Raw genomic sequence first — 56,512 nt, forward strand, 5'->3', positions numbered from 1 at the left:
CCAGCCGTCGTTGACTCCCAAGTTCCAGTTGGAACCGCGGGTCGACGACTCGGTGTTGATGTCGTCGATGATGTGGTAGCCGGCGTCCAAGGCGCCGTCCCAGCCGTCCGGCTCAGCCGAAGCGGCGCCAGCCGACAGGGCCAGAGCCGCCGCCGCGCTAGATGCCAGGATCAAACTCTTGACGCGCATGGATGCGGCCCTCCGAGATCTGTTGTTCGTGGACGACGGATACGTCGCCTACCCCACTCCCTATCAGCGTTGCCGTGGGCGGTCGAGCGCGAAACGCCCGATTTACCGAAGGTTGCAACACACCGTGGCCGACGGGCTACAGGATTTAACAGCACGTTAAGGCGCGCGTTGCCCGCTGATAGGAACTTGACCTGCGCCCCGCCCTGTCGTCCACATCGCCCGAACGTTCGCCCCTCGGGATTTCATGACTTCTATCTGCATCGACGGCTTCAACCTGGCCCTGGCCAAGGGGACGGGCATCGCGACCTATGGGCGAAACCTGCTCGACAGCGCGCGCGCCGTCGGCTTCGGCACCCAGGTACTCTATGGTCCGACAGCGCGCCGCCGGGACGACAATCTGCTGAACGAAACCTCGCTGGTGGACGCCGAGCGCCCGCCACAACGGCTGAACCGGAAGCAAAAGGTCCAGCGATTCGCCGACACCTATATGTCGCGATACGGTCGAACCGCCCATTCCATCCTGCCTTCGGGCGAGGTGATCTGGCCGGCGCGATCCGGAGGGCGTCCCTCGGCCGATCGCTTCTGGGCCGCGCGCGACCTGTTCACCCACGCCAACCGCTGCTTCGCCGCCTATGGCAAGGAGACGCCGGTCGCGTTCGAGGCCACAGCCGCCGCCCCCGCGCCCGACGTGATGCACTGGACCGCCACCTTGCCGCTGCACGCACGCAAGGTTCCCAACATCTACACCATCCACGACCTGATCCCGCTGCGCCTGCCGCACACGACGCTGGACGACAAGGCGACCTATCGCGCCCTGTGCGACGCGATCGCGCGGCGCGCCGACCACATCGCCGTGGTCTCCGAAACCACCCGTCAGGACGTGATCCGCCTGCTGGGCGTCAGCGAAGATCGCGTCACCAACACCTATCAGGCCGTCAGCCTCCCCGAAAAGCTGACCTCACGCAGCCAGGCCGACGTCACTCTGGAGCTGGAAGGCGTCTTCAACCTGGGCTGGAAGGGCTATTTCCTCCACTTCGGCGCCATCGAACCCAAGAAGAACCTGGGCCGTATCGTCGAGGCCTATCTGGCCTCGGGCAGCCAGACGCCTCTGGTCATCATCGGCGGCCGCGCCTGGCTGGACGAGGGCGAGACCGCCCTTCTGAACCAGGTGAAGCGCGACGGCGGCCCCAGCGCCGACCGTATCCGCCAGTATGAGTACATGCCCTTCTCCATGCTGATCAGCCTGATCCGTGGCGCCAAGGCCACTCTCTTCCCCTCGCTTTACGAGGGCTTCGGCCTGCCGGTTCTGGAGTCTATGGCCCTGTCCACGGCCGTGCTGACCTCGACCGGCGGATCCCTGCCGGAAGTGGCGGGCGACGCCGCCGTGGTCGTCGATCCCTATGACGTTCAGGCCCTGACGCGCGGCATCCGGGCCCTGGACGCCGACGAGGGACTGCGCCTGGATCTGCAGGCGCTCGGCCTGATCCAGGCGGGCAAGTTCACGCCCGAAGCCTACCAGGTCCGCCTCAAGGACCTCTATGGCAAGGTCGGGGTCTCGGCGGCCTGAAATGACGACCGCCGCGACCACGCCAGACCGGCTCACCCACCTGCAGCGGCTTGAAGCCGAAAGCATCCACATCCTGCGCGAGGTGGCGGCCGAGTGCGCCCGCCCCGTGCTGCTCTATTCCATCGGCAAGGACTCGGCGGCCCTGCTGCATCTGGCCCGCAAGGCCTTCTATCCGGCGCCCCCTCCCTTCCCCCTGCTGCACGTGGACACGACGTGGAAGTTCCGCGCCATGTACGCCCTGCGCGACCGGATGGCGGCCGAGAGCGGCGCACGGCTGATCGTGCACCACAACCCCGAGGCCCAGGCGCAGGGAATCAATCCCTTCGACCATGGCTCCGCGGCCCACACCGACATGTGGAAGACGCAAGGGCTGAAGCAGGCGCTGGACCTGCACGGTTTCGACGCCGCCATCGGCGGGGCCCGCCGCGACGAGGAGGCCAGCCGCGCCAAGGAGCGCATCTTCTCCTTCCGCGGCCCCGGCCACCGCTGGGACCCACGCCGTCAGAGGCCGGAACTGTGGAGCCTCTATAATGCGCGGGTCGCGCCCGGCGAAAGCATGAGGGTCTTCCCCCTGTCTAACTGGACCGAGATCGACGTGTGGGAATATGTGGCGCTGGAAAACATCCCGGTCGTCGACCTCTATTTCGCCGCCGAGCGCCCCGTGGTCCGGCGCGACGGCGCCCTGATCGTGGTCGACGACGAGCGGATGCGGTTGGCCCCCGGCGAGACGCCCGAGATGATGTCTGTGCGGTTCCGAACCCTCGGCTGCTACCCCCTGTCGGGCGCCGTCGAGAGCACGGCCACGACCCTGGACGCCGTCATCGCCGAGATGCGCGCCTCGCGCAGCTCCGAACGTCAGGGGCGGCTGATCGACCGCGACCAGGCCGGATCGATGGAGAAGAAGAAGCAGGAGGGCTACTTCTGATGATCTCCACGACGCCTCGGCGCGACACCCTGCGCTTCATCACCTGCGGCTCGGTGGACGACGGCAAGTCGACCCTGATCGGCCGCCTGCTGCATGACGCCGGCGCCGTGCCCGACGATCAGGTCGCCGCCCTGCGCGACGCCGAGGGCCGACTGGACTTCTCCCTGCTGGTCGACGGCCTTCTGGCCGAGCGCGAACAGGGCATCACCATCGACGTGGCCTATCGCTACTTCTCGACGCCGCGTCGCCAGTTCATCGTCGCCGACACCCCCGGGCATGAGCAGTACACCCGCAACATGGCCACCGGCGCCTCGACCGCCGACGCGGCCGTGGTCCTGGTCGACGCGCGCAAGGGCGTGCTGACCCAGACACGGCGGCACAGCCATATCGTCTCCTTGCTGGGCGTGCGCCATGTCGTCCTGGCGGTGACCAAGATGGACATGGTCGCCTGGTCGCAGGACGCCTTCGACGCCATCGCCGCCGACTACCTCGCCTTCGCCGAGGCCGCCGGACTGCCCGCACCGACCGTCATTCCCGTGTCCGGCGTGACCGGCGACAACCTGGTCCGGCGCGGCGAAGCGGCCGAATGGTACGCGGGACCGACCCTGCTGGAAGTCCTGGAAGGCCTGCCGCCTATCGCCGAAACAGCCCGACCGTTCCGCATGGCGGTTCAGGGTGTGAATCGGCCCAACCTCGACTTCCGCGGCTATACGGGCCGCATCAACAGCGGCGTTGTGCGTGTCGGCGACGCGGTCGCCGTCTCGCCCTCGGGCGTTCGCTCGCATGTGGAGCGCATCGTCGTCATGGGCGGCGACCTGCCGCAGGCGCGGGCCGGCCAGTCCGTCACCCTGACCTTCACCGACGAGATCGACGTGTCGCGCGGCGACGTCCTAGCCGCCGCCGACGCGCCGCTGGAGGCGGCCGACCAGTTCGAGGCTACGCTCATCTGGATGGCCGAGGCGGAAATGGTCTCCGGCCGCGTCTATGACCTGAAGATCGGGGCGCGCACCGTCCCGGCCCAGATCACCGACATCCGTCACCGCGTGAACGTCAACACCCAGGAAAAGCTGGCGGCGCGTTCGCTGGCGCTGAACGACATCGGCGTCTGTCACCTGTCCCTGGGTCAGGACGTGGCCTTCGAGCCCTATGAGGTCGAGCGCGAGCTGGGCGCCTTCATCCTGATCGACCGGCTGACGCGGGCCACGGTCGGCGCAGGCATGATCCGCTTCGCACTGCGTCGCGCCCACAACATCCATCGCCAGGCCATCAAGGTGGATCGCAATCAGCGCGCGGCGCTCAAGGGCCAGAAGGCCGCCGTGGTCTGGCTGACCGGCCTGTCGGGGTCCGGCAAGTCCACCATAGCCAACCTGGTCGAGGAGCGGCTGACGGCGGAGGGGCGGCACGCCTATCTGATCGACGGCGACAACCTGCGGCACGGCCTCAGCCGCGACCTGGGCTTCACCGAGGCCGACCGGGTCGAGAACATCCGGCGGGCGGCCGAGGTCGCGCGCATGATGGCCGACGCCGGCCTGATCGTCCTGGTGTCGCTGATCTCGCCCTTCCGGGCCGAGCGCCAAATGGTTCGCGACATGATGCCGGACGACGAGTTCCTGGAAGTCTTCGTCGACGCGCCCCTCGCGGTGGCGGAGGCGCGCGACGTCAAGGGGCTCTACGCCAAGGCCCGCCGCGGCGAGATCGCCAACTTCACCGGCGTCAGCAGCCCCTATGAGCCGCCGACCGAGCCGGACCTGCACCTGCGCACCAACCAGATGAGCCCCGACGAGGCGGCGGAGGCCGTCATCGCCCGCCTGCGCGCCGCTCGAAGACTGACTGCATCGCCCCCGTTCGAGCAACCGCCGCTCACCTGAGCACGCCGCAAAACTTCCGCCATCCCAGGGCGAGATCGCTTGCGCTTGCGACGGCGCAAGCTATGGTCGCGGCGTGATCGCGCCCATGGTAAAGGCTGTTTTCACGCTCGATTTTCTCGCGCCCCGGCGCGCTTCAAATGCCCTGATGTTCGAACCCATCGTCCGCCATTTCCGAATCCTTGGCGCACTCATCATGCGCGAGATGGCGACGCGTTTCGGACGCGAAGGGCTGGGCTTCGCCTGGGTCGTCGGCGAACCCCTGATCTTCTGCTTCGGCGTTCTGATCCTCTGGGGCGTCACCAAGCCCGCCTATGAACACGGGGTGCGGCTCGCGCCCTTCGTCATGACCGGCTATATGTCGCTGATCCTGACCCGTCACATGATCGGTCTTCTCGGCGGCGCGCTCCAGGCGAACCTGGGGCTGCTCTATCACCGCCAGATCTCCGCGCTGCACATCTTCGGCGCGCGTATTCTGCTGGAACTGGGCGGGGCCACCGCCGCCTTCTTCATCGTCTATGTGGTGCTGTTCTGCCTCAAGCAGGTCGGCCTGCCCCACAACTATCTGCTGCTCTACGCTGGCTGGTTCCTGCTGGCCTGGATCTCTTGCGGCTTCGCCCTCATTCTCACGGGCCTCGCCATGCGCTATGAGACGTTCGAGCGCGTCGTGGGCCTGATCAGCTACATCCTGATCCCGGTTTCGGGCGTGTTCTTCATGGTGGCCTGGCTGCCGCCGGGGGTCCGCGACCTCTACCTCTACGTCCCCTTCCCGCATGGGGTGGAGATGATTCGGGCAGGCGTCTTTGGGGAATTCGTGCCGACCTACTACGATCCGCTCTACGCGCTCGCCGTGGGCTCCGTTTTCAATATTCTGGGTCTGGTGCTGATCGCCGGAGCCCGAGACCGCATCTCGGCTGAGTAAAAGACATCGTCCGACCATGAAACACATCACCCAGAAGACGAATGGCTGACACCAACCTGACCTATCTCGGCGCGGCCGAAGAACCGCGCATCGCGCCCAAGGCCAAGCCTTCGTGGCGCAAGCGGCTGCCGCTCGGTTTCCTGATCGTGGTAGGGATCCCCAGCCTGGTGGGCGGCGTCTATTACGGCCTGATCGCCTCGCCCCGGTACGTCTCGGAATCCCATTTCGTGGTCCGTTCGGCCAATTCGAGCCAACCCACCGGCCTGGGCATCGCCCTTCAGGGCGTCGGTCTGTCCACCGGGATGAACGACGCCTTCGCCGTGCACGAGTATCTGGACTCTCGCGACAGCCTGAAGGTCCTCCAGACGCGCTTCAACCTGAAGGCCATGCTCACCGGACCGAAGGTCGACTGGTTCTCGCGCACGCCGCGCCCGTGGGAGGGCACAAGCGAGGAAGCCCTGTACAAGGGCTTCAAACGCTACCTGACGGTCGGGTATGACGCCGCCTCGGGCATCAGCACCCTTCGGGTCGAGGCGTTCAGCGCCAAGGACGCGGCGACGATTAACGCCGCCATGCTGGATAGCGGCGAGGCCCTGATCAATCGCCTCAACGAACGCTCGGCCGCAAATGCGGTACGCGACGCTCGCGTCTCCTTCGACCACGCCCGCGCCGAGGTGGCCGCGTCGCAGCAGGCTCTTACCGCCCTTCGCAACAGCGCCCAGTTCATCGACCCTCGCGCCGCCGTGACGGAAACGACCGAGGTCGTGGCCGGCCTGCTGGTGACCATCGCCCAGCTGCGCGCCGATCGGGCGCAACTGGCGGCCGAAGCCCCCTCCAGCCCGCAATTGCCCATCCTTGACAGCCGGATCGCCGCCTATGAGCGGCAGGTCGCGGAAGCCCGCGCCAAGGCCACCGGCAGCGCCTCGTCGCTGGCGCCCAAGGTCGGCGCCTACGAGGACCTGGTGATGCGCCGCGAGATCGCGGACAAGGTCTTGGCCCAGGCCACCGCCGCCCTGCTGAACGCTGAACAGGAAGCACGTCGCCAGAAGCTCTACCTCGAACGCATCGTGGCGCCGAGCCAACCGGACAAGCCGACCCAACCCCGACGCTTCCTGGCCTTCCTGACCGTCTTCGCCTCGTCGCTGCTGGTTTACGCCGTGGGTTGGCTCATCTGGGCCGGCGTACGGGAGCACAGGCAGGACTGATGCAGACCCCCGAGGTTCCCGGTCTGCGCGTCATCGATGTCGGAAAGACCTACCACGGCGCCCGCAAGCCACTGTTCAAGAACATCAACTTTGATCTTGGCACGTCGGGGCGACTGGCGATTCTCGGCCGCAACGGTCAGGGCAAGTCCACCCTGATCAAGATGCTGGGCGGCGTCCTGCCCGAAACCGAGGGCCGGATCGAATGGCGGATGTCGTCGTCCTGGCCGATCGGCTTCGGCGGCGGCTTCCAGGGCAGCCTGTCGGGCCTCGACAACGTCCGCTTTCTCGCGCGCCTGTATGACCGCGACTACCACCAAATGCTGGAGCGGGTGGATGACTTCGCCGAACTGGGCAAGGCGTTGCGCGACCCGGTTAAGCACTACTCCTCGGGGATGCGCGCGCGTCTGGCCTTCGGCCTGTCGCTGGCCATTGAGTTCGACTGCTATCTGATCGACGAACTGGTCGCCGTGGGCGACGCTCGCTTCCAGCGCAAATGTCAGGAAGCCCTGTTTGAACACCGTGCGCACCGCGCCTTCCTGATGGCGTCCCACGACACCCATCTGATCGCCAACTATTGCGACCGCGCCCTGATCATCGAAGGCGGGCAGGCCAAGGTTTTCGATGACATCGGCGAGGCGGTCGAGGTCTATACCTGGTTGCGCGCCGCGTGAGTTCTTCTTCCTCTTCGCACGCGCGATGGATCGTCCTTCCGCCCTTCCGTCATGACGCCGCCTGGCGCACCGCCGTCGCGAGCGCCGCGGCTGAAGCGGGCCTGCGGCTTCACGACCTCGACGCCGACCCGCAAAACGCGCCCCTTGGCGACCCCAGGGCCCTCATCCTGACTGCGGATCCGCAACAGCCTCTGGCCGCCAGCGTGCCCGCCGAGGCCTTGGCGGGCCTGATCGCCGGACCGGGCATGCATCTGGACGGCGACGAGGCGCCCGACGCGATCCCTCCTCATATCGCCGTCTACACCGACCTGATGGGGCGGACCGATCTGTTGCCGGCCCATCGTCTGTTCCGCGCCGGCGACTTCGCCTCGGGCGCGATCGAAATCTTCCCGGGCCTGAAGCTTCATCGCCCGACGATCGCGCCTTCCAGGCCCTTGTCGCCTCGTCTGCAGGCCGTCACCGAGGCCGTCGCCCTGCTGGACCCGGCTTCGCCCAAGGCCGTTTGGACGCCGGATCTGTTCAACTATGATTCGCGCATCGTGCCGGGCGGGACGCGCGGCCAACTGGACCTGACCGGTCGCCCCCGCTTCATGATCACCGGACCCTACATCACCATGCCGCCGGGCCGGTGGCGCGCGACCTATCGCCTGACCTTCGACGCCAAGGGCAGCCGTCCGCGTTTCCGTGTCGATTGGGGCGGACAGACCGACTACTTGTCGGAAGAGTTCGTGCCCGGCCGGGCCGGCGTGTTCGAGATCGTTCAGGACTATGTCTGGACCGAACGCTCGGTTTGCGAGCTTCGGGTCGTAGTGCTGGAGGGCGTGTTCGACGGACGCATGACCTTCAGCGGCGCCGAGATCGAACGGATCGGCTAGAGCCGGCCCAGACGGGCCAGCCCCTGAGGGTCAGCCACCAGGGGCGCCCACCAGGCCTCGTTGTCGAGATACCACCGCACCGTGCGCTCCAGGCCCTGGTCAAGGTCGACCTTCGGCGCCCAGCCCAGTTCCGCGCGGATCAGGGCGGCGTCAATGGCGTAACGGCGATCATGGCCGGGACGATCATCGACCATCTGAATGCGATCCGCATAACGGCCGCCGCCCGGCGCGGGCCGCAACCGGTCCAGCACCGCACAGAGTGCATGAACCAGTTGCAGGTTGGTGCGCTCGGCGTCGCCGCCGACGGCATAGGTCCGGCCTGGCGCGCCGCGTTCCAGAATGTCGGCAAGCGCCCGGGCGTGGTCCTCGACAAACAGCCAGTCGCGCACATTGGCGCCGTCGCCATAGACCGGCAGGGTCTCGCCGCGCAGGGCGCGCAGGATCATGGTCGGGATCAGCTTCTCGGGAAACTGACGCGCGCCGTAGTTGTTGGAGCAGTTGCTGATGATGGTCGGCAGGCCGAACGTATGCCCCCAGGCCCGGACCAGATGATCCGAGGCCGCCTTGGACGCCGCATAGGGCGAGCGCGGATCATAGGGACTGGTTTCCGAGAACCGCCCCTCCTCGCCCAGCGAGCCGAAAACCTCGTCGGTCGAGACGTGCAGGAAGCGGAAGGCGTCGGCAGCCTCGCCCGACAGGCCGCGCCAGGCGGCCAGGGCCTGATCCAGCAGCACCTGGGTTCCCACGACATTGGTGCGCACGAAGACGGCAGGGCCGTCGATCGAGCGGTCGACATGGGTCTCGGCGGCCAGATGGGCCACCGCCTCGGGCTGGAAATCAGCAAAGACCGCAGCGACCGTCGTCGGATCGGCGATGTCGGCGCGCACGAAGCTGTAAGCCGGGTCGCCTTCCAGTTCACTCAGAGACGCGGCGACCCCGGCATAGGTCAGCAGGTCCAGAACGCGGACCTCGTGGCCGCGCGCCAGCAGTTCGCGCGTCAGGGCCGAGCCGATGAAGCCGGCGCCGCCGGTCAGCAATATCCTCAACGCTCGTCTCCTTGGCCGCCGCCGAACAGGGCTAGCGGCTGATGCGGCCGAGGTCCACGACCGACAGCCTCATGGGGGTCTCGCCGTCGAAGGGCGTGTCCAGATCGCGCAGGCGCGGCCAGTTCCGATCGCGCTCGGCCAGCACGGCGTCGGCGGCCGCCACCGGCCAGGCGATGTTCAGGTCCGGATCGTTCCAGGCCAGACCCGCCTCATGCGCGGGCGCATAGGCGGCCGTGACCTTGTAGGCCACCTCGGTCCCGGGCTGCAGGGTGACGAAACCGTGGGCGAACGAGGGCGGCACGAACAGCTGGTCGCCGCTCTCGGCCGACAGCTCGACCGCGTGATGCTGGCCGAAGGTCGGCGATCCGGCGCGCAGGTCCACCACCACATCGAGGATGGCGCCGCGTACGCAACGCACCAGCTTGGCCTGGGCATAGGGCGGGTGCTGGAAATGCAGGCCGCGGACCACCCCGGCCGGCTCGGAGCGCGAATGATTGTCCTGCACGAAGTCGCAATCGATCCCAGCGGCCTGAAAGCGCGCGCGCGACCAGGTCTCGGAAAACCAGCCCCGCTCGTCCCCGTAACGCGGGGTCCGCAGCAGGACGACGTCGCCCGTCACGACCCCGCCGGAGCGGAAGGCTCGCTGGGCGCCGCCTGGGCCGTCATCAGCGTATAGGCCCGGTCCAGCGCGTCATTGCGCACGAACAGCAGACCGGACCGCGCCGGTTCGCGCTCCCGCTCCCAGGCGCCGGGATTGGTCCCGCCGTTCAGCGGCGCGCCGTAGAAGATATGGGCGCCGATCTGGCGCACGCGGGCCAGCCGCGAACCCCAGGAAGGACGCACATAGTTGGCGTGATAATTGACCGAGTTCTTGGGCAGCTGGCTGGCGGAGCGGCCCTCATAGACTTCGCGGGCGATGCGCTCGGCGCGGGCCCAGGCCACCGGGTTGATCGCGCGCCGTCCGATCGAGCCGTCGCAGGTGAAGGTGAACTGGCAGGTGCGGCTGTTGCGCTGATAGACGACCTCGCAGACCCGCTTGGGATAGGCGCGGTGGCGCGACCGGTTCAGCACCACCTCGGCGACCGCCGCCTGACCAGCCTCGCTCTCGTTGCGGGCCTCGTAATAGATGGCCTGGGTCAGGCACTCGAGGTCGTTGTCCGGCACGCGCGGCGGCGTCTTCAGATCCAGATAGGGCCGCGTATAGCCGGTCCGGCGCACGGACGGCGCGGCGTTCGCATTGACCGGCGGCGGGGCGAAGCTCGCGGCCGGCTCGGCGCGCGACGGTGTCGCAGCCATACGCGCGGCCGGGGCCGAAGGGCGGATCTCGGCCCGACGGCGCACCGGCGGCGGGGCGTCGGTCAGGCGAACGCCCTTGCCGTCCTTGATCATGGTCTGCAGGCGGACGTTGAGGCGCGCGCGGCGCTCCTTGTCGCTCTCGACCGGCGCTTCGACGGCGACGGCGGCGTAGGCGGGGATCGGCTTGACGGCGCCGGGTTCCGCCTGGGCGAAGCGGGCGTGATTGGCCAGGCCCGCCCAGACGGCGCACCCCAATCCCCCTGCGATCAGCACCGAGGCGACGCCGCGCATCGATCCCCCCAAACAAACTATGCGGTCTGCATACCAGCCGCGACCATCAGCGCCAAGCTGAGGCGTAGCCTGAACCGATTGGCAGGCGGCGCGGGAAGCCCTAGTAAGGGCCGGTCATGCAGACTGCCCGCCGCGCCGGCTTTTCCCTGATCGAAGCCCTGGTCGTCCTGGCGATCGGCGGCATGGCGCTGGCCGTCATCTTCTCCATCGGGATCAAGGCCGGCGACACGGGCTTCTCGCTCGGTCGACGAGCCATGAACGCCGCAGATCTGGACGTTTCCGTAAACGACGTCCGCGTCATCTTTCGCAGCACGGTTCTGATGCCGGCAAGAGCCTTCAGGGCGGAGGTGGATCAACCCGTGATCGGCTCCTCCGACGAACTGGAAATGGACGTCGTCATGGAAAGAGCCAACCAGTGCGCGCCGCAGGGGTGGGCGGGTCGCCTGAAATTGCGGATTGAACCCTCCCCGGAAGGCAGAGCCCTGTTCTGCATCCTGGGAACACGCCGCATCAAACTATTGCCCGCCAGTGCGGAAAGCGCCTTCTCGTATTCGACGGATAGAACCAACTGGAGCTCAAACTTCTCCAACGCCCCCTCACGCAATAGCGGGCTTGAAGAACTAAAAGCTGCTTCGGTGTGGATACGGTTCAACGGCGCATCAGCTGATATTGTCGAAATGGCGTCATCTGGCAGACCGGAAGCATGGATCAGGGCCGATGAAGGACTCTGAACCCACTTCTCACAAGAAACACGCCATCAATACGCGCCGAGGTTTTGCACTTCCCGCCGTATTGACCGTCACGGGCGTCGTCACGCTTATTTTTCTTGTCGCCATTACAGCGCTAGCCAGCCTGACGGCGGAAGCAGCCTCGGCGCGAGCGCGCGTCAGGTTCCTCCAAAGCGCCCTGACAGCGGAGGCGAACCTCACCTTCCTCGCGGTGACAGAGCCTATTCGTTCCAGCGCCATCGCGATCGGCGCCCCGCGTATCGTCGATTTGTTTTCTGGCGCAGAGGGCAACGCCTCAAATCTTGAACAAGGCTTCATTCAACTTGACGGTCGCCCCTACGCGTTTGACCGGTCCGGTAAAATGATCGTTCAGGTTCAAGATCAAGCAGGCCTGATCAACCTGGCGTCCCTGAGCGAAGAACAGCACACGAGATTGATGCAGGCCGTCGGCGTTGAAGATGCCGAAATACCTCGCCTGAGAGCCAGGTATCTCGATTACGTCGATCCTGACAATTTACGCCGGATAGATGGCGCGGAACAGCGAGACTACTCGGATACGTCTGCCGCGAACCGGCCCCTTAAAACACCAAACGAATGGCTATCCGTCATCGGAGCCAGAAACAGCGTTGACGCGAGCAGGTGGCGGAAACTGAGCCCTCACCTGGCGTCAGATCACACACTATTAAATGCGAACCTGAACACCTCGACCAAAGAGGCGATGGAAATCCTGTTTGGGTTGGACGAAAAACAATCGGAATCTGCAATAAACGCCAGATCAAAGCTTATGTTCAATAGCTTTTCAGATTTTGCCGCAGCGACTGGCGCCCGATATATTCCAGATGATGAAATATCATACGTCTTCCCGTCAGGAAGAATGATATTTACGATTAAAGACACCAGATCTGCGTGGACCTACCGGGGACGAATAATTTTGACGCCGGGCGGCCTTGAGCAGCCATTCTGGATCGATCAGACTGAATTGAAAGAGGCCCCCCGTCGGGCCGCGGCTGACACATCCGATGCAACTCAATTTCCTTACGCCCCGCGTTGAGCGGCTCAGCCATGACGGCGTGATCGACGTCGTTCACCCCGGCGGCGCCGTGGGAAGGATGCTGCGCCGGCCCGTGGTGCTGCTGGCCCGCGACCTGTGCGCCTTCGGCCTCTTCCAGACCGCCGCCCTGCCGCGCGGCCGCCGCCGGCAAGCGGCCACCCTGCACGCCCGAGTCGCCGCGCCCTATGTCCGCTCGGGCTCGTCCCTGAGCAAGGCCGGCGATGACTTCGGCGTCTGGTGGTGGGACGCGGACCGCGTCGATGCGCTTCTGGCGCCCCGCGCCATGACGGCCCGTCCTCTGATTAGCCCCGAGACCCTGGCCCAGCCACGCGGCGAGGGCTGGCGCATCGTCCGACTGAAGCTCGGCTATGAAGCCCAACTCTGGCGCGGTAAGGCCCTGGTCGCCTCGGCCTGGCGCCGTGAACGCTATGACCCCGCCGCCTGGTCCGCCTTCGTGCGGCTGCAGCGCGCCGCAGAGGTCGCGCCGGAAAACCCGCCTGCGCCCGCCGACCTGCCCATCGCCTTCGACAACCGCGAGGCCTTCGCGCTCGCGCCAGCCGAACTGACGCGCGAGCAACTGGCCTTGCTCGGCGGCGGCGGCGTGGCCTTCGCCTCGCTGTGCTTCGGAGCCTTCCTGTTTGGTCAGGGCTATCAGTTGTCCAAGGACACGGCGCAGGTCGAGTTGAAGACCGCCGAAATTCGCGCCGCCACCCCGCGCGCCGCCGCCGTGCGCAATCTGGACGCCAGCCAGAAGAAGCTGATCGCCTATCGCCAGATCGAGGAACAGACCAGTCCGCTGAGCGCCGCCGGCGCCGCCATCGGCATCCTGGCCTTCCACGACCTGACGCCGACCTCCGTGAACGCCGAGACCGAAATCCTTAGCTTCACCCTGCCCTACGCTGCGATCGACAAGATCGCGCCCCTGGTCGATGACTTGGAAAGTTCGGGCTATTTCCACGACGTCCAGCCGCGCACTGACGGCACGGCCCAGACCCTGACGCTGGAAATGAAGGTGCGCGAGGCCGCCCCGCCGCTGACGCCGGAACCCTGAGCCTTAAGGGGCCGCGCGCCCCTTGGCCGGCTCCGCCTGCAGCCGGATGAACCGGCAGGTCCCGTCATCCGTGCGGAGGGTCATGACCACCCGATCCTGATTGATCAGATTGGCGCTGACGGTCGAGCAGCCGCCGCCCTCGGCGATGTCCAGCGCGGGGGCCAGCGTATAGCGCCACGGCGAGCGCAATGTGAGCACCCGATCGTCCTCGGCCCCGGGCATGGAGGGATCGACGACCCGCAAAGGCACGCCCGTGCGGTTGGCCTCGCGACGCAGGTCGGACACCTGGCGCTGGAACTCGAAGAAGACCGCGTGGGACGTGGTCTGATCCAGCATTCGCGCCGTGGACGGCATGATGATGGCGGTGCTGAGAGCGAAGATCGCCAGCACCACCAGAACCTCGATCAGGGTATAGCCGCCCCGGGCGGGCCGGGGCGACCCAGGGTCAGCGGGCCTGATCGGAACTGACATCGGCGTTGGCGCCCTGACCGCCTTCGGCGCCGTCGGCGCCGTAGCTGATGACGCGGGCGCGGTTGTCCGGGGCCACATCGCTGGAGGTCGGCGCGGCGGGAGCGACGTAGATGTAGGGCCGCGCCCAGGGATCAGACGGCAGAGCCTTGTCCAGATAAGGGCCGGACCAGCCCGGCACGGTTTCGGCGTTGGCCTGCATCAGCAACCCCAGGCCCTCCTGCTCGGTCGGCAAACGGCCGATATCCAGACGCATGGTTTCCAGCGCCGCTTCCAGCGAACGGATCTGCAGACGGGCGGTCTGGGTCTTGGACTTGTCCAGTTGTGCGAACAGGCGCGGCCCCACAACCGCCGCGATCAGGGCAATGATCGACAGGACGACAAGGATCTCGAGTAGGCTGTAGCCTTCGCGGGATTTACGGCTGCGCTGATGCGACGAGGCAACGATCAGCGCAAAACGGTGACGGAGAGGGGAACGGCCGCAGTACATCAAACGATCGCCTTGGATTTCTAAGCTGTTATGGGCTTTTAACGGTTGCTATAGCTCACAGCACATGGGGGGTCGATGCACAATGCAGCCCCGTGCGCCTCAACACTGACACAGGACGCGTCTTGCAGGGCTTCTTCACTGACATGGTCGCTTCGACGCGCGCGTCGATCGAGACGCTGAAGGACCGGCTGCGCGCCACCACCATGCGCGAGCGCGTCCTGCTGGGCGGCCTGGTCCTGGGCGCCGCCGTTTATGCTCCGGTGGCCGCGCTGGAATGGCGCACGACCCAGGCGGACCGCTATATCGAAGCCCTGACTGAACAGTCGACCGCCCGCATGACCGCCAACGCCGCGCGGCGGGTGGCGGAGGGCGCCGCCGACCGTCTGGCGCTGGAGGACATGAACGGCTGGGGCTTCGAGGCGACCAACGCCGCCGTGGCCCAGGTGCTGATCGAGCAACGCCTGCTGGAGGCCGCGACCGCGTCGGGCCTGCCCAATCCGCGCATCACCACCAACACCAAGATCGAGGCCGTCGGCCCGACCCAGTGGCTGGAAGCCGAGGTTCAGTCGGACCTACGCTGGGGGCCCGCCTTCGCCTTCCTCGACAAGGTGGGCGAGTGGCCCGAAGGCTTCCGCGTCACGGCCTTCCGCTATGAAATCACGCCCTTCAACGGCGTCGTTGAACCCGGCGCAGCTCCGCCGGTGAACGGCAAGCTCCGCATCGGCCTGGCCTTCCCTGTGCGGGTCCCCGCCGCGGGAGCGGCGTCATGAAGCAGCTTCTGTGGCTGGCTCCGCCGCTAATGCTGGCGGCCGCCTTCCTGACCGGCGCCGCCTATCCCGGCCTGCCGGAGGAGCCCCCCGCCGTGGTGCGCGGCCAGTCGGCGCGTTCAGGGCTGGTCGTGCGTCCGGGCGAAAGCGCCGTGGGCGCCGTGGCCTTTCTGAAGACGCTGCGGTCCGACCCCCCGCCACCGCCTCCCCCGCCCCCGCCGCCCCCGCCTCCCCCGCCTCCCCCGCCGCCCGATGTGGCCGTGACCTTCAAGGCGGCGCTGCGCGGCGTCGAGCGCGACCCGGCCACCGGCCGTCAGCGCGTTCTGGTCGGCGACGCCTCGGGCGGCGTCGCGACCATCAGTGAAGGCGGCCGCTTCGGCGACGGCTGGCGCATAAGAAACATTTCGGCTGAGGCCGTGACCCTGGCCAAGGGACGCGAAACGCGCGTCGTCCGGGTGTTCGGTTGAGTATCGAGGAGAATGGCATGACGAACCTGACCGCGGGTCCCTCCGCCTTCCAGCGCCCTGCCGCGACCGCCCTGCGTCGTGCGGGCCTGCGCGCCGCCGTCTGTCTAGCGCCCATGGTCATCCTGGCCGGCTGCGCCGCCTTCCCCGAAATGAACACCACGGTGTCGCGCCCCGACACTCGGGTCGAAGGCGCGTCACAGGACGGCCTGATCGGCGGCGGCGTCAATGTGGATCGCGGCTCGCGCGCCCAGAACAACATCAGCACCCTGGCCGTCCCTGGTCCGCCCGCTCCCGCCGGTCCGACCCGCCTGCCGGCCACACCGGAGCAGATCGCGGCCCTGGTCTCGGACGAGATGGTGGACGCCAACCTGTCGCCCCAGTCGATCCCCCAGTTCGCCGCCACCGTCTTCGGCGGCGTGCTCAAGGTGCCCTTCACCCTGGCCCCCGACGTCGCCACCCGCAACGAGGTCATCGCCGGGGGCAGCGGCGGCCCGATCAGCAAGCGCGCCCTGTTCGCCCTGACCCAGCAGGCGCTGAAACAGTATGGCGTCGAGGTCTATGTCGACGGCGGCTTCGTCACCGTCGGGGCTTCGCCGCAAGGCGGCACGGGCACCGAAATCAACCGCAGCCGAAACCCGTCCCCGACGGCGGGTCGGGTGGTGCAATTCTACACGGTCCAGACCATCGAAGTGAACGTCCTGCAGAGCCTGCTGCAAGACCTCTACCCCAACCTGTCCGGCGCCCGGATCACCCCCGACGTGATGAACAACAGCCTGATCATTTCCGGCTCCGGCCGCGAGGTGGGCCAGGTGGTGCGCGCCCTCCGCGAGATCGACCAGCCGCGCTTCTCCGGCGCCGAGGTGTTGCGCGTCGAGCCCTCCTTCTGGTCCGCCGAGGCTCTGACCGAAGCCCTGAACCGCGTCCTCACGACTGAGGGCTATGTCGTGTCCACGGTCGATCGGACTGGGCGGGCGCTGGTCATCCTGTCCTTCCCCACGGCCAACCAGATCCTGATCTTCGGCCGTGATCCCGAAATCCTGGCCCGCGCCCGCTACTGGGCCGAAACCCTGGATCGGCCCGCGGCGCTCGGCGACAAGGCGTCCACCTTCGTCTATCAGGTCAAGAACACCGACGCCGCCTCGCTGGGCCAGCTGGCCATGGGTCAGACGCCGACGACGGCCCAGGCCCGCCCGCCGGTCGGCGTCCCCGGAACCCCGCCCGCCCAGGCCGGCAGCGGCGCCGGCGGCCAGCAGACCCCCGCACGGCAACAGGGCGCCAATGGCCAGGGCGGCGGCCAGTTCATGAACGGCCAGGTTCTGACCGATCCCATCGGCAACCGCATCATCTTCACCGGCACGGCGACCGAGTTCGCCCAGCTCCGTTCGCTGCTGACGACGCTGGACACGCCTGCGCCCCAGGTGGTGATCGAGGTCATGGTCGCCGAGGTCACCCTGAACGACAACACCAGCCTGGGCGTGCAGTTGTTCGGCACTGATGTGCGCGGTGACGGCACCCTCACCGGCAGTACGGAGGGCATCACGATCGGCAGCGGCGGCCTGCTGATGAGCTTCACAGGTCCCGACTTCCGCGCCCGGTTGAACGCCCAGGCCGGCAACAACCGCGTCAACATCCTGCAACGGCCGCAACTAGTGGCCCGCAGCGGCGGCCAGGCTCGCTTCCAGGTCGGCACCGACGTGCCGATCATCACCTCACAGCGCGCCAGCGACAATCAAAGCAATAACGGCACGGACATCCTGCAAAGCGTCCAGTATCGTCAGACCGGCGTCATCCTGGACCTGCAGCCCGTCGTCTATGGCGACCGGGTCGACATCACCATCAGCCAGGAAATCTCGGAAGTCGGCGATTCAGACAACCCCGCCATCGCCAGCCCGCCGATCCTGAATCGCAGCCTGACCACTCAGATCGCCATCACCGACGGTTGGACCGGCGTTCTGGGCGGCCTGATCAGCAACAACTACAGCAAGGTCAACACCGGCGTTCCCTTCATCAAGGACCTGCCAGTGATCGGTTCGGCCTTCCAGAACAACTCGGTCAAGGGCAACCGCACCGAACTGCTGATCCTGATCACGCCGCACATCCTGCGCGGCGACGAGGACATGGCCGACTACGCCGACCGCTACGCCAGCGACATGAACGCGGCCTTCCGCACCGGTCGCGGCTGGTCCTATACGCTGACGCCGTTCAACGTCGGCTATGGCGTGCGCGGCGTGGGCTTCGACCTGCCGTCGCCCAACCGACCGTCGGATCGCCGCGCCACGGAGCCGCAAGCGAGCCCCGTCCCCTCCGCGGCGGCCTCCCCCGCGCAGACCGAGCCGCAGAGCTAGCTTTCCAGCAGCCTCCGCCAGCCAACCCGGTCGAATACCAAGGGTGCAGGGGGCCTTCCCTGCGCCCTTTCGACCGCAACGGTGACCCGGTACAATTGCACCTCGAATGCGCCCTGGCCCGCCGGGAAGCCGGCGTTGACGCGGCGCTCGCCTCTGGGTTCAGCCGACCAGATCACGACGTCGCCGCCGGGCAACTCAATCCGCCCTTGCGGCTGCGCCATCGGATTGAGGCTACGCGTCAGGGCCAGGGCGTTCTCCTGAACCGCCACCTGTTCGATCGCCAGGGCCGCGCGCTGCTGGTTGCGCGTCATCTGAATCTGCAGCTCGAAGATGGCCATCAGGGTCATCGAAGCGATGGCCAGGGCCACCAGGGCCTCGATCAGGCTGAAGCCGTCGCGCCCCCGCCCACGCGTCCGCATCAGACGACGCCTTCGTAAACGCTCGACAGGGCCAGAACCAGCGACAGGGCCACGAAGCCGACGACGATAGAGATGATGCCGATGGCCATGGGCTCCAGCAGGGCCGTCATCCGTTTCATCCGGTCGCGCAGCCGCGCCTCGTAGTTGTCGGCCATGAAGCCGAACATGGCGCCGATGGCCCCCGACTTCTGACCCGCGCGCAGCAGGCTGAGGTCCATGGCTTCCAGCCTGGTGTGCGACCCCAGGGAGGCGTCCAACGTCATGCCGGCGCGCAGGTCGCTGTCCAACAGATCGAGGCCCTGACGAAAGGGCCCGATCGGCACCGCCGCCCGCGCCAGCGCCGCCGCCGACAGCAAGGGCACGCCGTTGTTCAGGGCGAATGCCGTCAGCCGCGCCCAGGACGCGACTTCGCGCGCCTGGATCACCGCCCCGACGACCGGCAGGCCGTGGGCCACGGTATAGGCCCGCTCGCGGAACGCCTTGTTCGTCACGATGAAGAAGATCGCGCCGACCAGCAGCAGAGCCGCAACCCCGACCACGCCCAGGTTGGCGTTGGCGAACTCCCCCGCCTCAAGCACCCAGCGCGACATGGCGGGGATGTTCTCGCGGTCGTCCCCGATCATGGTGGCGAAGCGCGGCACGACCTGGGTGAAGATGAAGCCGATGGCGGCCACGCCCGCGAAGCCGAGGAAGCCCGGATAGGTCATGGCGTTGGCGAAGTCGCGCTGCAGCCGGTCCTCATAGGCCATCTGCTCGGCGGCCTCCTTGAGCACGTCGGCGATACGGCCCGAGGCCTCGCCGACGCGGGCCATGGCGTAGACATAGTCGGGGAAGCCGGGAACGTGCTCCTCCAGAGCGTCGCCCAGCGAATCACCGCGCCGCAGGGCGCCGATGGCGGCCTGGAACTGGCGCTTGCCCTTGCGGGCCTGCATCCCCTGGGCGACCGTATCCAGCGCCTCCAGCAGGGAGACGCCCGCTTCCAGCATCAGGGCCATCTGACGCAGCACCAGCACCCGTTCGCCCGTCTTCAGGCCCCGTTCGCGCCCCTCGGCCTTGGCGGCGGCGGCGGGTTTGATGCGCACCACGGTCAGGCCGTCGGCGGCCAGGCGGCGCATGGCCACGGCCTCGTCGGCGGCGCCGATCAGCCCCTTGACCATCCGCCCGTCGCGACCGGCGGCCTCATACTGGAAGGTCAGGGTGTCGGTCATACGGCCGCTGGCGGGAAGAAGAGACGACGGACCATAGGATGGGTGATCCGTCCGACCAACAGGGGCTGCGGCGTGCTGCGGCGATAGGGATGGCCCCGAATGGCTTCATACTCGCGCCCATAGACGTCGCCCAGCGAGCCCTCGCCTTCATCGGCCGGGCGCCCGATCCCGCCCGCCTGGGTGGTGGCGCCATAGTGAAGCTGGTGGAAGGTGCCTTCGCCAATCAGCATGACCAGAGGCGCGCCGGCGTCCGCAACGGCCCGCTCGAAGAAGTCGTAGTTGGCGTAGCCGCCGCCCAGCGCCTTGAAGTTCTCGTCGAAACCGCCGAGGGCTTCGAACCTTTGGCGGCTCAGCACGAAGAAGGTCGTCTCCGGGGGCGCGACGAAGGCGCCCTCGCGATAGCTTTCGCCCAGGGCGCATATCTCGAACAGACGATAGCCCTCCGCGGGCCAGGCGATGTCGGCCAGAAGCCGATCCTCGACATCGCGATCATAGCCTTCCGTCACCGAGACCTGCTGCACCTTGGGCCCCAGATGGAAACCCAGGGTGGTGACGAAGGCGTCGGGGTGCAGACGCGAGGCCTCCAGCGCCGCCTTCATGACGCCGGGCGAGGCCATCCGGGCGCCGTCGATGACGACCGCGATCAGTTCGCCCTTCGCCAGGGCGGCGGCGCGGTTGATGGCGCGGCAGGGCGACACGCCCCCGTCATCGACCCGCAGAACCGTGACGTCTGCGTCAGCGGGGAACCAGTCGCGTCGCACGGGCTCGGCCGAGCCGTTGTCGGCGACGATGACCTGAACATCCTCGGGCCTCATCCCGATCTGGTAGGGTGCCAGCAGCGACTCCACCGTCCGGGGCAGTTCGCGGCCCATGTCGAAGCCGACGACGATGACCGAAACCAGCGGCGTCATGCCGCCAGCTCCTGCAGCCGGTGCCACAGATCAGCGTGGCCGGCAGGAACCTCGCCCTCGGCTTTCTGATGGTTCAACTCGGCCTCACGGAAAGGCATGGGCCGCGCCGCATCCATACCCAGACGCGCCGCAGCCTCGCGGACACGGGCCTCATAGTCCGGCGCGTCATAGTCGATGACGTCGAAGGCGATCTGATCGCGCCAGCGGATCAGGGCGCGATTATAGGTCGCCCAGATGCCCAGGCCGCGCGACTGGTCATAGGCGTTGCGCGCCGTCAGCGACCCGGCCACGGCCAGAGGATGGCGGATCGAGCCGATCAGTTTGAGATCAGGCAGAACCTCGAACCAGCCGTCCAGCAGCACGGTCGCGCGTGGGTCCTTGAACCCCCAGGGCAGCGGCAGGGCGTCATAGTCGGCCAGAACCGCCTTCAGATCGGCGCGCTCCTGGGCCGTCCAGGCCACGGGCTCGGTCGGCGGATTGTCCCAGGCCGCGCCGACCCGCGCCAGAACGACGTCATGCACCGGCCAGAAGCGCGGGTTCTCGCGATTGCCCTTCTTGTTGTGGGGAGCGGAGGTGACCACGTCGCCCAGGCTGAGGCCCAGGTCCTCCAGACAGCCCGCCAGGCAGGAGGTTCCCGAACGGTGCATGCCGATGACGGCGACAGGCGGCAGACTCATTCACCGGCTCCGGCGATTCGATAGACTTCGGACAGGGCCGTCTCGCCGCGTCGCGCCTTCAGGAAGCCGTCGTCGGCGAAGCTGAGGAAGCCCTCGCTGCGGGCGGCGGCGGTCAGCTGGTCCTCATCGGCCGAGGCGCGCATCCCGGCGATGATGGCCGGCGACATGGGGGCCAGTTCATAGACGCCGACGCGACCGCGGAAGCCGCTGCCGCCGCACTTGGCGCACCCGACCGGCTCGCGCCAGGCAGCGGGCTCGCGCTTGGCGACGGCGCGCAGGTGGGCCGGGATGGCCATCTCATGGATCTTGGCCTCGGCGGCGGTCGAGGGACGGGCGCAGTCGCCGCACAGGCGACGAATCAGGCGCTGCCCCGCCACGCCGCGCATGACGTCGGCCAGCAGATAATCCTCGATGCCCAGATCCAGCAGACGCGGAATGGCGGCCAGGGCGGTATTGGTGTGGACGGTCGAGATGACCATGTGGCCGGTCAGGGCGGCCTGGACGGCGATTCGCGCCGTCTCCGGGTCGCGGATTTCACCGATCATGATCACGTCGGGGTCCTGGCGCAGGATGGAGCGCAGGCCGGCGGCGAAGGTCAGCCCGATCTCGGAGCGCACCCGCACCTGGATGACGCCGGGCAGGTCCAGTTCGACCGGGTCTTCGACCGTGATGATCTTGCGCTCGCCGTCATTCAGGTGGGTCAGCAGGCGATAGATGGTGGTGGTCTTGCCCGAGCCGGTCGGGCCGGTGATCAGGAAGACGCCGTTGGGGTGTTCGGCCAGACGCAGGAAGCCGGCTTCCTGCTCGGGGCTGACGCCCAGTTCGGACAGCTGCGGCAGGCGGCTGGTCTTGCCCAGCAGACGCAGGACGATGGACTCGCCCCAGGAGCACGGCAGGGTCGAGACGCGCAGATCGACCTCCTGCCCCGAGACGCGGATCGACTGGCGGCCGTCCTGCGGCAGGCGGCGCTCACCAATGTCCATGCCGCTGAGCAGCTTGATGCGCGAACAGACGGCGTCGAAATTGGAGCGCGGGGCGCTGCGGGCCGTGGTCAGGACGCCGTCGATCCGCATACGGACGAGGAAGCGGTCCTCATAGGGTTCGACGTGAACGTCGGAGGCGCGCCGCGTCAGGGCCTCGGCGAAGACGGCGTTGACGAAGTCGATGGTCGGCGCTTCCTGCGCCAGTTCGCGCAGGCGGGCGGCGTCGGCGCCGGCCCCGCCGGAGCCCATATCGAGCGCCGGGGCGTGGTCGCGGCTGAGATCCTCGGTGAGGGCTTCGATCAGCGAGCGCTGGGCCAGCAGGAAGACGACAGGCTCCGCGGTCGCCTGACTGATTCGCTCGGCCAGGGCGGGGTCCATCGGCTGGACGGCGGCGCAGAGGATGCGCGAGGCCCCCTCTTCGCCCTCGCGCCAGGCCACGGCCTCGCGTTCGGCCCACCAGCCCAGGGGCGAGCGAATCTCGTCGAGGAAGGTCGAGATGCGCTCCGGCGCGGGCCCGTCCTCGGGCAGCAGGACCGCCAGGCCCAGCTGCTCGGAAAGAACGTCGAGAAGCTGGGCTTCGGACAGGGCGCCGAGACGCACCAGGTTGAGCCCGATCAGGCCGCCGTTCTGCGCCTGCAGCGACAGGGCGTTGGCGATGTCGGCGGGGCGCACCAGGCCGCGCTCGACCAGCACCTCGCCGAGACGGCGCGCGACGGGACTGAGATTGACGGCCGTAGACAGGGTCACGAGGGGGAGGTTCCGTCGACGAAATCAGGCGCTAGCCTTGAAGCTCGGGGAGCAGGCCCAGAACGACAAAACGCATGTTGGTCGACGCCGGCGCCATCGACCGCAAGAAGGCCAGGGTGTTTCCAGCAGCGCCACCGACACTGAAGGTCGCATTGGTGAAGCGGCAGTTGTCGAAGCCGGGAGGCACGCCGCCGCTATAGTTCAGCTCTGCGTCCTTGAAATCGACGTTGATGAAGACGTTGCCGTCCAGCGTGACTTCGCCGGTCAGGGTTTGATCTTTGAATTCGGCCACGAGGCTCTCCAGCAGGAACAGGTCCGTGTGATAGCCGCTGACGGCCGCATGGCGCAAAGCAAAAGGCGGCTTTGACGCCGGGTATCGGCTTCTTCGCGCGCGTTCAGCCCGGCTTGCGGCGAGCAGGGCATAAAAAAAGGGGGAGCCGAAGCTCCCCCTTTCCCAACTGATCCGAAGATCAATCGCTTATCAAGGCACGTTAACTTGGTTTTGGTCCGAAGCAACGGTGCCGCTGTTCAGTTCCGTGACCGAACCGTTGGCCAGGGTGGCGTAACGGCGGGCGGTGACGGTGTTCGACGGAGCTTCGACGCTGATCTGCACGTCGCCGCGGCCGAACTCGCCCAGGGCGGTCGTCAGGGTAGCCGTGTTGATCACGCGCTCGCCGTTGGCGGCGATGCTCGGGAACACTTGAACCGGAGCAGCGGCGGGGGTGTAACCGGCGCCAGCGTTAACCGAGTTCAGGACCTGAGCATAGACAGGACCCGTAGCCGCACCGGCGATGTTGCCGAGACGGATGATGTTCGAGGTGCCGGTAGCGCCCTGGATCGCCGTGCTGTTCATCCACGGGAAGACGACGTTGGTGCCGTCACGACCGATGGATTCCAGATCGCCCAGAGCCGGACCTTCCTGGTTGTACGAAGCTGCGTCCAGCTTGTAGCTGACCGAGGCCTTGTAGGTCGAGGTCGGGATGGCAGTGGCGGCCGTTTCACGCGTGACGATGAACGGAACGCCGCTGACGGCCGGAGCAGCCGGAACCAGCGAGGCTTCCATCACCAGCGAGGTGGCGACAGCCAGGCTCGAAGCCAGCGAGGCCTGCGTGGCACCCGAGTTGATCGTCATAGCGGTGCCCAGAGCAGCCGAACCGCCAGCGCCGTTGAAGGCGTTGTAGTTGCCGTCGATGGTGACGCCGGCTTCGGTCACGTCACCCAGGACAACCGCGTTCTTGGCCAGGTCCTTGTAGGCATCCGTATCGACGACCAGCTTGATGGTGCCCAGTTGGCCGACCGTGGCGGTTTCACCAACGCCGTGAGCGTCCGCGCCGACCTTGAAGGTCGTGTAGACCGGGTTGACGGTCAGGGTGGCGAAGGTGTCGCCCAGGGCGCCGCCGCCGATGGCGCTGTCGAAGACGACCTTGAAGGCGTCGACGCGCGAAATGATCTTCAGGGTGGCGGCCGACGGCGGGTCGATCGGAGCGCCGGCTTCGGTCGTCAGCGTAGTCGTGACCGAGACTTCCGAACCGGCGTTCGGCTTGATCGGCAGGTCCAGGTTGGCCAGGTTGCAGCCGCCGCCAGCGCTGGAGACCAGGAACTTGGCGGTGGTGCTGCCGGCCGTGCCGCCCGACGACAGAACGCTGGTGCAGCCCGGAGCGACGACGGCCGAGGAAGCCAGGCCCGAGTTGAACGTGCCGCCGACCAGGTCGATCTGGACGAAGTTGTTGCCCGAGGGGAACTGCGAACCGGCCGAAAGGGTGCTCACCAGAGCGAAGGTGTTAAAGGCCGGCGTAGTCAGCGAGGATTCGATCGCCAGCTTGTACGGAGCCGTAGCACCGCCAGTTTCGATGGCGCTGATGTGCGACGCAACCGTCGGGGCGGCGCGGTAGGTCAGCGTGTGAGCGCTGGCGGCGCCAGCGAAGGCCATGACCGACACGGCGGTCGCAGCGAGAAGAACGTTCTTAGTCATGTGGTCTGGTACCCCAAAAGAAACCTGTTGTGTGGACGTAGCCAACGTTGAAACGCCTTTCGGCCACAGTCCTAGACAGATTTCTCTGACAAAGCTGCGTCCACGGCAGTTTCTCCATATCTCGCCGCAATCGCGCTGGTCAAGCGGGTTTTCAGACAAACGGCGCTCGCCCGGGAGGCGAAAGACAAGTGTTGATGAAGAGTTACCGATGTCAGCTGCGCGTAGGCCGCAAGGCAAAATCATGACGCCAGAAAACTCGATACGTAAATCTTAAGCAATCATCTGCGGCCAAGCTAAAGGCTGCTTCAAACAAATTTCTGCAGCGATAACATCCGAGGCGATATAGACGCGTAGAATATACAAATAGACGACAATATAATCATTCCGGCAGCGCTTACAGGGATATGAATAGCGCCACATTAGTTCTTGATGAGTTGGATTGATGCCCGCTCGGATGGACGATTCGGTTCTCCATATCCGGAAAATGTTGCAGCCGAGACACGTTGCCTGCATCTGGCACGTCACGATCCCATAAGGTGAGAGAAGACATGCAATCCCCCAACCGCTACATGAACGAATCGATCACCCGGCAACGGCTGACCACGGAAGGTCATCGCGGCATCGTCGGCGGCATGTGGGACGTCATCGGCCCGCTTCAGCGCGACTTTCTGGTCCAACAGGGCCTGGCGCCCGGCGACAGGGTGCTGGATGTCGGCTGCGGCGCCCTGCGCGCCGGGGTTCATCTGACAGACTATCTCGAGCCTGCCCGATACTACGGGATCGACATTTCGGCCTCCTTGCTGGAGGCGGGCTATGAGCACGAGATCGCTCCCACCCCGCTGGCCGACAAGCTCCCCCGCTCTCACCTTCATGCGACGCCTGATTTCGAGGCGCCGTTCGGCGTAATGTTTGATTTCGGCCTCGCGACGTCTCTCTTCACCCACCTGCCGATCGACTACTACAGCCACAGCCTTGAGGCCCTGGCGCCGGTCTTCAGGACAGGCGCGCGGTTTTTCGCGACGGTCTTTGAGGGATCAGGCGTGGTCAATCGCCCGGACGGCATCGTCACCTATGACGACCGCGACCCCTTCCACTTCCGCCAGTCGAACCTGCATGCGGCGACGCCCAGCGGCTGGGCCTTCAAGTGGATCGGCGAATGGGGGCATCCGCGCGGCCAGATGATGATCGAGCTGACCCGCCTGGGTTGAAACAGGACTCCCCCTGACGCAGGATCCCGCACGGCCCTGCGTCCTCGACCAGGCCGCGCAGATAGCGGCCGTAGTCATTGCCCCCCATCGTCGCCGCCAGCCGCTCCAACTGGCCGGCGTCGATGAAGCCCTGACGCCAGGCGATCTCTTCGGGGCAGGCGATCTTGACGCCCTGGCGCTGCTCCAGGGTGCGCACGAACTGGGCCGCGTCGATCAGGCTGTCGGGGGTGCCGGTGTCCAGCCAGGCGTAGCCCCGCCCCATGCGCTCGACCGACAGCTGGCCACGTTCCAGATAGGCGCGGTTGACGTCGGTGATCTCCAGCTCGCCCCGCGCCGAGGGCCTCAGGTTCGCGGCGATGTCGACCACCTGCTCGTCATAGACATAGAGGCCGGTCACGGCCCAGTTGGAGCGAGGCTGCGCCGGCTTTTCCTCAAGCGAGCGCGCCCGCCCCTCCGCGTCGAACTCGACCACGCCGTAACGGCCCGGATCATTGACGTGATAGGCGAAGACGGTCGCACCAGAAGGCCGGGCGAAGGCGGCTGCGAACAGGTCGGTCGCGCCGTGGCCGTAGAAGATGTTGTCGCCCAGGATCAGGGCCGACGGGCCGCCCGCGACGAAATCCGCCCCGATGACATAGGCCTGGGCCAGACCCTCGGGCCGGGCCTGCTCGGCATAGGTGATCGAGACGCCCCACTGGCCGCCGTCGCCCAGCAGGGACTCGAAGGCGGGCCGATCATGCGGCGTCGTGATCAGCAGGATGTCGCGCACCCCGGCCAGCATCAGGGTGGTCAGTGGGTAATAGATCAGCGGCTTGTCATAAACCGGCATCAACTGCTTGGAGACCGCGATGGTCATGGGGTGCAGGCGCGAGCCCGTGCCGCCCGCCAGAATGATGCCCTTCATTTGTTCGCCCCCGCGCTCTGCGCCGCCCAGTCGGCGATCCGCTCCCGCCAGCCCGGCAGGACCATTCCAAAGTCGCGCGCGAAGGCGGCGCTATCAAGCCGGGAATCCTGAGGACGTCGCGCCGCACAGGGCCATTCGGATGTCGCGATGGCCGCCACGTGCGGCGGCGTCTGGCCACCCAGACGCGCCCAGGCTTCAACCGCCGCCTCGGCGATCTCATGCCAGGTCGCCGCTTCCGAGCCCGCCACATGATAGAGCCGCTGCGGCGCCGCCCCCCGCGTCAGCCATTCAGCCGCGACGACGATGGCCCGCGCCAGATCGTTCACGTCGGTGGGGCTGCCGGTCTGGTCGGCGACGACGCGCAGACCCTGCCCCGTGGCCGCGCGCTTCAGGATGGCGTCGACGAAGGAGCCGCCCTGCCCGCCCAGAAGCCAGGCGGTGCGCAGCACCAGGGCCTGCGGGTGCAGGGCGAGCACCTGTCGTTCGCCCTCCAGCTTGCTGGCCCCATAGAGGTTCAGAGGCGCGGCCGCGTCCGCCTCGATATAGGGACGGCCCAGCCGACCGTCGAAGACGAAGTCGGTCGAGACATGGATCAGATCGGCGCCCGTCTCGGCGGCGGCCTCGGCCAGACGGCCCGCCCCCGCCGCATTGACCGCGAAGGCGGCCTCCCCTTCGCTCTCGGCCAGATCGACCCCGGTGAAGGCGGCGGCGTTGACGATCAGGGCGGGGCGATGCGCCTCAACCCAAGCCATGACCGCCTCGACATTCGTGATGTCCAACTCGGCGCGACCGACCGCGACCGGACGCCAGCCCTGCGGCCAGGCCGCCTGCATGAGGGCGCGCGCCAGACGGCCCCGCCCGCCGGTGATCAGCACCCGACCCGCGTCGGAGCTCACGGCAGAGGCCGAAGTCGGGTGAAGGGCCGCGCCTCGCGGTCGAAACGCCGGTTGTAGAAGGGATCGGCGCCGAACTGGGCGCCCCAGCGGCTCCACAGCAGCCGGCCCGAGGCCTCGGCCACCTTCAGCTTCTCGCCCTCGCGGCTGAAGCCACGCGTCTTGGACTCCAGATGATAGAGGGCGACATGGGGGTCGTAGAGCACCTTCAGACCCTGGCTCTGGGCCCGCATGCACAGGTCCACATCATTGCCCTCGACGGGGAAGTGGGCGGCGTCGAACCCGCCGAGCGCCTTGAACTTTTTCGCCTCGATCGCCAGGCAAGCGCCGGTCACGGCCACCGTCCGGTGCAACAGGGCGTGACGCCCCAGGTAGCCGGGATCGCTGGAGGCCGCCCCGACCCCGTCGTGGATCAGGAAGTTGGCCTCGCGCTCGCGCGCCACGAAGCCCGCGTGCTGGATCGTGCCGTCGGCGTAGAGCAGACGCGCGCCGACGCAGGCCACATCCGGCCGCTCGGCCTGAGCGGCCATCTCGTCCTGCCAGTCGCGACTGATCACCACCGTGTCGTTATTGAGGAAGACCAGGACCTCGCCGCGCGCCTGCTCCACCGCCAGATTGTTCATCAGGGCGAAGTTGAAGCGGCCTTCGTAGCGGACAATGCGCGCCAGGCCCCCGGCGCTCAGTTCGGCCAGATAGGCCCGGGTCGCCGGATCGTCGCTCTCGTGGTCGATGACGATCAGATCCAGCCCGGTCTGATTTTCGGCAGCGGCGGCCAGGACGCTGTCCAGACAGGGCTTGAGCAGGTCCAGCGCGTTGCGCGTGGGGACGATCACGCTGACCGTCTTGCTGGTCGGCCGGCGCTTGATCCGCGCGGCCCCGGCGACGGTCGCGCCGAACGGATCATCGGCCGCGAGGACCGAGACGGACGGGTCGGACGCGAGCGCGGCGCGGACCGTTTCGACCCATGCGCCGTCGGTCGGCGCCGACTGGCGGCTCGAGAACAGAATCGCGGACGCCTGACCGATCCGCTTGCCCTCCAGCGCAAGGCGCAGGACCGCCGCGGCCTCGCCGCCGCGGCTCGACGGCGCGTCTTCGCCGTGCCGGAAAGCGACGCAGGCGCCGACGTAGGGCGTCTGGCACAGAAGGTCGAGATCGAAGGCCGGTCGCAACTGCGGCGTGTGCCGACGGGCAGTGGTCGCCTCACCCCCTTCCTCGAGATGATCGGCGTCCGCATAGGCCGCCGCCACCTCGGGATCGGCGAAGATGCCCGCGAAAACCGAAAGCGCTTCGGGGGCCAGAACGCCGCTCGCCGGCAGGCTCAGACAGAGGTCGGAAGGCGTCGCCGGAGCGTCAGGGTCGAAGGCCGCGATCCGATCGACCGGCCGTCCCGTCCAGGCCAGGCGCGTGCGCAGCGAATTCAGATGTTGAAGACCGTGTTCATCCAGCCCGCGCACCTCCAGCATCCAGTCGTCATGAGTCTGGGCCAGGACCGCCATGACAGCGTCCTCGACCTCGAAGGCGTCGGCCCCATCGGCATGAAGACGCACAAGAACATGCGCGCTCTGGCCGCTTGCCAGCAGGCCGGCATCGGTCGTGCGCCCATAGGTTTCGGCGTAGCCAGCGTAATCCTGCAGCGGATAGCTCAGCCGGGTGACCACCTGCGGGAGGGTGTTCTGAATCCGGTCCAGCGCCTCCCGCAGACTGCGCAGTTCAAGTGTCAGGGCGTCATAGGATTCCGGGCTGGACGGGGGGGCGGCGTGCTCGCCCGCCGTTAGGCGTCGCCCCGTCTCGGCGTCGCGTATCTCGACAAAGCGCCCGCCCGCCGCCAGCCGATCGCCGACAGGCAGACGGAACCCGACCCGCCCTTCGCCGCCAAACCGGTCCTGCAGCTCTCGCCGAACCAGATCGGCCTCGCCGGCCGAAACGAAGCGTCCGTCGATCCAGGTTTCGATCCTCAAGGGCTGATCGGGCGCGCCGCGATCCATCGCCCACCCCTCGACCCAGTCCCAGCCGATGTTCTCGATCTGCGCCTGACGTCGGAACTGGGCCGCGTTCTCGACCAGGTAGTTCAAACCGTCCCAGGCCTCGGGCCAGAAGGGGCGTGTGGCGCTCAGGCCGACGACTTCCTGGAACACCGGATCGGCGAAAATGGCGAGATAGAGCGTCGGCCAATAGTCCGCCGTTTCAATAGCCAGGGCGGTGTCCGCCGAAACCGGCATGCGCGAGCGTCCCCAGCTCCGCACCTGTTCCGGCACGTCCCCGGCGTAGAAGTCGGTGTCCGGAGGGCGACGCTCGGAAAGCGGGATCAGAACCCGATCGCGGAACTCGGGGCCTTCGAAGAACACGCTCAGCAGGAAGGGCAGCTCGTGCGCCATGAAACCTTCGATGGCGGCCGGGTCGGCGGGGCGGCCCAGCGCCAGCCCATAAAGCCCCTCGATATCCTCACGTGTCACCGCGCCGGATTGATCCTGCTGAATCTCGCTCTCCATCGTCTGACGCCTTGTTCCCGCGAAGCGCCCCGCTTAGCATCGGCACGGCTTCAGCGGGAACCTCCTTCTGCCGCACACCGACCTTGAAACCGCCGGATCGCGCGCCTCCCTTGGCGCCAGGACCAGACCTTAGCCAATCGGACCTTCCATGAGCCTGTCGCCCAAGGCCCTTTTTCGCAAGCCCAAGGCTCAACCGCTGATCAGGGCGGGGGACCAGGCTCGCGACACGCGCAATTGGCTCGGCGCCGCGGAGGCCTATAGCCGCGCGCTGAAGATCAAGCCCGAACGCGCTGACGTCTGGGTTCAGCTGGGCCACGCCAAGAAAGAATCCGGCGATCTTCCGGGCGCGGAAGCCGCCTATCTGACGTCAATGCGCCTGGCCCCCAAGGTCGCCGACACACACATGCAAATGGGGCATCTCCGCCGCCTGCAGCAACGCCTGGAAGAGGCCGCCGCCTACTTCCTCGACGCCGCTGAGCTGGACCCGACCCTCTCCTATCCCGTCGACGCCCTGATGCAGTTGTCGGCGCAAGGCGTGAAGATGGATCTGGCGCGCGCTCAGGCCGTGGCCGGCCGCGCCGGCCTGACCGCCTTGGCCGAGCCCCAGGCCGTGACCATGGAATTGGTGGCGCAACAGCTGGACGCCGCGCTCGCTCGACTTGCTCCGGCCATCCGCGAGGAAAACGCCGCCCTGATTCAGGCCCTGATGGGCGGGGTCGCCGCCGCCGAGAAGCTGGCGCCGCAAATGTCCCCTGAAGCAGCCCAGCACACCGGGCTCCACCTCGTCTTCGACATCTCGGACCTGGCCGGCTACTTCAATGTGGCTCGCCTGCCCACCGGGATCCAGCGCGTGCAGATCGAGGTGATCTCCGGCCTGCTGAACAGCCCGCGCGCCGATCTGGACGTCGCCGTCTGCACATTCTCCAAGGAACGCGACCTGTGGGTCGAGGTGCCGCGCGACCTCTTCCTGCGCCTGTGCGCCCTGTCGCTGGAAAGCGGCGACGTTCAGGACGCCACGTGGACGACCGCGGTCAAGGGCCTGAAGGTGCTCACCGACCTCTCGCCGGAGTTCGCCTTCCGACGCGGCGCCTGCCTGGTCAATCTGGGGACCTCCTGGTGGCTGCAGAACTACTTCCTGCATGTCCGCAAGGCGAAGGCCCTCTACGGCATCCACTATGTGCCGTTCGTCCACGACATGATCCCGATCATGACGCCCGAGCACTGCGTCAAGGAACTGACCCAGGACTTCATCAGCTGGGCTCTCGGCGTCTTCGCCCACGCCGACCACTTCCTGACCAACTCCGAAGCCTCCAAGCGCGATCTGCTGGCCGTCGCCGATCAGCTGGGTCACGCCGTCGACCCGGCGAACGTTCACGTGGTCCGCCTCGACGCCGACTTCCGCAAGCCCTCGACGGCGGTTCCCGTGGCCCAGACCCTGGCGCGTTACGGCCTGTCCGAGGGCGGCTACGTCCTGTTTGTCTCGACCATCGAGTCACGCAAAAACCACCTGAACGCCTTCAAGGCCTGGCTGGAGCTGATCCAGAAACATGGCGCCGCCAAGGTTCCGCGCCTGGTCTGCGTCGGCAATCGCGGCTGGCTGAACGACGCCGTCTTCTCCAAGCTGGAGACGAACCGCGAGCTCGGCGCCAAGGTCATGATCGTTTCAGGCGTGTCGGATCCCGACCTGGCCAACCTGTATCGGGCCAGCGCCTTCACCCTCTATCCCAGCACCTATGAGGGCTGGGGCCTGCCGGTCACGGAATCCTTCTGCTACGGCAAGGCGGCCCTGCTGTCCGACGCCTCGTCCCTGCCGGAAGCGGGCGGCGATTTCGCCGACTATTTCCGCGTCGGCGACCAGGCCGAGTTCGTCGCCCGGCTGGAACGCCTGATGCTGGACCTGCCCTATCGGCAATCGCGCGAGCGGAACATCGTCGAGCATTTCCAGCCCCGTCCCTGGCGCGACCTGGGCGTCGAGATCGGCGACCGGATGCTGACCTGGTTCCCCGCGGGTCAGGCCGACGCCCTGCCCGCCGCCCATGCCCCGACGCCGGGACGCTATTATTCGATGCGACGCGTCGACGCCCTGGCTATCCACCGCGCCATGGAATCCGCCGAGCGGTTCCGCAGCGGTCAGGGCTGGTGGTTCCCCGACGACTGGGGCAACTGGACCAAGCCCCAGGGCGGACAACTAACCCTCCGGCTGGCCGGCGACCAGCCGCTGCGGCTCTACCTCGGTCTGCGCGGCCTGACAGAAGACGAACAGCCCTACACCGTCGCCTTCGGGGGCATGGTCGCGCAATCCGGAACGCTGGAACCACAGGAAACCCGCTGGGTCGCGCTCCGCGTCCAGCCCGACGCATTCACTTCCGGCGAGTTGACCATCAGTCTGAAGGGCGACAAGTTCGACGACTTCGCCATCGGCACCAAGGGCGTCGATGTCCGAAAGAGCGGCCTGGGCCTCGTCGGATTCATGATCTGCGAGGAGAGCGACCTCCTGTCGCGGGCGGACTTCATGGAAGCCATGACGCTGGACCAGCTCGACAACCTATATGACACCTAAGACCGCCAGCGGCCGCTAGCCTCTTCACGCCTGTTGTCTGCCTAACCTAACGGAAATCCCATGTCCGACACGATCTTGAGCCTGACCGATCTCGCCAACGCCTCAGGCTCGGACAAGGGTACGACGCACCCCTACCCCCACCATTACACCCGCATCTACGACATGCTGCTGCAGCCGCACCGGCATAGTCTGGAGCGGATGCTGGAGATCGGCCTGATGGCTGGTGGACCGGAAGTAGGCGGCGACGCCGATCGTGTGGTCCGCACCGCTCCTTCAGTGGAGATGTGGCTGCGATTCTTTCCCAAGGCGCAAATTTGCGGCTTCGACATCAGCGATTTCTCCTGGGTCGATGACGCGCGCTTCAACTTTGTGCGCGGCGACAGCGGCATTCAGGCCGATCTGGAGCGAGCGGCGGCACAAGGTCCGTTCGACCTGATCATCGACGATGGCTCGCACGCCTCCTTTCACCAGCAACTGGCGTTCAAGGTCTTGTTCCCGCATCTGCGCCCGGGCGGGCTCTACATCATCGAGGACCTGCAATGGCAGTCGCCCTTCTACGAAGACGACCTGCCGGCCACCCACAAGACCTGCGACGTCATCGACAACTGGTTCAAGACCGGCTCCTTCCCGGAGTTCCCGGCATCAGAGCTGATCGGTCTGCGTGAACTGGACAAGGACATCGCCTTCGCCACCGTATTCAATCAGCCATTCTCGCACGGAACCGTCATTCCCAAGATGGCGGTGATCCACAAGCATCTGAAAGCCGATCAGCCGGATCAGTGATCAGCCTTTGTAGCGAGCTCTGAACTCGTCGCTATTGATCATGTAGTCGGCGATCGTCGCCACGCCGTCCCTAAGCCCGCAACGCGCAACAGTCCCGACATAGGCATTCTGGGCCCCGCCATCGATCGGTCGTCCCAGGATGCCTTCGTACAGACCCGTGACTGCTTCCAGCGCGCTGGAACCGGCGGGCGTCGAAACTTCCTGCTCCCCGCCGGAAAGCACCCGTGACACTTCGGCGCGGATATGAGCCACACGCGATCGCATGTCGCGCGAATTGGACCGCAGGTGTTGCCGAATGAAGCTCGCCCACGCCGAATTGATCAGGTCCGGCGATTCCACCCACATGGCCGCCTTGTAGTCGTCCGACGCCGCCAGAATTTCATGCAGGATCGACTGATCATCCGGCCCACCTACAGGGAAGTTGGCGACATCAGCAATGCGGGGCCAGGCATCGAGGCAGCGATCATGCCATTCGCGCGCGAACTGCACCCCGATGTCATTCGACAAATTGACGAAAAAGACGCCAGCATTGACGTCCCACCAATTATCTGACGCCAGAGAGGTCGTGAAGATCGCAGCGCGATCCGCATGCTGTTCAAGGTAATGAGCCACATCGAAGGACTGGTCTTCGATCCAAGCATCCGCGTCCATGTAGCAGACCCAGCCGGTCACGCCCCGGCGCAGCATCTCGTCCAAAATAAAGACGCGATTGAAGGTGGCGTGCCAAGGGTGCTTGCCATGCTTCAGGCCCAGAAACATCTCGTAGGATAGATTACGGCTCTGCGCGTAAGCTCGGACCGCCTGTGACGTGATTCCGACCATCTCGGCGTAGTAGAAGGCGTCAGCTGTCTGGACAAAGGTGACGGACAAAGAAAACCTCAGATCAAATTAGGCCGTTCACGTCGCCTTACGCGCGCTCGAACGAATAAATTGTGCAGTAATGATAGCCGTCTAGAGGATATTTTCTGAAAGTGAAGCCTTCCTTCTCGAAGATCGACACCAGAAAATCTTCACGGAAGCCCAACTCCATCCAGCCGCGCTGCCGCATGATCGAGACATTTTCTCCATCGAGGCGAATGCCCCACGGATAGGGCAGCCAAGGCACAGCCCCCTGGGCGATCGGCTCTCCCGCCATCATGACCTTGCCGCCCGGCTTCAACATCCTGTGCAGCCGGGGGATGACGTCGAGGAAGTCGAAACAGTGGTGGAAGCTCTCATAGAAATAGATCAGGTCATAGGCGCCGTCCTCGCCCGCCGGATTGTCTCCGAAGGCGCCGACATGGGACGTCAGGGGCGCCTTGTAACGCTCGCCTAGCTGGGCGACGGCCGCGCTGAAGGCCGGATTGATGTCGACCGTATCCATCCGGACGCCCGTACGCGCGAAGGCCAAAGCTATCTGGCCGAATCCCGCGCCATACTCCAGGGCCCGGTCCCCGGCTTTCAGGCCGCTCTGACGCAGCAAATGCCCCAGCGCCATCAGGTGATCACCGGCGACGAAGGTGTTCCCGGTCGAATAGAAGGCCGGCCTGTGAATCGCATCTGCGTGAACGATCTCAGGCGTGTCTTCGTCGGCGGCTGGATTATAGGCTGGCCGCTGGGTGATGGCCGACCATAACGCCAACTGTTGAGCCCGGTAGGTGTCGCTGCGGGGGTCAATCCAGAGATCGAAGCCGTCGGGCAGGGCGAAGGCGCCGACCTGGGCGATGTTGCGAAACACATCGACGTTCAGGGCGGCCGTCACAGACGCGACCTGATCCAGCGCAAAGCGCCGCGGCTGCCCCTCGCCCAGGATCGCCAGAGCGGTCAGCTTTTCATCGTCGGGACGGCTGTGGAATTCCTGGCTGGCGATCATGTGGCCATTGAGAACGTCGACCACCATCCCGGCGCCGACTTCTCCCAGCCAATGCTGCAGGCCACCCTCATCCGGCTCTCGCCCGAGGATCTGACGATAGGCGCGCTCGACGTCTTCCTTCGTCCCTTGAGGCGACGCCGTTTCAAACCTGACCATCTAGCTGCCCCACAAAATTGCGACGCTCAACGCCATGTATTTCTAGCGTCCTTTGCGGCCAAACATGATCACACCATGGCAACCGCCGTGGTTGGTGTGCTGGATGATGAGATTGTGAAAGCCGTGACGCGAGGTCATCTCGATAATGCGCGACATATCATAGTCGTACATCTCCATCCCCCCGACATCGCCCTGGTCGTGATCAAATGAAACGAAGCGATCGCCGTCCCACTGACCGCGGCGCAGAGACGGCCACAGGTGGGTCAGGAAGCTCTCGTCCTTGAACAGGGTGACGTGCAGGCTGAGCGCTCCGCCGGGGTTCACGCGGGCCAGCAGGTCGTCCAGCAGGCGGTAGCCGCGCTGCGGCGGAATGTGCTGGAAGACGATGATCGAGTTGAGCCAATCGAAGGTCTCGTCGCCAAGTTCGGATACGTAGTTCACATTGGGCGGCGCGTGGCGACGCGCTTCGACCAGCATGCCGGGGGAAATGTCGAGGCCCGTCGCCTGTCGGCACATCTCGCCCATCGCCCGCGTCAGCCGCCCCACGCCGCATCCAAAGTCCAGGGCCGAGGCGTCGGAGAAGTCGCCGAAATGAGCCTGGATCAGTTGCCGATAGCCGTGCATCTCATTGCGCCCGGTCTGCCAGAACTCTTCCAGAGCCGCCGGCGTGATGTTGGCGCGCAGGAAGCGCGGATCGCTGAGCACCCCGTAGAAGGGCTCGCCCTCGCCGAGCATGGCCCAGTCAGCATCCGTATCTTTCACGCCCGCCCCCTCGGATCACATCGTTACTGCGCGACCATGCCAGCCCCAGGCGTCGCGCGCCATGTCGGCGATGTCGCGCTTCGGACGCCAGGCCAGCTTCTCGCGAGCGGCGCGGTTGTCCGCCACCAATCGAGGGGCGTCGCCCGGACGTCTCGGCTGCGAAACCGAAGGCACGAGCCGGCCGCTCGCCCTGGACACCGCCTCCAGAAGCTCTCGAACGGTCACGCCGCCGCCGGTTCCCAGGTTGAACGCCTCTCCCCCGGCGCCGCCCTCCAGAAGACGACGCAGCGCCAGCACATGAGCATCGGCCAGATCCAGAACATGGACGTAGTCGCGCTCGGCCGTGCCGTCGCGGGTGTCGTAGTCCTCGCCGAAAATGGAAAAGGCCTCGCGCCGCCCCTGCGCCGTCTCGACGGCGATCGGCAGGGCGTGTGTTTCCGGATCGTGCCGCTCGCCGATACGTCCCTGTGGATCAGCCCCGGCGGCGTTGAAATAGCGCAGGATGATCGGACGGATTCCGCCGTAGGCCGCCAGATCCTTCAACGCCTGCTCGACCATCAGCTTGGTGCGACCGTAGGGACTGATCGGAGCTTGAGGATGATCCTCGTCCAGGGGCAGGTACTGCGGCTCCCCATAGGTGGCGCAGGTCGAGGAGAAGACGAAGGGTTGGATGTTCCGCGCCTGCATGGCGCGCAGAACCGTCAGGGCCCCGCCGACATTGGTCTCGTAGAAGTCGCCGACCTGCTGAAACGACAGACCGACCTCGATCAGGGCCGCGAAGTGAATGACCCCGACCGGCGACCAGCGATCCAGCGCGCGCTCGACATCGGCACGGCTGCGGACGTCGCCTCGCTCAAGCGGCCCCCACTGGACGAAGGCTTCATGTCCGTTCGACAGATTGTCGAAGGCCACCGGCGTAAAGCCTGCTTCGGCCAGACGCAGACAGGTATGGCTGCCGATATAGCCGGCGCCGCCTGTCACCAGAACATGGTCAGACACAGATAGCCCCTATTGCAGCGAAAGCTGATTCAAACCCGACAATTCCTTGCTGCGACCCGTGGCCTCCAGTTGCGTGAAGGCCGACATGATGTGGTAGAAGGTGCTCGCTGGCGCGGCCTCATTGATGAAGCCGCCCTTGGCCAGACGCTTGTCGCGCCAGACCCCTTCCGGCGTCAGGTAGGACCACAGCGCTCTCATGGCGGCGGCTGCGTCATCCAGAAGACGACGACGTTGGCCGTCATGCGCGTCTTCCGCCAGCAGCAAGGACGCCTTCAGCCATTCGGTCTGGGGCCAGAGCCGCGCCCTCCCGCCCAGCGGGCGCCCTTGATCGTCAATGGCGTCCAGGGCCACGGGCATCCGGCCCGCGACGCCGCGCGCGCCCCAGTCGTAGAGTTGGAAGGCCAGGTCCCGACCATCGGAATCCCCGCGAAGACGGGCATGGCGCGCCAGCAGCCAGGCCCATTCGAACTGATGGCCCGGCTCGACCAGCCGGCCGCGCTCGCCCGTCGCCGGCGTCCAGTCCGCCGTGAAAAATTCGCGCAGGAAACCGCCCTCACGGTCAATGAAGACATTGTGCGCAAGGTCCACGAGTTCATCCGCCAGCTTCGCCCAGCCCTGATCGCCGCCGCCCTCCTCCCAGGCCAGACAGGCCTCCAGCAGGTGCATGTGCGCATTGGCCTGGAAGGGTGCCTCCCCCTCCTCGACGAAAGCGCCGTTCGCCATGCGATGGGCGGCCAGGCGTTCCCGCACGCCGACAGCCAGAGCCTCCATGGCTCCCGGCGTCGCCTCGACGCTGCGCGCGGCTTCGAGCGCGAACATGATGAAGGCATGGTCATAGACCCGCGCCGTCTCGTCCAGTGCGGCGCCGTCGGGCGCTAGGAGGGTGCGATAGAGACCGTCCGGTCGAAGATAGGCCGATTGCAAGGCCTCGACGCCCGTAGAGACCGCACGGCTCCAGCCGCCCTGCCAGCCAAGGCGTCCCGCTTCAGCATAGGTCCAGATCTGGCGCGCCTGAACGCGCGTCCGGCGCGCGGCCACGAGCGGCCGAGAATCCAGCGTCAGGGCCTCGGCGAAGCGTCCGTCGGACTGCTGCCCGATAGCGCTCCACATCGGCAGCGCTCGAACCCGAAGCCACTCCGCGAAGCGCGCGGCCCCGTCTCCCAGGGTCTCCGGTGCGGGCCGATGGAAGTCCAGATGCTGCGGGAAGGCCGCACCGACGCGGGCCACGACCCGCTTGACGTCTTGGGCGCGCGACAGATCGCAGACCAGAACGGCGTCGGACTCGACCACGATCGCGACGTTCCTCACGCCCAGGGCGGCGACGATCGTGCCCTCTGGCGCCCGAACCAGACAACCATCAGAATCCTCGAGGATGTGCTGACCGAAATCACCTTCGCCGGTGTCGGCGATCGAATCCCAGGCTCCAAGGTCTGACCAGTCGAAGTCCACCTCGAGCACGGACGCCAGTTCGGTGCGCTCCATCACCGCATAGTCGATCGAGATCTTCGGGGACTGGTTGAAGGCGTCACCCAGCACCAGGACCGGACTGGGGGGCGCGTCTGTGAGCGCTTGCCGCGCCGCGACCTCCACGCCTGGCGCAAATTGTCGCAACTCGCGCACCAAGGCGTCGGCGCGAACGATAAAATTACCGCTGTTCCAGAGGTAGCCGTCTTGAATATAGGCAGCGGCGATCTCGGCATCCGGCTTTTCCCGGAAAGCCTCGACGTCCGACAGGCCGCGCCCAGTCGGCTTGATATAGCCATAGGCCGAGGACGGGGCGGTCGGCATGACGCCAAGGGTGACGATCCGCCCCCCCCCGGCCCCCGTCGCCGCCTCTCGTACTGCCCGGCGGAAAGCCAGATTGTCCGGCACATGATGGTCGGAAGCCAGGAAGACGTTGACGCCGTCGGCGTCGTGCTCCTGGGTCCAGATCGCCGCAGCCGCCATGGCCGCCGCGGAATCACGGGCTTGGGGCTCCAGCAGAACCTGGGCGTCCACGCCGACCTCTTCCAGTTGATCCAGAATCCAGTCGCGGTGGCCCACGCCCCCGACCACGATCAGCCGCCCGCCCTCGGCGGCCAGGGGCGCGACCCGCAGCACCGTTTCCTGAAACAGCGAGCGATTGCCCGCCAGCGGGATGAACTGCTTGGGCCGCGACGGCCTCGAAGCGGGCCACAGACGCGTGCCGGCGCCGCCGCACATGATCACAGGATAGAGAACCATTCCCCCTCCTAGACTGCACCGCCATGGATGCGAAGAGCCGAGAAGCCGGGTTGAACGATCCCGACGATCGGCGCGAGATTACATTAGTCTTTGCTGCATCGCTTGCCTGTCTCTCTCCACTGTCTAGTGTGACCGCTCTCAGTCCTTCGGCAGGCGTCCATGTCCTCATTCCAGACCGATCAAGATAATTCGCCCGCTCCCGTCGCCGGCGGCCTTGACGATCCTCTGTACTTCCTGAACGCCGACGCTCGCGGCCTGGGACCGGCTCCGGGCGGCAAACCCTCTCTGACGATCAGCGACGCGGCTCTGCAGCTGACGCGAACAGGGGCGTCCTGGCTCGGCGGCCAACCCCTTGGCTCGGGCGTGACGGTCAGTTTCGCCTTCCGCAGCAATGCGCCGACCACCATGCCGACCGACACCACGGGCTTCAGCCAGTTTTCGGCGACGCAGATCGCCGCCACCCTGCTGGCACTGCAAACCTGGTCCGATGTGGCCAACATCCGCTTCGTTCGTGTCGATGACGGCAACGGCTATTCCGACAATGCGACCCTGCTTTTCAGCAACTATTCCGGCGGCCAGGACAGCGCGGCGGCCTTCGCATACATGCCCGGCTCCAGCGCCTTCGGATCGGCGTCTGGCGACGTCTGGATCAACAATACCCTGAGCTACAACATCTCGCCTATCCAACTGGGGTACGGCCAGCAGGTTCTGGTTCACGAGATCGGCCATGCCATCGGCCTCAGCCATCCCGCGGCCTACAACGCGTCGGACAACGAGACGATCACCTACGCGAAGCACGCCACCTACTATGAAGATTCTCGTCAGTACTCGGTGATGAGCTACTTCAGCGAGAGCAACACCGGCGCCTCGTTCTCCCGTGCCTATTCGTCTGCGCCCCTGCTGGACGACATCGCCGCGATCCAGCGCCTGTACGGCGCCAACATGACGACGCGGACCGGCGACACGGTCTACGGCTTCAACTCGAACACCGGCCTGCCCTGGTTCACCACCAACAACTCCAGCATCGGCGCCATATTCAGCGTGTGGGACGCGGGCGGCATCGATACCCTCGACTTCTCGATCTATAGCCAGAGGCAGGTGATCGACCTGCGCCAGGGACACTTCTCCAACGTCGGCGGCATGATCGGCAACGTCTCCATCGCGATGGGCGCGGTGATCGAGAACGCGATCGGCGGCGGCGGCGCGGACGTCATCGTCGGCAACTCGGCGAACAACCGGCTCACCGGGGGCGCCGGCAACGACGATCTGGACGGCGGCGGCGGCATTGATACGGCCGTTTTCAGCGGCAATCGCTCAGCCTACACGATCGACACCTCGGGTCCCAAGGTGGTGGTCACCGGCCCCGACGGCACAGACACCCTGGTGAACATTGAATTCCTCCAGTTCGCCGATCAGACCATCGCCCTGTCGACCAACACCGGCGTCAGCCTGACGGGCACGGGCGGTCCTGACACCCTGACGGGCACCGAACAGAACGACTCGCTTGAGGGAGGCGGCGGGAACGACGTTCTGATCGGCCTTGGCGGCAATGATTTTCTGTCCGGCGGCGATGGCGACGACATCCTCATCGGCGGCAAGGGCAGCGACAATCTGGTGGGTGGCGCCGGAATCGACACCGCCGTCTTCGGCGGCCTGTCGCGTGGCTACGCCTCGATCAGTTCGACGGCCGTCAGCGGCGGACGCGACGGCGGCATGGACTCCCTGTCGTCGATCGAGAAAATCAAATTCCTTGATGGCGTACGGTCCTATGTGACCACGGACGTCTACGCCGTCGTCTATCGTCTCTATGACGCGGCTTTCGACCGTGAGCCGGACCCGGTCGGTCTCGCCACCTACGCCCAGCAGCTGTCTTCGGGCGCGACTGTCACGGACATTCTGAGAATCCTGTCCGGTTCGGCTGAGTTCCAGACGCGTTTCGGCGGTACGGACAATGAAACCTATGTCCGGCTGATGTATCGCTACTCGCTTGACCGTGAGCCGGACGCCGCCGGTCTTGCGCAGCACGTGGCCTCGCTCAACAACGGCCTGTCGCGCCTGGATCTGCTGGCCGTCTTCAGCGAGTCGGCCGAGCACAGGCAGTTGGTGGCGTCCAAGATCGAGAGCCGGGGCATCTGGGTCCAGGACGAAGCCACCATTGCCGTCGCCCGTCTGTACGACAGCGTTCTGGACCGCGTGCCCGACATCGGCGGCCTGGACCACTATCGCGGCGCCGTCGACCAGGGCTACGGCCTGCAGCAGTTCGCCGACAACATGGTGCAGTCACCCGAATTCCGCGCCCGTTACGGCGATCTGTCGAACACCGACTTCGTCAAACAGATCTACCGCTTCGTTCTGGACCGCGAGGCCGACGCCAAGGGCCTGGGCGAATACGTGACCGCCCTCAACAACGGTCTAACGCGCGCCGAACTGGTGATCATCTTCTCGGAATCGCCGGAGCACCGGGCCTCCTATCAGTCGACCTGGGAAAATCAGGTCCGCAACCTGGAGGCCGGCCTTTACCGGGCGCCCGAACCGGAAGCCTTCCAGGACGGCGCCGATGAACCGCAGACCTTGCCGCGGGCCGACGATGGTTTTGGCGACCTGACGGACGGCTGGCATCAGGCCGACGCCTTTGTCCTTCCGGCCGAGCTGGAAGGACTCCTTGCCCTGCCGCCCCTGTTCGCCGACGAAAGCCTGGACGCCAGGCCCCAGACCCTGCCGCCCTTGGAGCCGATCCAGGTCAACCTGTCGCTCGATGGGCTGCATCCGCACGACGGCCTGATCCATTCGCCCGGCCACGACGACTGGTTCCTTGCCGCCTGACGCCGACAGCGACTAACAAGCGCGGGGCCGGCGCATCGCCGGGGCGCAGACAGGGTCAATCGAATGAGCGGCAAGACGGCCCTGGTGGTTCTGGGGATGCATCGCAGCGGCACCTCGTCAGTGGCGGGCGCGCTCGCACTGCTGGGCGCACGTGCGCCGCAGACCCTGATGCAGCCCGCCGAGGACAACCCCAAGGGCTTCTGGGAGAGCGAGGTCCTGGCTGGGCTCAACGACCGCCTGCTGGCGGCGGGCGGTTCGACCTGGCACGACTGGCGGCGCTTTGATCTGGCGACCGTCGGCGACGCCCTGCACGCTTTCCGCGTCGAGGCGGCGGACAGGCTTGCGGCCGAGTTCGGCGACGCTAGCCTGATCGTTCTCAAGGACCCCCGCATCTGCCGCCTGTTCACCTTCTGGCGCAGCGTGCTGGAGGACAGCGGCTACAGCGTCGTCGTGATCAGTCCGGTGAGGCCCCCGGCTGAGGTGGCCGCCTCGCTGATGACCCGCAACGCCATGTCGCGCAGCCATGCCCTGCGGCTGTGGCTTCGCCACGTGTCCGACGCCGAGCGCGCCAGCCGCAACCTGACCCGCCACGTCCTCACCTGGTCCCACTTCATCGCCGACTGGCGCGGGCAGGTCGAACGGATGAGCCGTGATCTCGGCGTAGCCTTCGATCGCAGCACCGAGGCCGAGGCCCGCGTGGACGACTTCCTGTCCGCCGAGCTGAAACGTCAAAACGCCGATGAACGGGTTCCTGACCAGATCCGCCGCGCTCACCAGCTTCTGCTGCTCACCGCCCGCGACGGCGACCACCCCGACCTGCAGCGCGCGTTGGACGACATCCGTCAGGCCTTTGATCAAGCTTGCGACCTGTTCCCGGATGCGCCCTGCTGAGGCCCGCCGCGCCTCAGCCGCCGCCAGTGCGACCGACCGCCTTGCCGGTCCCCTCGCACACGGGGCAGGTCTCGCCTGAAATCAGCGCGCCTGTGCCCTGACATTCAGGACACAGGGTCGCGTCGGGGTGCTGCAGCGACGCCGGATCGACGGGATCGCCCGGCCCCATGTCGCGGTCGTCGATCGCCGTAGGGTCTATGGACGGGCTCATGAAGGGGCAAACGCCCCGCGCCCGCCCCGGTTTCGTCGTGACTTGCGCGCCCTTCAACGCTATCGAGCGGCCATCATGAAAGAGACCGAACGGCAATCCGAGGAACGCAGCTGGGAAACGGCGAAGACGCTCGCCGAGGCGCTGCCCTATATCCAAGTCTATGACCGCGAGACCGTGGTCATCAAATACGGCGGCCACGCCATGGGCGAGAGCGCCGTGGCCAAGCAGTTCGCCGCCGACGTGGTGCTGCTGAAGCTGATGGGCGTGAACCCCGTGGTGGTCCACGGCGGCGGGCCGCAGATCAGCGCCATGCTGGACAAGGCCGGGGTCAAATCCGCCTTCGTCGACGGCCTGCGCGTGACGGACAAGGACACCATGCAGGTGGCCGAGATGGTCCTGTCCGGCGCGGTCAACAAGGAGATCGCCCACTGGATCACCGTCGCCGGCAAGGAAGCCGACGTGCGCGGCGTCGGCCTCTCGGGTAAGGACGCCGGCCTGCTGACGGTCGAGAAGACCAAGCGCACCAAGCGCGACCCCGACAGCATGATCGAGCACGAGGTCGACCTGGGCTTCGTCGGCGAACCGACCAAGGTCGATCCCAAGCTGATCAAGGGCCTGATCGCGTCTGAGACCGAGGACTGGGTCCCGGTCATCGCCCCCATCGGCGTGGCCGAGGACGGCATGACCTACAACGTCAACGCCGACACGGTGGCGGGCGCGGTGGCCGGATCCCTGGGCGCCAAACGGATGCTGCTGCTGACCGACGTGGCGGGCGTGAAGGGCGCGGACGGCGAGATCATCCGCCAGATGAACCTGGAAGAGGCGCAAGGCCTGATCGACACCGGCGTCGCCAACGGCGGCATGATCCCCAAGCTGGAGACCGCCATGGCCGCCGTCCGCACGGGCGTCGAGGCCGTGGTCATTCTGGACGGTCGCCGTCCCCACGCCATGCTGGTCGAGCTGTTCACCGAGTTCGGCGCCGGCACCCTGGTGAAGGCCAAGTGACGCCAGACGCGACCGCTTCGTCGCTGGCGGCGAGCACCGAGATCGGCGCCGACCTGCGCCATGTCCGGTCCTGGGTGTTCGACCTCGACAACACCCTTTATCCGCCTGAAACCCAGTTCCTGAAACAGGTCGAACAGCGCATCAACCACTATGTGGTGCGCACCTCGGGTCTGGAATCGGCCGAGGCCCTGGCGGTGCAGCGCGGCTACCTGCACGACTACGGCACCTCGCTGGCCGGGCTGATGATGCACTACGAGATCGACCCGCACGACTTCCTGGCCGAGGTCCACGACGTGCCGCTGGACGTGCTGACGCCCGATCCCGGCCTGCACGCGGCGCTGGAACGCCTGAACGGCCCGCGCCTGATCTTCACCAACGGCTCGATCGGCCACGCCCGACGGGTGATGGAGCGGCTGGAGCTGACGCGCTTCTTCGACGGGGTCTTCGCTCTGGAAGACGCCGACCTGATCCCCAAGCCGGACCCGCGCACCTTCGACAAGATGCTGGCCCGCTTCGGCGTTGATCCGACCACCGCCTGCTTCTTCGAGGACACGCCCAAGAACCTGGAGCCGGCGCACGCCATCGGCATGACCACGGTTCTGGTCGGGCCCAAGGCCTTCACCGCCGAGGGCGCGCACATCCAACACCGGGCCGCCAGCGTCGGCCCCTTCCTGACCACCGCCATGCTGGACGGAGATCCGCAATGACCGACCTGACCCATCTGGAATCCGTGATCGAAGCCGCCTGGGAAGCTCGCGCCGATGTTTCGGCCGCCACGCGCGGCGAGGTCCGTGACGCCGTCGACACCGCCCTGGCCCTGCTCGACTCCGGCCAGGCCCGCGTCGCCTCGCGCGGCGAGGACGGTGCCTGGACCACGCACCAGTGGCTGAAGAAGGCCGTGCTGCTGTCCTTCCGCCTGAACGACAACCAGATCATGCGCGCGGGCCACGCTCCGACCCTGCCGCTGTCGGCCGACCACCCGGTCGCCGTCGGCCCCTTCTGGGACAAGGTGCCCAACAAGTTCGGCGACTGGAGCGCCGCCGACTATCAGGCCGCCGGCTTCCGCTCGGTGCCGGGCGCCATCGTCCGTCGCGGCGCCCATATCGCCAAGAACGTGGTGCTGATGCCGTCGTTCGTGAACATCGGCGCCTTCGTCGATGAAGGCTCAATGGTCGACGCCTGGGCCACGGTCGGCTCCTGCGCCCAGATCGGCAAGAACGTCCACCTGTCGGGCGGCGCCGGCATCGGCGGCGTGCTGGAGCCCCTGCAAGCCAACCCGACCATCATCGAGGACGGCTGCTTCATCGGCGCCCGCGCCGAAGTCGCCGAGGGCGTCATCGTCCGCGAAGGCGCGGTCCTGGCCATGGGCGTCTATCTGTCCGGTTCAACCAAGATCGTCGACCGCGCCACCGGCGAAATCTTCCGCGGCGAGGTCCCGGCCTACTCGGTCGTGGTGCCCGGCGCCCTGCCCGATCCGAACGGCGGCCCGTCGCTGTACTGCGCCGTCATCGTCAAGCGCGTCGACGCCCAGACCCGCGCCAAGACCGGTGTCAACGAACTGCTGCGCGACTGATCCGGAGCGCCGCTTCCAAAAGACAAAGGCCGGTGGATCGCTCCACCGGCCTTTTTCATTTCAGCCTGTGAGGCGAGGCGTCAACCGCGCTCGACGCACAGGGCCACGCCCATGCCGCCGCCGATGCACAGGGTGGCCAGGCCCTTCTTCGCGCCCGAGCGCTTCATCTCGTGCAGCAGGGTGGTCAGGACGCGGGCGCCCGAGGCCCCGACCGGGTGGCCGATGGCGATGGCGCCGCCGTTGACGTTCACCTTGGCCGTATCCAGACTCAGTTCCTTGACCACGCACAGCGACTGGGCGGCGAAGGCTTCGTTGGACTCGATCAGATCCAGATCGGCGACAGACCAGCCGGCCTTCTCCAGCGCCTTCTTCGAGGCCGGGATCGGGCCGGTGCCCATGATGGCCGGGTCGACGCCCGCCGTGGCCCAGGAGGCGATGCGGGCCAGGGGCTCGAGGCCGCGCGCCTTGGCTTCGTCGGCCGACATCAGCACCAGGGCGGCCGCGCCGTCATTGATGCCCGAGGCGTTGGCGGCCGTCACCGAGCCGTCCTTGACGAAGGCGGGCTTCAGCTTCTCCATCGCCTCGATGGTGGCGCCGTGGCGGATGTATTCGTCCTGATCCACGACCACGTCGCCCTTGCGGGTCGAGATGGTCACCGGGGCAATCTCGTCGACGAACTTGCCGGCCTTCTGGGCGGCTTCGGCCTTGTTCTGCGAGGCGACCGCGAAGGCGTCTTGGGCGGCGCGGTCGATCGACCACTTGTTCGCGATGTTTTCGGCCGTCTGCCCCATGTGATAGCCGTGGAAGGCGTCGATCAGGCCGTCCTGCAGCATGCTGTCCTTGAAGCCCAGCTCGCCCATCTTCTGGCCGTTGCGCAGTTGAGCCGTGTGCGGCGACTGGCTCATGCTTTCCTGACCGCCGGCGACGACGATCTTGGCGTCCCCCTGAACGATCTGCTGATAGGCCAGAGCCACGGCGCGCAGGCCCGAGCCGCACAGCTGGTTCAGGCTCCAGGCCGGGGTCTCATTGGGAAGACCCGCGCCGATCGCGGCCTGACGCGCCGGGCCCTGGCCCGCGCCCGCCTGCAGCACCTGCCCCAGGATGACCTCGTCGACGTCGGCGGGCGCGACGCCCGCGCGCTCCAGCGCCGCCTTGATGGCGACCTCGCCCAGCTTGGACGCGGGCAGGGTCGACAGGGCGCCGAGGAAGGAGCCGACCGGGGTGCGGGCGGCGGAAACGATCACTACGTCAGTCATGATATTCACTCCGGGGAGAAATTCTGATCAAGGTTGTGCCGCATTGCACACTCCGCGTCACCTCTCGCAAGTGCGAAGTTCAGCTCTTCGTCATCATCCGGGCGCAATCTGCCGGGAACGATCCCCTCAACGAACGCTTTTCAGGAGTGATGCTGGTGCGGCTGAAATCCTTGGCGAGACGGGTGTGGACGCCCGACGAGCTCGACATGATCGAGCACTATCAGTCGCGCGCCGAGCGCTTGGCCGACCTGTGGGTCCATATCGTGGGCCTGGCCCTGGCGGCTGTCGGCGGGGTCATCCTGGCGGTGCTCGCGGGGCTCTACAGCGGGATCAGTGCGGTGGTGGCCACCGCCATCTACGCCGTCTGCCTGCTGGCCATGCTGACGGCCTCGACCATCTATAACCAGACCCACCCCTGCGCCGCCCGCCCCGTGCTGCGACGCCTGGACGAAGCGGCCATCTTCCTGATGATCGCCGGCAGCTACACCCCCTTCACCACCCAGAGGTTCGAGGGGGCCTGGTCGATCGGCTTCACCCTGGCCGTCTGGCTGATGGCCCTGACCGGGGTCGGGGTGAAGATGTTCGCCCCGCGCATTTCCGACGTCTTCTGGAGCGGGGTCTATGTCCTGTTCGGCTGGGTGGCGATCTTTGCGCTGAAGCCGATGATCGAGACGGTGCATCCGCTGGCGCTGGGGCTCTTGGTCGCAGGCGGTCTGATCTACACCTCGGGCGTCTTCGTCTTCATCAGTCAGAAGGTGAAGTTCCGCCGCGCCATCTGGCACGGCTTCGTCGTCGCCGGGGCCGGCGCGCACTGGGCCGCCATCCTGATCGGGGTGGTCCTGGCCCCCGGCGCGGCCTGACCGAAAAGCGCCCTCTGGCCTTCGCGCGCGCAACGCGTGATAGTGCGGCGTTGCAACAACGCGAGAACAAGCGTGAACGACAAGAAATCCGAGGGCGGAAAAACCCGTGACGGCGTCGTCGTCATCAAGAAGTATGCGAACCGGCGGCTCTACAACACCGCCACCAGCGCCTATGTGACGCTGGAAGACCTGGCGCAGATGGTGCGCGAGGGCGTCGAATTCGTCGTCTATGACGCCAAGACCAACGACGATCTGACGCGTCAGATCCTGACGCAGATCATCTTCGAGGAAGAGAGCCGCGGCGAGGCCCTGCTGCCGGTGCAGTTCCTGCGCCAGCTGATAGGCTTCTACGGCAACTCGATGCAGTCGGTCCTGCCCTCCTATCTGGAGATGTCGCTGGACAGCTTCACCCGCCAGCAGGAACAGCTGCGCAGCCAGTTCAGCCGCGCCTTCGCCGGAACGCCCGGCGGCGGCCTGATGGAAGAGGCCGTGCGCCAGAACATGGCCATGTTCGAACGCGCCATGAAGATGTTCCCCGGCATGGCCACCTATGGCCGTCCCGAGGCCGAGGCGGAGAAGGCGTCCGCACCGGATCCCGCGTCCGCGTCCGCGCCCAAGGCTGACGCCGCCCTGGACGAGATGCGTCGCCAGATGGATGAGATGCGCGCCCAGATCGAGCGCCTGGCCGGCGCCGGCAAATGACCGACGGTGTGCGCCCGGTCGGTCCGATCGAAGGCCACACAGTGCACGAGCGCCGCGAAGGCGACCGGCGCGGCCGTGATCGACGCGCCGCCGCCGAGGCCGCAACGACGTCGCGCGCCGTCGTCCCGGCCGGCGAGCGGGTCGATCATGCCGCCTCCCCGGCAAAGCCTGCCGTGTCGCCAAGCGCCCCTCCGGCCCTGTTCGCCGCCCAGGTGATCGGGCAGACAGGCCAGAAGCGCGGCCTGAAGGGCGGCCCGCCGGTGCTGGACGCGGCCCGCTCCACCTATCTGGGTGCGGAATACTCGGGCAAGCGCGACCGCCGCCCCCGCGTGGGTCGGGCCAAACAGACCGAAATCTAGGCCCGCCCGGCCGATGGCACGGCGTTTGCGACGGCTCCGGCGTCTTCGACCGGAGCTTGTCCCATGGCCGTCCTCAACCTCGCCGCCCGTCTGTTCGACGTGACCGTGGTCGCCCTGGTCTTCGTCGCCTTCAGCTAGCGCTCGCTGCCCGAACGGAACAGGCTGCGCGTCAGGGGTTCGAACAGATATTGCAGCGCCGTGCGCTTGCGCGTGACGACCACGACCTCGACCGGCATACCGGGCCGGATATTGGCCGCTGACGGGCCCAGACGACTCATTTCCTCGGCCGGAACGACGATCTCCACCCGATAGAAGGGGTGCGCGCCTGAAGGGGTCTCCGAGGTCAGGCGGTCAGCCGAAATCCGCACGACGCGACCGTGGATGATGGGCGGATTGCGGTCGCGCAAACCGGGGAATTTCACCTCGGTGCTCAGGCCAGGACGCAGGCTGTCGATGTCGCCCGGGCTGACCGAGGCGACGATCACCTGAGAAGCATCGTCCGGCACGATCTCCATCAGAATCTGCCCCGGCTGGACCACGCCGCCGACCGTGAAGACGCTGAGGCCCACCACCTGGCCGGTGGCCGGGGCGCGGACCTGGTTGCGGGCGATCTGGGCGCGCGCCTCCGCCAGACGGGGACGCAGTTCGTTCAGCTGCACCTCGACCTGCTTCAACTGCTCGGCCACGTCCTCATTCAGCTTTGTCGTCACCCCGGACATCTCCAGCCGCGTCTCGCCTATGGCCTCGCGGGCGCGGGCGACTTGGGCGCGCAAGGATCCCTCCTCGCCTTCCAGAGAGGCCGCGGTGCGCTCTAGCGCCCGAACGCGCGTCAGGGGCGCATAGCCCTGAGCGGCCAGGGAGCGCACGCCGTCCAGTTCCTCGACGATCAGACGGCGCTGCTCCAAATTCGAAGCGATCTGCCGCTCCAGACCGGCGATCTGCTGCTCCAACTGCTGCGAGCGCTGCGACAGAACGCCGGTTTCGGTGCCGCGCCCCACGCGACGGGCGGCGAACTGCAGTCGCTGCAGGCGCATGGCCTCGTCGGCCAGGGCCTGATCCTCGGGCGGCAAGCCCGTCAGCTCCGGTGGGGCCTGGATCGCGCCCAGCCGATCCCGTTCGGCGATCATGCGCGCCCGCTGCGCCAGCAGGGCATAGACTTGCCCCGCCAGTCCCCGCTCGGCGGCGATCAGTTCGCCGGACGCCAGTTCGACCAGCACCTGACCGCGCGCCACGTGGTCGCCTTCGGCCACCTTCAGGGCCGAGACGATCCCGCCTTCGCGATGCTGAACCGCCTGACGGTTGCCCGACACTGAAACCTCGCCCTGGGCGTAGGCGCCGGCATCCAGCCGTGCGAAGGCGGCCCAGCCTAGGAAGACGACGAAGAAGGCGACGAAGATCGCCGCCCCCAATCGGATGTCACGACCCGGCGCGTCGCCGGCGGCGATCGGAGGCGAAGGCGGGGCGCTCATGCTGGGGAGCTCCGGCTCGGAGCGGCGTAACGCAGGCGTTCCAGCACGGTCTCGCGAGGTCCCTCCAGTTGAACGGCGCCGTCCGTGAGCATCAGCAGCCGGTCGACCTGAGCCAGAACCCCGGCCCGGTGGGCCACCACCACGACGGCCGCGCCGCGCGCCGCCGAGCTTTTGACGGCGGACAGGAGGGCGGTCTCGCCTTCCTGATCCAGGTTCGAATTGGGTTCGTCCAGCACCAGCAGCACCGGATCACGGAACATGGCCCGCGCCAGGGCGACCCGCTGGGCCTGGCCCGCCGACAGGCCAGCGCCGAAAGGTCCCAGCAGGGTGTCGTAGCCCAGCGGCAACCGCAGGATCATGTCGTGCGCGCCCGCCGCCTGGGCCGCCGCGACCGCCTCGCGATCCACCAGAACCGGATCATGCTCCAGCGTCGAGGCGAAGCGGGCGATATTGTCCTTGATCGTCCCGGCGAACAGGCTGGGGGTCTGCGGCAGATAGCCGATATGGCGCGCCAGATCGTCGCCGGGCCGCGCCTCATAGGCCGCGCCGTCCAGGCGAATGACGCCGGCGGTCGGCTTCATGCCCCCCGCCAGGATGCGCGCAAGCGTCGTCTTGCCCGAACCGCTGGCCCCGATAACGCCCAGCACCTCGCCCGGCGCGAGGGCCAGAGACACCTGCCGAAGCTGCGGCGCCTCCGTGCCGGCGTAGCGCAGGGACACGCCCTCCAGCGTCACCCGACCGCGCGGTTCGGGCAGAGCCGTCCGCTGAATGTCCTGTGAGGCCGTAGAGGCGAACAAATCGATCAGCGCACGCCAGCTCGCACGGGCCTGAACCAGGCCGGGCCAGGCGCCGACCAGCAGCTCGATCGGCGCCACGGCGCGGCTGAGCAGGACCGAGGAGGCGATGATGGCGCCCGGCGACAACTGGCCACGCACGGCCAGCAGGGCGGCGACGCCCAGGGCCAGCGACTGCAGCGTCAAACGCACGAACTTGATGGCGCCGCTGTAGCGGCCGCCGGTCAGCTGGGCGTCAGCCTGGCGCGAGACGGCCTCGTGGCGTTGGTCGATCTGGCGGGCGATGCTGGCTTCGCGCATGCCCAGAGCCCGCACGACCTCGGCCTGACCGGCGATGGCTTCCTGAGCGGCGTAGGCGACGTTGGCGGCCTGAATGGCCCCGCTCAGACGGGCGCGGCTGTCGCGCTCGTTGGCGACGGCCAACGCCACGAGGACAGCCCCCCCGACCAGGGTCAGAACGCCGATGGCCGGGTGCAGCAAGAAGCAGCACAGCAGGTAGATCGGGGTCCACGGGGCGTCGAACAGGGCCAGAGCCCCCTGCCCCGCCACGGCCGAGCGAACATTGTCGAACTCGCGCAGGACCTGGGAGCCCGGCGCCGGGCCCTCGCGGTCTGTGACCCGCGCCAGAACCCGGGCGGAAAGCAGCCGATCGAGGCGCAGTCCGGCGCGCAGCAGCAGCCGCCCCCTGATCCAGTCCAACCCCGACAGCGCCGCCAGGGCCAGGACGGCGATCACCGTCAGGAAGGCGAGGGTCGTCAAGCCGCCCGTCGGCACGACGCGGTCATAGACCTGCATCATGTAGAGGGTCGGCGTCAGATAGAGCAGATTGACTAGGGCGCTGAACCCCGCCGCCCACAGAAAATGGGTCCGGCAGGCCCGGAAGGCGTCGGCCAGGGGTCGGGTCCCCGGCCCGTCAGGAAGAAGGCTTCTGAACACGCAGCTTTCCAAGGCCCCATGGGCGGAAACCGGCAACCTATCGCGTCGTTCCCCATCGGGATAGACTCTGGTGAACAGCCGGATGACGTGCCTTCCGCTTCAGGGATTGTATCATGCGCCGCCCCACCACCGTCGCGGTATCCATTCTCGCCTGGGCCGTCGCCGCCTCGGCGTCCGCCTGCTCTGGACCATATTCGATGACCACTTCTGCTTCGACGCCTTCCCAAGCCGTGCCGCAGGATGCGGTCGGCCTGTGGCGCATTTCCATCGCCGGCGACGCGCGCGGATGTCTGCTGGCGCTCAACCTCAATGCGGCGAACGGCGGCTACGGCCTGTTGCTGGAGGATTGCCGTCTGCCCGAGCTATCCAAGGCGCGCAGCTGGCGCATGACGCCAAGCGGACTGGAGCTGCGCGACGAACGCGGCGCGGTGCTGGCCCGATTGCGTCACCAGACCGTAGACGCCTACAAGGCCGAAGGCGGAGGCCCCGCCTACCTCATGGCGCGGGCGCCCCTGACCTGAGGCCCTAGCGCGGATTCAGGTCGAAGTCGCGCCGCGAGGCGATGATGGTGACGATAAAGCCCGCCAGCACGTCCAGCAGCACCATGGTCAGGATCAGGAAGAAGACCGATCCGGCGAACCCCGGCAGCAGCAGGAACTCGACCAGGCAGACCACGAACAGCGCCATCGACAGGGCATGATTGACGATGGCCACCCTCTGGCTGGAGGTCGACTTCAACAACTCCACGAACAGCAGGATCAGCGACAGAAACAGGATCAGGTCGCCTATGCTGATATTCCACACCGCGCCCGAGGTCATGGGCACGCGGAACAGCACCTCGCCCAACACCGCCGTGGGCCCGATCAAGGGGTCAGCGCCAGCCCCGCCGAGCAGGATCACCAGGTTGTAGATCACGACCGGCACGATCAGCAGCGGTATGGCGATCAGCATGGGCGGCCCCTCCAGATCGCCCTGCTTAACCCTGTTTCCAGCGCTCGGCCATATGGCCGCGGTTCGATCAGAACTCGCTGATCGCGCCTGGACGGCACGAGCGCGACTTCAGCCACATCACGCCCAGGAGGTCGGAGAACGACGCCCGCAGCCGACCCCAGTTGGTGTATTTCGAGCGGCCCGTCTCGCGGTGACGGTGATCGACGTCGAGATAGCGGTTCTCGTAGCCCTCGCGGATCATGAGGGCCGGCAGGTAGCGGTGGATGTGATCGAAGTAGGGCAGCCGCAGGAAGACGTCGCGGCGGAAGGCCTTGAGCCCGCAGCCGGTGTCGTCGGCGTCGTCAGACAGCAGCTTCTTGCGGATGCGGTTGGCCCACAAGGAGGCCTGACGCTTGGCGTTGCTGTCCTGACGCTTGGCGCGGACGCCGCCGACCAGGGCGACGCTGGGCGGCGCCGCAATCAGGGCGTCAGCCAGACGCGGGGCGTCGGCCGGGGGGTTCTGGCCGTCGCCGTCCAGCGTGACCACAATCGGGGCCCGCGCGGCCAGGACGCCGGTGCGCACGGCCCGACTCTGACCGGCGTTGGTCGAATGCGACAGCACGCGCAGGGCCGGCAGCTCCGCCATCGCCGCCTGTAGTTCGGCCAGAGTCGAATCGCGGCTGGCGTCGTTGACGAAGATCATCTCGTAGGACCGACCGGCGAAGGCTTCGGCGATCTCGCGCGCCAGGGGCACGGCGGCGCCGGATTCGTCATGCACCGGCACGACGACGGAAATTTCAGGAGCGGAAGCGAAGCTGTCGATCATTTGTCGCTCTGTAGCGCATTGGCGGGGTCGAGGAAAACGGCGCGCGCGGCGGATGCAAAGCTGAAGCTTCCGGGGGGCGGCGTCGGCGTGATACGACAGCGCCATGAACCGCCTGAACCTGGATCACCTCATCGCCGGCTGGCGCGGCCCCGTTCTGGCGGCCCTGCTGACCCTGCTCGCCGGCCTGCCCAGCCTGATGCTGTTGCCGCCGCTGGACCGCGACGAGAGCCGCTTCGCCCAGGCGACCGCGCAGATGCTGGAAAGCGGCGACTATGTCGATATCCGCTTCCAGGACGAACCGCGCTGGAAGAAGCCGGTCGGCATCTACTGGATGCAGGCTGTCGCCGTCGGCCTGACGTCGGACGTCGAGGACCGCAACATCCAGCCCTATCGCCTGCCGTCCCTGTTCGGGGCCATGCTGGCCGCCTGGGCCGTGGCCTGGGCCGGCGCTGCCCTGTTCGGCCATCGCGCGGGCTTCCTGGCCGGCGCCATGCTGGGCGCGACCTTCCTGCTGTCGTCCGAGGCGGGCATCGCCAAGACCGACGCCATGCTGTGCGGCCTGACCACATTGTCGATGGCGGCCCTGGCGCGAATCTATATGGCGACGCGGGCGGGCGAGAAGCCGGTGCGCTGGCACAAGCTGCTGTTCTGGCTGGGCATCGGCCTGTCCATCCTGATCAAGGGGCCGATCGGGCTGCTGGTCGTGGCCCTGTCGATCATCGCCTTGTCGGTCTGGGATCGGAACATCAGATGGCTGGGCCGTCTGGGCTGGGGCTGGGGCCTGCCGCTGGTAGCCTTGCTGGTCGGCCCCTGGGCCATCGCCATCACCATCGCCACCGACGGCGGCTTCTGGCGCGAAGCCATCGGCGGCGACCTGGCGCCCAAAATCGCCGGCGCCCATGAAAGCCACGGCGGCTTCATCGGCATGTACGCCCTGCTGTCGCCCCTGCTGCTCTTCCCCGTCACCCTGGTGCTTCCCGCCGCCCTGTCGACGGGCTGGCATCGGAGAGCGGAGCCGGCCATCCGCTTCGCCGTTTGCTGGCTGGTCCCGGCCTGGCTGATGTTCGAGATCGCCCCGACCAAGCTGTGGCACTACACCCTGCCCACCTTCGGCGCGATCGCGCTGCTGGCCGCCGCCGCCCTGACCCAGCCGATCGGCAAGGTCTCGCGCATCTCCGGCGCCCTGCTGGGCCTGTTCGCCGCCGTGATCATCTGCGCCATCACCGTCTATGGCCTGACCGAGTTCGGGCGCTCGACGGCCCAGACCTGGGCTGCCGTGACCATCGTCTTCGCCGTCATGGCGGCGGCGGTCGGCGGCTTCCTGCTCGTCAACCGGGCGGCGATCACCGGGGTTCTGGCCGCCATCGCGTGCGGCGTCATCGCCCACGCCGGTCTGGCCGGGACCATCCGCCAGCTGCGCCCCCTGTCCATCGCCCCGCGTCTGGTGAAGACGCTGGAGTCGGCCGAGCTGAGCCCCGCCCAGGGCCGCTATCCGGGCCCGGTGGCCATCACGACCTTCCACGAGCCCAGCTTCGTCTTCCTGACCGGACGCGACACCCAGCTGACCGACGGCCCCGGCGCCGCCCGCGCCCTGGCTGAGGGCCGCCCCGCCATCGTCGAGGCCCATGACGACGAAGAATTCCGCCGCGCCCTGGCCGATCTCGGCGCCGCCGGGCGGGCCGTCGGCGTGGTCAGCGGCCACAACTATTCCTCGGGCGACGACGTGCGCCTGACCGTCTATGCGCCCGCGGGCGCGGGCGAGCGGAGCGCCCGCTGATGGGTCGCTTCATCCAGATCGTCGAGGTCGGGCCGCGCGACGGCCTGCAGAACGAAAAAGCCGTGCTGACGCCGGCCGTCCGCGCCGACTTCGTGCAGCGCCTCGAAGCCGCGGGCGCGAAACGGATCGAGGCGG

The 56,512-nt window shown here is 67.0% G+C and carries 53 protein-coding genes and 1 pseudogene (1 of these 54 cut by a window edge); 27 read left to right on the forward strand and 27 right to left on the reverse strand.

All coding sequences use genetic code 11. The features are described from left to right. Positions 1-189, reverse strand: a pseudogene (locus B3K53_RS01220) (cell envelope biogenesis protein OmpA); the annotation flags it as partial. Between the two features lie 244 nt (positions 190-433). Between B3K53_RS01220 and B3K53_RS01225 the strand changes: the two are divergent. From B3K53_RS01225 to B3K53_RS01255, 7 genes are all read left to right on the forward strand, one after another. After that, the gene (locus tag B3K53_RS01225; protein WP_292082186.1) at positions 434-1,756 is read left to right on the forward strand and encodes a glycosyltransferase family 4 protein; all 1,323 of its coding nucleotides are present in this window, start codon (positions 434-436) and stop codon (positions 1,754-1,756) included. Next, a complete protein-coding gene (cysD, locus tag B3K53_RS01230) occupies positions 1,728-2,681 on the forward strand; it encodes a sulfate adenylyltransferase subunit CysD (protein ID WP_292082188.1) in 954 nt (317 codons plus the stop codon). Before B3K53_RS01225 ends, cysD begins: the two co-directional genes overlap by 29 nt. After that, a complete protein-coding gene (cysC, locus tag B3K53_RS01235; RefSeq protein ID WP_292082190.1) occupies positions 2,681-4,549 on the forward strand; it encodes an adenylyl-sulfate kinase in 1,869 nt (622 codons plus the stop codon). Before cysD ends, cysC begins: the two co-directional genes overlap by 1 nt. A gap of 145 nt (positions 4,550-4,694) precedes the next feature. Next, the gene (locus tag B3K53_RS01240; protein ID WP_292082192.1) at positions 4,695-5,468 is read left to right on the forward strand and encodes an ABC transporter permease; all 774 of its coding nucleotides are present in this window, start codon (positions 4,695-4,697) and stop codon (positions 5,466-5,468) included. A gap of 41 nt (positions 5,469-5,509) precedes the next feature. Next, positions 5,510-6,673 carry a chain-length determining protein gene (locus B3K53_RS01245; protein ID WP_292082194.1) on the forward strand — a complete coding sequence of 388 codons (1,164 nt, stop codon included), beginning with the start codon at positions 5,510-5,512 and terminating at the stop codon, positions 6,671-6,673. Then, a complete protein-coding gene (locus B3K53_RS01250; RefSeq protein WP_292082196.1) occupies positions 6,673-7,344 on the forward strand; it encodes an ABC transporter ATP-binding protein in 672 nt (223 codons plus the stop codon). The genes B3K53_RS01245 and B3K53_RS01250 overlap by 1 nt, the downstream gene beginning before the upstream one ends. Beyond that, entirely contained in the window at positions 7,341-8,219 is an 879-nt protein-coding gene (locus B3K53_RS01255; RefSeq protein WP_292082198.1) for a hypothetical protein, read from the forward strand. The genes B3K53_RS01250 and B3K53_RS01255 overlap by 4 nt, the downstream gene beginning before the upstream one ends. On the opposite strand, the gene rfbB is transcribed toward B3K53_RS01255, so the two are convergent. Genes rfbB through B3K53_RS01270 form a run of 3 tightly spaced genes read right to left on the reverse strand, consistent with a single transcriptional unit; the run spans position 8,216 to position 10,852 of the window. Next, complete coding sequence (rfbB, locus tag B3K53_RS01260; protein ID WP_292082200.1) at positions 8,216-9,265, reverse strand: dTDP-glucose 4,6-dehydratase; 1,050 nt, start codon at positions 9,263-9,265, stop codon at positions 8,216-8,218. The genes B3K53_RS01255 and rfbB overlap by 4 nt on opposite strands. A gap of 31 nt (positions 9,266-9,296) precedes the next feature. Beyond that, positions 9,297-9,884, reverse strand: coding sequence for a dTDP-4-dehydrorhamnose 3,5-epimerase (gene rfbC / locus B3K53_RS01265; RefSeq protein WP_292082203.1), 588 nt, complete (start codon positions 9,882-9,884; stop codon positions 9,297-9,299). After that, positions 9,881-10,852, reverse strand: a complete 972-nt coding sequence (locus B3K53_RS01270) for a cell wall hydrolase (protein WP_292082206.1) — start codon at positions 10,850-10,852, stop codon at positions 9,881-9,883. The genes rfbC and B3K53_RS01270 overlap by 4 nt, the downstream gene beginning before the upstream one ends. Before the next feature lie 116 nt (positions 10,853-10,968). Between B3K53_RS01270 and B3K53_RS01275 the strand changes: the two genes are divergently transcribed. The 3 genes from B3K53_RS01275 to B3K53_RS01285 are packed head-to-tail and all read left to right on the forward strand — an operon-like array spanning position 10,969 to position 13,682. Beyond that, positions 10,969-11,583, forward strand: a complete 615-nt coding sequence (locus B3K53_RS01275) for a prepilin-type N-terminal cleavage/methylation domain-containing protein (RefSeq protein WP_292082209.1) — start codon at positions 10,969-10,971, stop codon at positions 11,581-11,583. Beyond that, positions 11,570-12,631: a general secretion pathway protein GspK gene (locus tag B3K53_RS01280; protein ID WP_292082211.1), complete on the forward strand. Its 1,062-nt coding sequence runs from the start codon at positions 11,570-11,572 to the stop codon at positions 12,629-12,631. Before B3K53_RS01275 ends, B3K53_RS01280 begins: the two co-directional genes overlap by 14 nt. Further along, positions 12,600-13,682, forward strand: a complete 1,083-nt coding sequence (locus B3K53_RS01285; protein ID WP_292082213.1) for a hypothetical protein — start codon at positions 12,600-12,602, stop codon at positions 13,680-13,682. The genes B3K53_RS01280 and B3K53_RS01285 overlap by 32 nt, the downstream gene beginning before the upstream one ends. 3 nt (positions 13,683-13,685) lie before the next feature. On the opposite strand, the gene B3K53_RS01290 is transcribed toward B3K53_RS01285, so the two are convergent. Beyond that, complete coding sequence (locus tag B3K53_RS01290) at positions 13,686-14,153, reverse strand: pilus assembly FimT family protein (protein WP_292082215.1); 468 nt, start codon at positions 14,151-14,153, stop codon at positions 13,686-13,688. Beyond that, positions 14,128-14,640 (reverse strand): type II secretion system major pseudopilin GspG, encoded by a 513-nt coding sequence (gene gspG / locus B3K53_RS01295; RefSeq protein WP_292082217.1) that lies wholly within the window; start codon positions 14,638-14,640, stop codon positions 14,128-14,130. Before gspG ends, B3K53_RS01290 begins: the two co-directional genes overlap by 26 nt. 92 nt (positions 14,641-14,732) lie before the next feature. Between gspG and B3K53_RS01300 the strand changes: the two genes are divergently transcribed. From B3K53_RS01300 to B3K53_RS01310, 3 genes are read left to right on the forward strand one after another with little or no spacing between them, the layout of a single operon-like run. Further along, a complete protein-coding gene (locus tag B3K53_RS01300; protein WP_292082219.1) occupies positions 14,733-15,410 on the forward strand; it encodes a hypothetical protein in 678 nt (225 codons plus the stop codon). Further along, on the forward strand, positions 15,407-15,874 hold the full coding sequence (locus B3K53_RS01305; protein WP_292082221.1) for a hypothetical protein: 468 nt from the start codon (positions 15,407-15,409) through the stop codon (positions 15,872-15,874). The genes B3K53_RS01300 and B3K53_RS01305 overlap by 4 nt, the downstream gene beginning before the upstream one ends. 17 nt (positions 15,875-15,891) lie before the next feature. Continuing rightward, positions 15,892-18,219, forward strand: a complete 2,328-nt coding sequence (locus tag B3K53_RS01310) for a secretin N-terminal domain-containing protein (protein WP_292082223.1) — start codon at positions 15,892-15,894, stop codon at positions 18,217-18,219. Here B3K53_RS01310 and B3K53_RS01315 read toward each other — a convergent pair. The 7 genes from B3K53_RS01315 to B3K53_RS01345 form a co-directional block, all read right to left on the reverse strand. Continuing rightward, complete coding sequence (locus B3K53_RS01315) at positions 18,216-18,638, reverse strand: prepilin-type N-terminal cleavage/methylation domain-containing protein (protein WP_292082225.1); 423 nt, start codon at positions 18,636-18,638, stop codon at positions 18,216-18,218. The two genes, B3K53_RS01310 and B3K53_RS01315, sit on opposite strands and share 4 nt — an antisense overlap. Then, positions 18,638-19,846: a type II secretion system F family protein gene (locus tag B3K53_RS01320; RefSeq protein ID WP_292082227.1), complete on the reverse strand. Its 1,209-nt coding sequence runs from the start codon at positions 19,844-19,846 to the stop codon at positions 18,638-18,640. Before B3K53_RS01320 ends, B3K53_RS01315 begins: the two co-directional genes overlap by 1 nt. Next, the gene (locus B3K53_RS01325) at positions 19,843-20,757 is read right to left on the reverse strand and encodes a glycosyltransferase family 2 protein (RefSeq protein WP_292082229.1); all 915 of its coding nucleotides are present in this window, start codon (positions 20,755-20,757) and stop codon (positions 19,843-19,845) included. The genes B3K53_RS01320 and B3K53_RS01325 overlap by 4 nt, the downstream gene beginning before the upstream one ends. Then, on the reverse strand, positions 20,754-21,434 hold the full coding sequence (locus B3K53_RS01330; RefSeq protein WP_292082230.1) for a hypothetical protein: 681 nt from the start codon (positions 21,432-21,434) through the stop codon (positions 20,754-20,756). The genes B3K53_RS01325 and B3K53_RS01330 overlap by 4 nt, the downstream gene beginning before the upstream one ends. Continuing rightward, positions 21,431-23,164 (reverse strand): GspE/PulE family protein, encoded by a 1,734-nt coding sequence (locus B3K53_RS01335; RefSeq protein WP_292082232.1) that lies wholly within the window; start codon positions 23,162-23,164, stop codon positions 21,431-21,433. Before B3K53_RS01335 ends, B3K53_RS01330 begins: the two co-directional genes overlap by 4 nt. Before the next feature lie 31 nt (positions 23,165-23,195). Continuing rightward, positions 23,196-23,513: a hypothetical protein gene (locus B3K53_RS01340; RefSeq protein ID WP_292082234.1), complete on the reverse strand. Its 318-nt coding sequence runs from the start codon at positions 23,511-23,513 to the stop codon at positions 23,196-23,198. 132 nt (positions 23,514-23,645) lie between these two features. Next, positions 23,646-25,136 (reverse strand): hypothetical protein, encoded by a 1,491-nt coding sequence (locus tag B3K53_RS01345; protein ID WP_292082235.1) that lies wholly within the window; start codon positions 25,134-25,136, stop codon positions 23,646-23,648. A gap of 548 nt (positions 25,137-25,684) precedes the next feature. Here B3K53_RS01345 and B3K53_RS01350 point away from each other — a divergent pair. Beyond that, the gene (locus B3K53_RS01350; protein WP_292082237.1) at positions 25,685-26,344 is read left to right on the forward strand and encodes an SAM-dependent methyltransferase; all 660 of its coding nucleotides are present in this window, start codon (positions 25,685-25,687) and stop codon (positions 26,342-26,344) included. Here B3K53_RS01350 and rfbA read toward each other — a convergent pair. Genes rfbA through B3K53_RS01365 form a run of 3 tightly spaced genes read right to left on the reverse strand, consistent with a single transcriptional unit; the run spans position 26,277 to position 30,630 of the window. After that, positions 26,277-27,248: a glucose-1-phosphate thymidylyltransferase RfbA gene (gene rfbA / locus B3K53_RS01355; protein WP_349680913.1), complete on the reverse strand. Its 972-nt coding sequence runs from the start codon at positions 27,246-27,248 to the stop codon at positions 26,277-26,279. The two genes, B3K53_RS01350 and rfbA, sit on opposite strands and share 68 nt — an antisense overlap. After that, entirely contained in the window at positions 27,245-28,144 is a 900-nt protein-coding gene (gene rfbD / locus B3K53_RS01360) for a dTDP-4-dehydrorhamnose reductase (protein ID WP_292082239.1), read from the reverse strand. Before rfbD ends, rfbA begins: the two co-directional genes overlap by 4 nt. Beyond that, a complete protein-coding gene (locus B3K53_RS01365; RefSeq protein ID WP_292082241.1) occupies positions 28,141-30,630 on the reverse strand; it encodes a glycosyltransferase family 2 protein in 2,490 nt (829 codons plus the stop codon). The genes rfbD and B3K53_RS01365 overlap by 4 nt, the downstream gene beginning before the upstream one ends. A 148-nt stretch (positions 30,631-30,778) precedes the next feature. Between B3K53_RS01365 and B3K53_RS01370 the strand changes: the two genes are divergently transcribed. Together B3K53_RS01370 and B3K53_RS01375 are read left to right on the forward strand one after the other, a co-directional pair. After that, the gene (locus B3K53_RS01370; RefSeq protein WP_292082243.1) at positions 30,779-33,190 is read left to right on the forward strand and encodes a glycosyltransferase; all 2,412 of its coding nucleotides are present in this window, start codon (positions 30,779-30,781) and stop codon (positions 33,188-33,190) included. 60 nt (positions 33,191-33,250) lie between these two features. Beyond that, positions 33,251-33,973 (forward strand): class I SAM-dependent methyltransferase, encoded by a 723-nt coding sequence (locus B3K53_RS01375; protein WP_292082244.1) that lies wholly within the window; start codon positions 33,251-33,253, stop codon positions 33,971-33,973. On the opposite strand, the gene B3K53_RS01380 is transcribed toward B3K53_RS01375, so the two are convergent. The 5 genes from B3K53_RS01380 to B3K53_RS01400 are packed head-to-tail and all read right to left on the reverse strand — an operon-like array spanning position 33,974 to position 39,965. Beyond that, a complete protein-coding gene (locus B3K53_RS01380; RefSeq protein ID WP_292082246.1) occupies positions 33,974-34,843 on the reverse strand; it encodes a hypothetical protein in 870 nt (289 codons plus the stop codon). Positions 34,844-34,880: 37 nt separating this feature from the next. Further along, positions 34,881-35,981 (reverse strand): methyltransferase domain-containing protein, encoded by a 1,101-nt coding sequence (locus B3K53_RS01385; RefSeq protein WP_292082248.1) that lies wholly within the window; start codon positions 35,979-35,981, stop codon positions 34,881-34,883. A gap of 42 nt (positions 35,982-36,023) precedes the next feature. After that, positions 36,024-36,743: a class I SAM-dependent methyltransferase gene (locus B3K53_RS01390; protein WP_292082250.1), complete on the reverse strand. Its 720-nt coding sequence runs from the start codon at positions 36,741-36,743 to the stop codon at positions 36,024-36,026. Between the two features lie 15 nt (positions 36,744-36,758). Next, a complete protein-coding gene (gene galE / locus B3K53_RS01395) occupies positions 36,759-37,742 on the reverse strand; it encodes a UDP-glucose 4-epimerase GalE (RefSeq protein WP_292082253.1) in 984 nt (327 codons plus the stop codon). 9 nt (positions 37,743-37,751) lie between these two features. Beyond that, positions 37,752-39,965, reverse strand: coding sequence for an AGE family epimerase/isomerase (locus B3K53_RS01400; RefSeq protein WP_292082255.1), 2,214 nt, complete (start codon positions 39,963-39,965; stop codon positions 37,752-37,754). 159 nt (positions 39,966-40,124) lie between these two features. On the opposite strand from B3K53_RS01400, the gene B3K53_RS01405 reads away from it, so the two are divergent. Further along, positions 40,125-42,788, forward strand: coding sequence for a DUF4214 domain-containing protein (locus B3K53_RS01405; protein ID WP_292082257.1), 2,664 nt, complete (start codon positions 40,125-40,127; stop codon positions 42,786-42,788). Positions 42,789-42,851: 63 nt separating this feature from the next. Beyond that, positions 42,852-43,679, forward strand: coding sequence for a sulfotransferase family protein (locus B3K53_RS01410; protein ID WP_292082259.1), 828 nt, complete (start codon positions 42,852-42,854; stop codon positions 43,677-43,679). 13 nt (positions 43,680-43,692) lie between these two features. Here B3K53_RS01410 and B3K53_RS01415 read toward each other — a convergent pair whose 3' ends face one another. Further along, complete coding sequence (locus B3K53_RS01415) at positions 43,693-43,890, reverse strand: hypothetical protein (protein ID WP_292082261.1); 198 nt, start codon at positions 43,888-43,890, stop codon at positions 43,693-43,695. A gap of 75 nt (positions 43,891-43,965) precedes the next feature. On the opposite strand from B3K53_RS01415, the gene argB reads away from it, so the two are divergent. Genes argB through dapD form a run of 3 tightly spaced genes read left to right on the forward strand, consistent with a single transcriptional unit; the run spans position 43,966 to position 46,468 of the window. Continuing rightward, positions 43,966-44,895, forward strand: a complete 930-nt coding sequence (argB, locus tag B3K53_RS01420; RefSeq protein ID WP_292082263.1) for an acetylglutamate kinase — start codon at positions 43,966-43,968, stop codon at positions 44,893-44,895. Further along, the gene (locus B3K53_RS01425; protein WP_292082265.1) at positions 44,892-45,602 is read left to right on the forward strand and encodes a pyrimidine 5'-nucleotidase; all 711 of its coding nucleotides are present in this window, start codon (positions 44,892-44,894) and stop codon (positions 45,600-45,602) included. Before argB ends, B3K53_RS01425 begins: the two co-directional genes overlap by 4 nt. Beyond that, entirely contained in the window at positions 45,599-46,468 is an 870-nt protein-coding gene (gene dapD, locus B3K53_RS01430) for a 2,3,4,5-tetrahydropyridine-2,6-dicarboxylate N-succinyltransferase (protein ID WP_292082267.1), read from the forward strand. The genes B3K53_RS01425 and dapD overlap by 4 nt, the downstream gene beginning before the upstream one ends. An 80-nt stretch (positions 46,469-46,548) precedes the next feature. Here the strand turns inward: dapD and B3K53_RS01435 are convergent, their stop codons facing one another. Next, a complete protein-coding gene (locus tag B3K53_RS01435; RefSeq protein ID WP_292082269.1) occupies positions 46,549-47,724 on the reverse strand; it encodes an acetyl-CoA C-acetyltransferase in 1,176 nt (391 codons plus the stop codon). A 149-nt stretch (positions 47,725-47,873) separates the two neighbouring features. On the opposite strand from B3K53_RS01435, the gene trhA reads away from it, so the two are divergent. The 3 genes from trhA to B3K53_RS01450 all read left to right on the forward strand — a co-directional run bounded on the left by trhA (position 47,874) and on the right by B3K53_RS01450 (position 49,645). Continuing rightward, on the forward strand, positions 47,874-48,584 hold the full coding sequence (trhA, locus tag B3K53_RS01440; protein ID WP_292082271.1) for a PAQR family membrane homeostasis protein TrhA: 711 nt from the start codon (positions 47,874-47,876) through the stop codon (positions 48,582-48,584). Between the two features lie 72 nt (positions 48,585-48,656). After that, positions 48,657-49,286, forward strand: coding sequence for a polyhydroxyalkanoate synthesis repressor PhaR (gene phaR, locus B3K53_RS01445; RefSeq protein ID WP_292082273.1), 630 nt, complete (start codon positions 48,657-48,659; stop codon positions 49,284-49,286). Beyond that, complete coding sequence (locus B3K53_RS01450) at positions 49,283-49,645, forward strand: hypothetical protein (RefSeq protein WP_292082275.1); 363 nt, start codon at positions 49,283-49,285, stop codon at positions 49,643-49,645. The genes phaR and B3K53_RS01450 overlap by 4 nt, the downstream gene beginning before the upstream one ends. Positions 49,646-49,779: 134 nt before the next feature. Here the strand turns inward: B3K53_RS01450 and B3K53_RS01455 are convergent, their stop codons facing one another. Together B3K53_RS01455 and B3K53_RS01460 are read right to left on the reverse strand one after the other, a co-directional pair. Further along, the gene (locus B3K53_RS01455; protein ID WP_292082277.1) at positions 49,780-51,114 is read right to left on the reverse strand and encodes an HlyD family type I secretion periplasmic adaptor subunit; all 1,335 of its coding nucleotides are present in this window, start codon (positions 51,112-51,114) and stop codon (positions 49,780-49,782) included. Continuing rightward, on the reverse strand, positions 51,111-52,844 hold the full coding sequence (locus B3K53_RS01460) for a type I secretion system permease/ATPase (RefSeq protein ID WP_292082279.1): 1,734 nt from the start codon (positions 52,842-52,844) through the stop codon (positions 51,111-51,113). Before B3K53_RS01460 ends, B3K53_RS01455 begins: the two co-directional genes overlap by 4 nt. A 113-nt stretch (positions 52,845-52,957) precedes the next feature. Here B3K53_RS01460 and B3K53_RS01465 point away from each other — a divergent pair, with 113 nt between their 5' ends. Then, on the forward strand, positions 52,958-53,365 hold the full coding sequence (locus tag B3K53_RS01465; RefSeq protein WP_292082280.1) for an AprI/Inh family metalloprotease inhibitor: 408 nt from the start codon (positions 52,958-52,960) through the stop codon (positions 53,363-53,365). A gap of 4 nt (positions 53,366-53,369) precedes the next feature. Here the strand turns inward: B3K53_RS01465 and B3K53_RS01470 are convergent, their stop codons facing one another. Then, complete coding sequence (locus B3K53_RS01470) at positions 53,370-53,795, reverse strand: hypothetical protein (RefSeq protein ID WP_292082282.1); 426 nt, start codon at positions 53,793-53,795, stop codon at positions 53,370-53,372. A gap of 67 nt (positions 53,796-53,862) precedes the next feature. Beyond that, the gene (locus B3K53_RS01475; protein WP_292082283.1) at positions 53,863-54,600 is read right to left on the reverse strand and encodes a glycosyltransferase family 2 protein; all 738 of its coding nucleotides are present in this window, start codon (positions 54,598-54,600) and stop codon (positions 53,863-53,865) included. A gap of 103 nt (positions 54,601-54,703) precedes the next feature. Here B3K53_RS01475 and B3K53_RS01480 point away from each other — a divergent pair, with 103 nt between their 5' ends. After that, on the forward strand, positions 54,704-56,377 hold the full coding sequence (locus tag B3K53_RS01480; RefSeq protein ID WP_292082286.1) for an ArnT family glycosyltransferase: 1,674 nt from the start codon (positions 54,704-54,706) through the stop codon (positions 56,375-56,377). Beyond that, positions 56,377-56,512, forward strand: the 5' end (the start) of a protein-coding gene (locus B3K53_RS01485) for a hydroxymethylglutaryl-CoA lyase (RefSeq protein ID WP_292082288.1). It continues 788 nt past the right edge of the window; only the first 136 of its 924 coding nucleotides appear in the window; the start codon lies at positions 56,377-56,379; its stop codon lies off the right edge, out of view. Before B3K53_RS01480 ends, B3K53_RS01485 begins: the two co-directional genes overlap by 1 nt.

This window comes from Brevundimonas sp. UBA7506 (assembly GCF_002479495.1).
Taxonomy (GTDB): Bacteria; Pseudomonadota; Alphaproteobacteria; order Caulobacterales; family Caulobacteraceae; genus Brevundimonas.

What these genes read in the sequence shown, in the direction of transcription:
- B3K53_RS01270 (WP_292082206.1), bottom strand. Translation starts at nt 10,852, where the DNA reads ATGCGCGGCGTCGCCTCGGTGCTGATCGCAGGGGGATTGGGGTGCGCC.
- B3K53_RS01375 (WP_292082244.1), top strand. Translation starts at nt 33,251, where the DNA reads ATGTCCGACACGATCTTGAGCCTGACCGATCTCGCCAACGCCTCAGGC.
- rfbA (WP_349680913.1), bottom strand. Translation starts at nt 27,248, where the DNA reads ATGAAGGGCATCATTCTGGCGGGCGGCACGGGCTCGCGCCTGCACCCC.
- B3K53_RS01290 (WP_292082215.1), bottom strand. Translation starts at nt 14,153, where the DNA reads ATGTCAGTTCCGATCAGGCCCGCTGACCCTGGGTCGCCCCGGCCCGCC.
- cysC (WP_292082190.1), top strand. Translation starts at nt 2,681, where the DNA reads ATGATCTCCACGACGCCTCGGCGCGACACCCTGCGCTTCATCACCTGC.
- B3K53_RS01240 (WP_292082192.1), top strand. Translation starts at nt 4,695, where the DNA reads ATGTTCGAACCCATCGTCCGCCATTTCCGAATCCTTGGCGCACTCATC.
- B3K53_RS01385 (WP_292082248.1), bottom strand. Translation starts at nt 35,981, where the DNA reads ATGGTCAGGTTTGAAACGGCGTCGCCTCAAGGGACGAAGGAAGACGTC.
- B3K53_RS01315 (WP_292082225.1), bottom strand. Translation starts at nt 18,638, where the DNA reads ATGCGGACGCGTGGGCGGGGGCGCGACGGCTTCAGCCTGATCGAGGCC.
- B3K53_RS01225 (WP_292082186.1), top strand. Translation starts at nt 434, where the DNA reads ATGACTTCTATCTGCATCGACGGCTTCAACCTGGCCCTGGCCAAGGGG.
- B3K53_RS01305 (WP_292082221.1), top strand. Translation starts at nt 15,407, where the DNA reads ATGAAGCAGCTTCTGTGGCTGGCTCCGCCGCTAATGCTGGCGGCCGCC.
- B3K53_RS01320 (WP_292082227.1), bottom strand. Translation starts at nt 19,846, where the DNA reads ATGACCGACACCCTGACCTTCCAGTATGAGGCCGCCGGTCGCGACGGG.
- trhA (WP_292082271.1), top strand. Translation starts at nt 47,874, where the DNA reads ATGCTGGTGCGGCTGAAATCCTTGGCGAGACGGGTGTGGACGCCCGAC.
- B3K53_RS01470 (WP_292082282.1), bottom strand. Translation starts at nt 53,795, where the DNA reads ATGCTGATCGCCATACCGCTGCTGATCGTGCCGGTCGTGATCTACAAC.
- dapD (WP_292082267.1), top strand. Translation starts at nt 45,599, where the DNA reads ATGACCGACCTGACCCATCTGGAATCCGTGATCGAAGCCGCCTGGGAA.
- gspG (WP_292082217.1), bottom strand. Translation starts at nt 14,640, where the DNA reads ATGTACTGCGGCCGTTCCCCTCTCCGTCACCGTTTTGCGCTGATCGTT.
- B3K53_RS01310 (WP_292082223.1), top strand. Translation starts at nt 15,892, where the DNA reads ATGACGAACCTGACCGCGGGTCCCTCCGCCTTCCAGCGCCCTGCCGCG.
- B3K53_RS01250 (WP_292082196.1), top strand. Translation starts at nt 6,673, where the DNA reads ATGCAGACCCCCGAGGTTCCCGGTCTGCGCGTCATCGATGTCGGAAAG.
- B3K53_RS01450 (WP_292082275.1), top strand. Translation starts at nt 49,283, where the DNA reads ATGACCGACGGTGTGCGCCCGGTCGGTCCGATCGAAGGCCACACAGTG.
- B3K53_RS01245 (WP_292082194.1), top strand. Translation starts at nt 5,510, where the DNA reads ATGGCTGACACCAACCTGACCTATCTCGGCGCGGCCGAAGAACCGCGC.
- cysD (WP_292082188.1), top strand. Translation starts at nt 1,728, where the DNA reads ATGGCAAGGTCGGGGTCTCGGCGGCCTGAAATGACGACCGCCGCGACC.
- B3K53_RS01345 (WP_292082235.1), bottom strand. Translation starts at nt 25,136, where the DNA reads ATGACTAAGAACGTTCTTCTCGCTGCGACCGCCGTGTCGGTCATGGCC.
- B3K53_RS01410 (WP_292082259.1), top strand. Translation starts at nt 42,852, where the DNA reads ATGAGCGGCAAGACGGCCCTGGTGGTTCTGGGGATGCATCGCAGCGGC.
- B3K53_RS01400 (WP_292082255.1), bottom strand. Translation starts at nt 39,965, where the DNA reads ATGGTTCTCTATCCTGTGATCATGTGCGGCGGCGCCGGCACGCGTCTG.
- B3K53_RS01435 (WP_292082269.1), bottom strand. Translation starts at nt 47,724, where the DNA reads ATGACTGACGTAGTGATCGTTTCCGCCGCCCGCACCCCGGTCGGCTCC.
- B3K53_RS01350 (WP_292082237.1), top strand. Translation starts at nt 25,685, where the DNA reads ATGCAATCCCCCAACCGCTACATGAACGAATCGATCACCCGGCAACGG.
- B3K53_RS01370 (WP_292082243.1), top strand. Translation starts at nt 30,779, where the DNA reads ATGAGCCTGTCGCCCAAGGCCCTTTTTCGCAAGCCCAAGGCTCAACCG.
- B3K53_RS01275 (WP_292082209.1), top strand. Translation starts at nt 10,969, where the DNA reads ATGCAGACTGCCCGCCGCGCCGGCTTTTCCCTGATCGAAGCCCTGGTC.
- B3K53_RS01480 (WP_292082286.1), top strand. Translation starts at nt 54,704, where the DNA reads ATGAACCGCCTGAACCTGGATCACCTCATCGCCGGCTGGCGCGGCCCC.
- B3K53_RS01455 (WP_292082277.1), bottom strand. Translation starts at nt 51,114, where the DNA reads ATGAGCGCCCCGCCTTCGCCTCCGATCGCCGCCGGCGACGCGCCGGGT.
- B3K53_RS01285 (WP_292082213.1), top strand. Translation starts at nt 12,600, where the DNA reads ATGCAACTCAATTTCCTTACGCCCCGCGTTGAGCGGCTCAGCCATGAC.
- B3K53_RS01405 (WP_292082257.1), top strand. Translation starts at nt 40,125, where the DNA reads ATGTCCTCATTCCAGACCGATCAAGATAATTCGCCCGCTCCCGTCGCC.
- B3K53_RS01280 (WP_292082211.1), top strand. Translation starts at nt 11,570, where the DNA reads ATGAAGGACTCTGAACCCACTTCTCACAAGAAACACGCCATCAATACG.
- B3K53_RS01465 (WP_292082280.1), top strand. Translation starts at nt 52,958, where the DNA reads ATGCGCCGCCCCACCACCGTCGCGGTATCCATTCTCGCCTGGGCCGTC.
- B3K53_RS01325 (WP_292082229.1), bottom strand. Translation starts at nt 20,757, where the DNA reads ATGACGCCGCTGGTTTCGGTCATCGTCGTCGGCTTCGACATGGGCCGC.
- B3K53_RS01475 (WP_292082283.1), bottom strand. Translation starts at nt 54,600, where the DNA reads ATGATCGACAGCTTCGCTTCCGCTCCTGAAATTTCCGTCGTCGTGCCG.
- argB (WP_292082263.1), top strand. Translation starts at nt 43,966, where the DNA reads ATGAAAGAGACCGAACGGCAATCCGAGGAACGCAGCTGGGAAACGGCG.
- B3K53_RS01415 (WP_292082261.1), bottom strand. Translation starts at nt 43,890, where the DNA reads ATGAGCCCGTCCATAGACCCTACGGCGATCGACGACCGCGACATGGGG.
- B3K53_RS01365 (WP_292082241.1), bottom strand. Translation starts at nt 30,630, where the DNA reads ATGGAGAGCGAGATTCAGCAGGATCAATCCGGCGCGGTGACACGTGAG.
- B3K53_RS01330 (WP_292082230.1), bottom strand. Translation starts at nt 21,434, where the DNA reads ATGAGTCTGCCGCCTGTCGCCGTCATCGGCATGCACCGTTCGGGAACC.